The 57671-nt window shown below is 71.6% G+C and carries 49 protein-coding genes and 3 tRNA genes (2 of these 52 running past the window's edge); 41 read left to right on the forward strand and 11 right to left on the reverse strand.

The annotated features are described in order from the left end of the window. The 3 genes from H4J02_RS00805 to H4J02_RS00815 form a co-directional block, all read left to right on the forward strand. Window positions 1-1736 carry the 3' end of an ExeM/NucH family extracellular endonuclease gene (locus H4J02_RS00805; RefSeq protein ID WP_187675256.1) on the forward strand. It extends 2263 nt beyond the left edge of the window, so only the last 1736 of its 3999 coding nucleotides appear in the window; the start codon falls outside the window, past its left edge; the stop codon is at window positions 1734-1736. Window positions 1737-2092: 356 nt separating this feature from the next. Continuing rightward, a complete protein-coding gene (recQ, locus tag H4J02_RS00810) occupies window positions 2093-4048 on the forward strand; it encodes a DNA helicase RecQ (protein ID WP_187675257.1) in 1956 nt (651 codons plus the stop codon). Window positions 4049-4149: 101 nt separating this feature from the next. Then, window positions 4150-5118 carry an intradiol ring-cleavage dioxygenase gene (locus tag H4J02_RS00815; protein ID WP_187675258.1) on the forward strand — a complete coding sequence of 323 codons (969 nt, stop codon included), beginning with the start codon at window positions 4150-4152 and terminating at the stop codon, window positions 5116-5118. Window positions 5119-5208: 90 nt separating this feature from the next. Here H4J02_RS00815 and H4J02_RS00820 read toward each other — a convergent pair whose 3' ends face one another. Then, a complete protein-coding gene (locus tag H4J02_RS00820) occupies window positions 5209-6708 on the reverse strand; it encodes a flotillin family protein (protein WP_187676365.1) in 1500 nt (499 codons plus the stop codon). 43 nt (window positions 6709-6751) lie between these two features. Further along, window positions 6752-7261, reverse strand: a complete 510-nt coding sequence (locus tag H4J02_RS00825; RefSeq protein ID WP_187675259.1) for an NfeD family protein — start codon at window positions 7259-7261, stop codon at window positions 6752-6754. Between the two features lie 182 nt (window positions 7262-7443). Between H4J02_RS00825 and H4J02_RS00830 the strand changes: the two genes are divergently transcribed. The 3 genes from H4J02_RS00830 (at window position 7444) to H4J02_RS00840 (ending at window position 11377) form a co-directional block, all read left to right on the forward strand. Then, complete coding sequence (locus tag H4J02_RS00830; RefSeq protein WP_262406159.1) at window positions 7444-8148, forward strand: 1-acyl-sn-glycerol-3-phosphate acyltransferase; 705 nt, start codon at window positions 7444-7446, stop codon at window positions 8146-8148. 79 nt (window positions 8149-8227) lie between these two features. Next, window positions 8228-9097 carry a neutral zinc metallopeptidase gene (locus tag H4J02_RS00835; protein ID WP_187675261.1) on the forward strand — a complete coding sequence of 290 codons (870 nt, stop codon included), beginning with the start codon at window positions 8228-8230 and terminating at the stop codon, window positions 9095-9097. Between the two features lie 159 nt (window positions 9098-9256). Then, window positions 9257-11377 carry an acyl-CoA dehydrogenase gene (locus H4J02_RS00840; protein ID WP_187675262.1) on the forward strand — a complete coding sequence of 707 codons (2121 nt, stop codon included), beginning with the start codon at window positions 9257-9259 and terminating at the stop codon, window positions 11375-11377. Here H4J02_RS00840 and H4J02_RS00845 read toward each other — a convergent pair. Then, window positions 11349-12893, reverse strand: coding sequence for an FAD-dependent oxidoreductase (locus H4J02_RS00845; RefSeq protein ID WP_187675263.1), 1545 nt, complete (start codon window positions 12891-12893; stop codon window positions 11349-11351). The two genes, H4J02_RS00840 and H4J02_RS00845, sit on opposite strands and share 29 nt — an antisense overlap. Window positions 12894-12998: 105 nt before the next feature. Further along, entirely contained in the window at window positions 12999-13520 is a 522-nt protein-coding gene (locus H4J02_RS00850) for a hypothetical protein (protein ID WP_187675264.1), read from the reverse strand. Window positions 13521-13647: 127 nt separating this feature from the next. On the opposite strand from H4J02_RS00850, the gene H4J02_RS00855 reads away from it, so the two are divergent. Both H4J02_RS00855 and H4J02_RS00860 read left to right on the forward strand, forming a co-directional pair. Continuing rightward, on the forward strand, window positions 13648-14517 hold the full coding sequence (locus H4J02_RS00855) for a serine aminopeptidase domain-containing protein (RefSeq protein WP_187675265.1): 870 nt from the start codon (window positions 13648-13650) through the stop codon (window positions 14515-14517). Then, the gene (locus H4J02_RS00860) at window positions 14514-14939 is read left to right on the forward strand and encodes a MarR family winged helix-turn-helix transcriptional regulator (RefSeq protein ID WP_187675266.1); all 426 of its coding nucleotides are present in this window, start codon (window positions 14514-14516) and stop codon (window positions 14937-14939) included. The genes H4J02_RS00855 and H4J02_RS00860 overlap by 4 nt, the downstream gene beginning before the upstream one ends. Before the next feature lie 111 nt (window positions 14940-15050). Here the strand turns inward: H4J02_RS00860 and H4J02_RS00865 are convergent. The 3 genes from H4J02_RS00865 to H4J02_RS00875 form a co-directional block, all read right to left on the reverse strand. Beyond that, a tRNA-Phe gene (locus H4J02_RS00865) sits at window positions 15051-15126 on the reverse strand. A 59-nt stretch (window positions 15127-15185) separates the two neighbouring features. Continuing rightward, a tRNA-Asp gene (locus H4J02_RS00870) sits at window positions 15186-15259 on the reverse strand. 22 nt (window positions 15260-15281) lie between these two features. Next, window positions 15282-15357: transfer RNA gene (locus tag H4J02_RS00875), tRNA-Glu, on the reverse strand. Window positions 15358-15665: 308 nt separating this feature from the next. Here H4J02_RS00875 and H4J02_RS00880 point away from each other — a divergent pair. Then, on the forward strand, window positions 15666-16892 hold the full coding sequence (locus H4J02_RS00880) for a M23 family metallopeptidase (protein WP_187675267.1): 1227 nt from the start codon (window positions 15666-15668) through the stop codon (window positions 16890-16892). Window positions 16893-16910: 18 nt separating this feature from the next. Continuing rightward, window positions 16911-18242, forward strand: coding sequence for a C40 family peptidase (locus tag H4J02_RS00885; RefSeq protein WP_187675268.1), 1332 nt, complete (start codon window positions 16911-16913; stop codon window positions 18240-18242). A 227-nt stretch (window positions 18243-18469) separates the two neighbouring features. Here the strand turns inward: H4J02_RS00885 and ppa are convergent, their stop codons facing one another. Further along, window positions 18470-18952 carry an inorganic diphosphatase gene (gene ppa / locus H4J02_RS00890; RefSeq protein WP_187675269.1) on the reverse strand — a complete coding sequence of 161 codons (483 nt, stop codon included), beginning with the start codon at window positions 18950-18952 and terminating at the stop codon, window positions 18470-18472. Window positions 18953-19000: 48 nt separating this feature from the next. Here ppa and tilS point away from each other — a divergent pair, with 48 nt between their 5' ends. The 21 genes from tilS (at window position 19001) to H4J02_RS00990 (ending at window position 41333) form a co-directional block, all read left to right on the forward strand. Further along, window positions 19001-20002, forward strand: a complete 1002-nt coding sequence (tilS, locus tag H4J02_RS00895; protein ID WP_187675270.1) for a tRNA lysidine(34) synthetase TilS — start codon at window positions 19001-19003, stop codon at window positions 20000-20002. Between the two features lie 83 nt (window positions 20003-20085). Beyond that, a complete protein-coding gene (hpt, locus tag H4J02_RS00900; protein WP_187675271.1) occupies window positions 20086-20637 on the forward strand; it encodes a hypoxanthine phosphoribosyltransferase in 552 nt (183 codons plus the stop codon). A gap of 182 nt (window positions 20638-20819) precedes the next feature. After that, the gene (gene ftsH, locus H4J02_RS00905; protein ID WP_187676366.1) at window positions 20820-22832 is read left to right on the forward strand and encodes an ATP-dependent zinc metalloprotease FtsH; all 2013 of its coding nucleotides are present in this window, start codon (window positions 20820-20822) and stop codon (window positions 22830-22832) included. Window positions 22833-22841: 9 nt separating this feature from the next. Continuing rightward, the gene (folE, locus tag H4J02_RS00910; protein WP_187675272.1) at window positions 22842-23447 is read left to right on the forward strand and encodes a GTP cyclohydrolase I FolE; all 606 of its coding nucleotides are present in this window, start codon (window positions 22842-22844) and stop codon (window positions 23445-23447) included. Beyond that, window positions 23444-24244 (forward strand): dihydropteroate synthase, encoded by an 801-nt coding sequence (gene folP, locus H4J02_RS00915; protein WP_187675273.1) that lies wholly within the window; start codon window positions 23444-23446, stop codon window positions 24242-24244. The genes folE and folP overlap by 4 nt, the downstream gene beginning before the upstream one ends. Then, complete coding sequence (folB, locus tag H4J02_RS00920; protein WP_187675274.1) at window positions 24231-24599, forward strand: dihydroneopterin aldolase; 369 nt, start codon at window positions 24231-24233, stop codon at window positions 24597-24599. The genes folP and folB overlap by 14 nt, the downstream gene beginning before the upstream one ends. Continuing rightward, window positions 24596-25084: a 2-amino-4-hydroxy-6-hydroxymethyldihydropteridine diphosphokinase gene (gene folK / locus H4J02_RS00925; protein ID WP_187675275.1), complete on the forward strand. Its 489-nt coding sequence runs from the start codon at window positions 24596-24598 to the stop codon at window positions 25082-25084. The genes folB and folK overlap by 4 nt, the downstream gene beginning before the upstream one ends. Beyond that, the gene (locus H4J02_RS00930) at window positions 25081-25572 is read left to right on the forward strand and encodes a DUF3180 family protein (RefSeq protein WP_187675276.1); all 492 of its coding nucleotides are present in this window, start codon (window positions 25081-25083) and stop codon (window positions 25570-25572) included. Before folK ends, H4J02_RS00930 begins: the two co-directional genes overlap by 4 nt. Before the next feature lie 182 nt (window positions 25573-25754). After that, entirely contained in the window at window positions 25755-27059 is a 1305-nt protein-coding gene (locus H4J02_RS00935; RefSeq protein ID WP_262406160.1) for an ABC transporter substrate-binding protein, read from the forward strand. A 191-nt stretch (window positions 27060-27250) separates the two neighbouring features. Then, entirely contained in the window at window positions 27251-28117 is an 867-nt protein-coding gene (locus tag H4J02_RS00940; RefSeq protein WP_187675277.1) for a carbohydrate ABC transporter permease, read from the forward strand. Next, window positions 28110-28925, forward strand: a complete 816-nt coding sequence (locus tag H4J02_RS00945; RefSeq protein ID WP_262406161.1) for a carbohydrate ABC transporter permease — start codon at window positions 28110-28112, stop codon at window positions 28923-28925. The genes H4J02_RS00940 and H4J02_RS00945 overlap by 8 nt, the downstream gene beginning before the upstream one ends. Next, window positions 28922-31933, forward strand: a complete 3012-nt coding sequence (locus tag H4J02_RS00950; RefSeq protein ID WP_187675278.1) for a glycoside hydrolase family 2 TIM barrel-domain containing protein — start codon at window positions 28922-28924, stop codon at window positions 31931-31933. Before H4J02_RS00945 ends, H4J02_RS00950 begins: the two co-directional genes overlap by 4 nt. A gap of 22 nt (window positions 31934-31955) precedes the next feature. Further along, window positions 31956-32945 (forward strand): LacI family DNA-binding transcriptional regulator, encoded by a 990-nt coding sequence (locus H4J02_RS00955; RefSeq protein ID WP_187675279.1) that lies wholly within the window; start codon window positions 31956-31958, stop codon window positions 32943-32945. 24 nt (window positions 32946-32969) lie between these two features. Beyond that, window positions 32970-33482, forward strand: coding sequence for a PH domain-containing protein (locus H4J02_RS00960; protein WP_262406162.1), 513 nt, complete (start codon window positions 32970-32972; stop codon window positions 33480-33482). After that, window positions 33482-35044 carry a PH domain-containing protein gene (locus H4J02_RS00965; RefSeq protein ID WP_187675280.1) on the forward strand — a complete coding sequence of 521 codons (1563 nt, stop codon included), beginning with the start codon at window positions 33482-33484 and terminating at the stop codon, window positions 35042-35044. Before H4J02_RS00960 ends, H4J02_RS00965 begins: the two co-directional genes overlap by 1 nt. After that, complete coding sequence (locus tag H4J02_RS00970; protein WP_187675281.1) at window positions 35041-35718, forward strand: DUF2520 domain-containing protein; 678 nt, start codon at window positions 35041-35043, stop codon at window positions 35716-35718. The genes H4J02_RS00965 and H4J02_RS00970 overlap by 4 nt, the downstream gene beginning before the upstream one ends. Before the next feature lie 10 nt (window positions 35719-35728). After that, entirely contained in the window at window positions 35729-36568 is an 840-nt protein-coding gene (gene panC / locus H4J02_RS00975) for a pantoate--beta-alanine ligase (RefSeq protein ID WP_187675282.1), read from the forward strand. Window positions 36569-36576: 8 nt separating this feature from the next. Beyond that, on the forward strand, window positions 36577-38103 hold the full coding sequence (gene lysS / locus H4J02_RS00980) for a lysine--tRNA ligase (RefSeq protein WP_187675283.1): 1527 nt from the start codon (window positions 36577-36579) through the stop codon (window positions 38101-38103). 148 nt (window positions 38104-38251) lie between these two features. Next, on the forward strand, window positions 38252-40855 hold the full coding sequence (locus H4J02_RS00985; RefSeq protein WP_187675284.1) for a hypothetical protein: 2604 nt from the start codon (window positions 38252-38254) through the stop codon (window positions 40853-40855). Window positions 40856-40893: 38 nt separating this feature from the next. Next, entirely contained in the window at window positions 40894-41028 is a 135-nt protein-coding gene (locus H4J02_RS13950) for a hypothetical protein (protein WP_262406163.1), read from the forward strand. A gap of 116 nt (window positions 41029-41144) precedes the next feature. Further along, entirely contained in the window at window positions 41145-41333 is a 189-nt protein-coding gene (locus tag H4J02_RS00990; protein ID WP_187675285.1) for a hypothetical protein, read from the forward strand. Window positions 41334-41433: 100 nt separating this feature from the next. On the opposite strand, the gene H4J02_RS00995 is transcribed toward H4J02_RS00990, so the two are convergent. After that, window positions 41434-42432: a pirin family protein gene (locus H4J02_RS00995; RefSeq protein ID WP_187675286.1), complete on the reverse strand. Its 999-nt coding sequence runs from the start codon at window positions 42430-42432 to the stop codon at window positions 41434-41436. Window positions 42433-42561: 129 nt separating this feature from the next. Between H4J02_RS00995 and H4J02_RS01000 the strand changes: the two genes are divergently transcribed. Further along, the gene (locus tag H4J02_RS01000; RefSeq protein ID WP_187675287.1) at window positions 42562-43632 is read left to right on the forward strand and encodes a hypothetical protein; all 1071 of its coding nucleotides are present in this window, start codon (window positions 42562-42564) and stop codon (window positions 43630-43632) included. Window positions 43633-43718: 86 nt separating this feature from the next. After that, the gene (locus tag H4J02_RS01005) at window positions 43719-45302 is read left to right on the forward strand and encodes a sodium:proton antiporter (protein WP_187675288.1); all 1584 of its coding nucleotides are present in this window, start codon (window positions 43719-43721) and stop codon (window positions 45300-45302) included. A gap of 203 nt (window positions 45303-45505) precedes the next feature. Here H4J02_RS01005 and H4J02_RS01010 read toward each other — a convergent pair whose 3' ends face one another. Together H4J02_RS01010 and H4J02_RS01015 are read right to left on the reverse strand one after the other, a co-directional pair. Continuing rightward, on the reverse strand, window positions 45506-45748 hold the full coding sequence (locus tag H4J02_RS01010; protein WP_187675289.1) for a helix-turn-helix transcriptional regulator: 243 nt from the start codon (window positions 45746-45748) through the stop codon (window positions 45506-45508). Continuing rightward, entirely contained in the window at window positions 45748-46329 is a 582-nt protein-coding gene (locus H4J02_RS01015; RefSeq protein ID WP_187675290.1) for a hypothetical protein, read from the reverse strand. The genes H4J02_RS01010 and H4J02_RS01015 overlap by 1 nt, the downstream gene beginning before the upstream one ends. A gap of 266 nt (window positions 46330-46595) precedes the next feature. On the opposite strand from H4J02_RS01015, the gene H4J02_RS01020 reads away from it, so the two are divergent. The 8 genes from H4J02_RS01020 to H4J02_RS01055 form a co-directional block, all read left to right on the forward strand. Next, window positions 46596-49112, forward strand: coding sequence for an ATP-dependent Clp protease ATP-binding subunit (locus H4J02_RS01020; protein WP_187675291.1), 2517 nt, complete (start codon window positions 46596-46598; stop codon window positions 49110-49112). Window positions 49113-49350: 238 nt separating this feature from the next. Next, window positions 49351-51954, forward strand: a complete 2604-nt coding sequence (locus H4J02_RS01025; RefSeq protein ID WP_262406164.1) for a glycosyl hydrolase 53 family protein — start codon at window positions 49351-49353, stop codon at window positions 51952-51954. Window positions 51955-51958: 4 nt separating this feature from the next. After that, entirely contained in the window at window positions 51959-52873 is a 915-nt protein-coding gene (locus H4J02_RS01030) for a hypothetical protein (protein ID WP_187675292.1), read from the forward strand. Between the two features lie 119 nt (window positions 52874-52992). Continuing rightward, a complete protein-coding gene (locus tag H4J02_RS01035; RefSeq protein WP_187675293.1) occupies window positions 52993-53208 on the forward strand; it encodes a hypothetical protein in 216 nt (71 codons plus the stop codon). Window positions 53209-53298: 90 nt separating this feature from the next. Then, on the forward strand, window positions 53299-53754 hold the full coding sequence (locus H4J02_RS01040; protein WP_262406287.1) for an amino-acid N-acetyltransferase: 456 nt from the start codon (window positions 53299-53301) through the stop codon (window positions 53752-53754). Window positions 53755-53859: 105 nt separating this feature from the next. Beyond that, window positions 53860-54486, forward strand: a complete 627-nt coding sequence (locus tag H4J02_RS01045) for a hypothetical protein (protein WP_187675295.1) — start codon at window positions 53860-53862, stop codon at window positions 54484-54486. Between the two features lie 590 nt (window positions 54487-55076). Beyond that, entirely contained in the window at window positions 55077-56888 is a 1812-nt protein-coding gene (locus H4J02_RS01050) for a PQQ-binding-like beta-propeller repeat protein (RefSeq protein WP_187675296.1), read from the forward strand. Further along, window positions 56885-57671: the beginning of a hypothetical protein gene (locus H4J02_RS01055; protein WP_187675297.1), read on the forward strand. Its footprint extends 1022 nt past the window's final position; 787 of the gene's 1809 nt are visible here — the first part of the coding sequence; its start codon is at window positions 56885-56887; the stop codon falls past the right edge of the window. The genes H4J02_RS01050 and H4J02_RS01055 overlap by 4 nt, the downstream gene beginning before the upstream one ends.

The raw sequence follows: 57671 nt of genomic DNA on the forward strand, positions 1-57671 counted from the left end.
TCATCGGGGCCGTCACGGAGGACCTCGAGGAGCTCGTGAGCCCTGCGGGCATCGCGAGCCTCCAGGTGCGCGAGGTCGTGCCGGAGGTCAACCGGGTCGCGGAGCAGCTCTCCGACGGCGACGAGGCGAACGGCGAGGCCGACGTGCTCGTGCTCCTCGTGCACGAGGGGGCGGCATCGACCGACATCTCGAGCGCGACCGACGACTCCAACTTCGGTCGCATCGTGAACGGCGCGGACCCGGAGATCGACATGATCATCTCGGGCCACACGCACCTCGCGTACGACTTCGACGTGCCGATCCCGGGCACCGACCGCACGCGTCCGGTCATCTCGTCCGGCCAGTACGGGGCGATGTACGGGCACTCGCGCATCGTCTACGACCCGGCGACCGACGAGCTCACGATCGACACAGAGAACCTGAACCTCATCGGCGCCTTCGCGCCCGACCCCGCCGTCGCGGAGATCGTGGCGGATGCCGTCGAGGTGGCGGCGGAGCTCGGCTCGGTGTCGCTCGGCACGATCTCGCAGGACATCCGCCGCGCCGTGCAGGACGACGGGGCTGAGAACCGCGGGGGCGAGTCGCTCATCGGCAACCTCATCGCGGATGCGCAGCTCGCCGCGACCGCCGACCTCGCGACGGATCTCGCGATCATGAACCCGGGCGGCATCCGCGCAGACCTCGTCTACGCGGGCACGGGCGAGGGCGACCCCGACGGCAACGTCACGTACGCGGAGGCGGCGCTCATCCAGCCGTTCGCCAACACGCTCGTGACGCTCAACCTGACGGGTGCGCAGCTCAAGCAGGTGCTCGAGGAGCAGTGGCAGCCGGCGGGTGCGGCGCGTCCGTACCTCAAGCTCGGCCTGTCGCAGGGTCTCGAGTACGTTTACGACCCGGCCGCCCCGGCGGGATCGCACATCACGTCGATCACGCTGAACGGCGAGCCGGTGACCGACGGCCAGGTGCTCAAGGTCGTGACCAACTCGTTCCTCGCCGCGGGCGGCGACAACTTCGCGACCCTCGCCGAGGGCACGGATGTCGCCGACTCCGGGCGCGTGGACCTCGACGCCTTCGTGGCCTACATCGGCGAGAACTCGCCGGTCACGCCCGACCTCGCGCAGCGCGCCGTCGGCGCGACGCTCTCGGCCCCGGCCGACGGGGTCGCGTACCAGGCGGGCGAGCAGGTGACGGCCGAGCTGTCGTCGCTGCTGTTCAGCACGGGCGGGCCCGAGTCGGGCGAGGCGACGATCAGCCTCGGCGGCGAGGTGCTCGGCTCGGGAGCCGTGACGCGCACGATTGTCAACACGACCGACGAGCAGGGTCAGGCGACCGTGACGTTCACCGTCCCGGAGGGCGTCGAGGGCACGCAGGTGCTCACGATCACCGGGCCGGGCGGCACCGAGGTGACGCTGCCGATCGAGGTGGCGGAGGCCGAGGAGCCGGCCGAGCCGGTCGGCACGCGCACGAGCGCATCCGCTCCGCTGCTCGTCTGGAACAGCCCGGTCGACTACAGGGTCACGGTGCGCACCGACGACGGCTCGCCCGCGGTCGGCACGGTCATCGTGCGCGACGGCCTCAAGGTCATCGCGACGGTCGACCTGGCCGAGTCCGCCGACGGCAAGGTGACCGTGAAGCTCGGCAAGCTCAAGCGCGGCATCCACCTGCTGACGGCGCAGTTCAGCGGCGACGGCTTCGAGCCCTCGCTCAGCTGGCCGTCAGTCGTCGTGGTGCTGTAATACCCCCGCTGGTTGAGTAGCCGCGAAGCGGCGTATCGAAACCAGGAGCGGCCCGCAGGTCCATCCCACTGGTGCCTGCGGGCCGCTGCGCGGCCGTGCACCGCGTGGGGTTTCTGGGGTCTACATAAAGGTGCGGGGGTCGCCGCCCCCCGACGGCGATCCCCCGCTCCGGATTTCCCCCCAGATATCCGGTTACCTTGCAAAGAAGGTAACGATTCAATCCGGCGAATGCGATGACCCCGAAGGGGGGACACCCGAGCGGGGGTGTTCACGCTCACATGTCCGCCAGATGCGAGTGGTCCACAGACCGCACTCCGCCCCCGGCCGACGTCCGCACCTCCGGGTACGGTAGGCGCATGCCCGCCCCCCTCGATGTGCTCCACCGTGTCTTCGGCTACTCCGAGTTCCGCGGCGAGCAGGCGGCCATCATCGACCAGGTCGTGGGCGGCGGCGACGCCGTCGTGCTCATGCCCACGGGCGGCGGCAAGTCGCTCTGCTACCAGGTGCCCGCGCTCGTGCGCGAGGGCACGGGCGTCGTCATCTCGCCCCTCATCGCGCTCATGCAAGACCAGGTCGACGCGCTCGAGGCGCTCGGCGTGCGGGCCGCGTTCCTCAACTCCACGCAAGACGCGGATGCGCGCCGCCTCGTCGAGCAGCAGCTCGTCGCGGGTGAGCTCGACCTGCTCTACCTCGCGCCCGAGCGGCTCGGTCTCGAGGGCACCCTCGGGCTGCTCGAGCGCGCGAAGGTCGCGCTCTTCGCGATCGACGAGGCGCACTGCGTGTCGCAGTGGGGCCACGACTTCCGACCCGATTACCTGCGCCTCTCCGTGCTCCACGAGCGCTGGCCCGACGTGCCCCGCATCGCCCTCACGGCGACCGCCACCGAGGCCACCCGCCGCGAGATCGTCGAGCGCCTCGACCTGCGCGGGGCGCGGCAGTTCGTCTCGAGCTTCGACCGCCCCAACATCCAGTACCGCATCGAGCCCAAGAACCAGCCGCTCGCGCAGCTGCTGCAGCTCATCCGCACCGAGCACCCGGGCGACGCGGGCATCGTCTACTGCCTCTCGCGCGCATCCGTCGAGAAGACGGCCGACGCCCTCGTGGCGGAGGGCATCGCTGCGCTGCCGTACCACGCGGGGCTCGATGCGGGCGTGCGCGCGCGCAACCAGGCGCGCTTCCTGCGGGAAGACGGCATCGTCATGGTCGCGACGATCGCGTTCGGCATGGGCATCGACAAGCCCGACGTGCGCTTCGTCGCCCACCTCGACCTGCCGAAGTCGGTCGAGGGCTACTACCAGGAGACCGGTCGCGCGGGCCGCGACGGTCTACCGTCGACCGCCTGGCTCGCCTACGGCCTGCAAGACGTCGTTCAGCAGCGCCGCATGATCCAGGAGTCGGAGGGAGACGCCGCGTTCAAGCGCCGCGCCTCCCAGCACCTGGATGCGATGCTCGCGCTGTGCGAGACGGTCGAGTGCCGCCGTGTGCAGCTGCTGGGGTACTTCGGCCAGGCGTCCGAGCCGTGCGGCAACTGCGACACGTGCCTCGCGCCGCCCGAGGCGTGGGACGGCACCGTGCCGGCGCAGAAGCTCCTGTCGACGATCGTGCGGCTGTACCGCGAGCGCAATCAGCGATTCGGCGCCGGTCACCTCATCGACATCCTGCTCGGCCGCGAGACCGAGCGCGTGCGGCAGCAGCGCCACGACGAGCTGCGCACCTTCGGCATCGGCGGCGAGCTGAGCGAGCAGGAGTGGCGGGGCGTCGTGCGGCAGCTGCTCGCGCAGGGGCTGCTCGCCGTGAACACCGACGGCTACGGCACGCTCGTCATCACCGAGGCGTCGGGCGAGGTGCTGAGCGGATCGCGTCAGGTCATGCTGCGCCGCGAGCCCGAGCGCGCGGTCAAGAAGGCGAAGCGCACGGCCGGCGCGGAGCTCCCGTCGCAGGCGCAACCGCTCTTCGAGCGTCTGCGCTCCTGGCGCGCCGAGGTCGCGCGCGAGCAGGGCGTGCCCGCCTACATCGTCTTCGGCGACGCGACCCTCCGCGGCATCGCCGTCACCGAGCCCGCGACGCTCGAGCAGCTCGCGACCGTCTCGGGCGTCGGTGAGAAGAAGCTCGAGGCCTACGGCGACGCCGTGCTCGCGATCGTCCGCGGCGAAGAGGCGGATGCGGCTCCCGCGGCCCCGGCACCCGCGGTCGCGTCCGTCGCCGCCCGCGCTCGCACGGCATCCGCGCCCGTCTCGGCGCGTGCAGACTCGGCGTACGACGACGACCTCCCGCCCCTCACCGACGACGACGCGCCCCCGCTCTACGAATGATGGGTCGGCGAGAGCTCCCAGCGTCCGCATAGGAACGGCCGAGCTCGGTCGAGCCCGCGCGGCGCAGCATGGGTTCCACCCGAACCCGTGGAGGAGCACGCATGATCCACATCCCGGAACCCGACCTCACCCCCGACGGACCCCGCTACCAGGGGCGGCCGCTGGCGCGATCCGACGAGGAGGTCGTCGACCAGGGTGCGACCTTCGACGTCGCGACGCTGCTCACGCGGCGACGGATGCTGAGCCTCGTGGGCATGGGAGCGGGCGCTGCGATCCTCGCCGCCTGCGCGCCCGCCCCGACCACGACGTCGTCGCCGACCGCATCCGGGTCCGCGGGTGCGGACGAGATCCCCGACGAGACAGCGGGCCCCTACCCGGGCGACGGCTCGAACGGCCCCGACGTGCTCGAGCGCTCGGGCATCGTGCGCTCCGACATCCGCTCGAGCATCGGCGGCGGTGCGACGGCCGACGGTGTGCCGCTCGCCTTCACCCTCACGGTGACCGACATGGCGAACGGCGACGCGCCCTTCGCGGGCGTCGCCGTCTACGCGTGGCACTGCGACGCCGAGGGGCGCTACTCGATGTACTCCGACGGCGTCGAGGACGAGACCTACCTGCGCGGGGTGCAGGTCGCGGATGCCGACGGCCGCGTGGCCTTCACGTCGATCTTCCCCGCCTGCTACACGGGCCGATGGCCGCACATCCACTTCGAGGTCTACCCCGACGTCGAGGCGATCACGGATGCCGGCAACGCGATCGCGATCTCGCAGCTCGCGCTCCCCGAGGCCGCATGCGCCGCGGTCTACGCCGACCCGCGCTACGACGGCTCCGCGCGCAACCTCTCACAGGTGACCCTCGCATCCGACAACGTGTTCGGCGACGATGGGGGCGCGCTGCAGCTGGCGACGGTGAGCGGGAGCGTGGAGCGCGGCTACGAGGCGTCGCTGCTCGTGCGCGTCGACACCCGCACACCGGTCGCCTCCGGCTCCGCGACCGGGTCGGGTGGCATGCCCGGTCGTCCGGGCGGAGGCCCGGGTGAGCCGCCGGGCGACGCCCCGCCGCGCTCCTGACTGCCGCGCCCCTGGCCATCGCGCCCCGGGCGACCGCCGAGACGACGAAGGGCGCAGGAATCGCTCCTGCGCCCTTCGTCGATCGGAAGGTCAGCTCTCGGCTGCCCCCGTGGCCGGCTTCGCGCCGCCGCGCTTCGGCGAGGGCGCGCTGCCGCCGCCGTTCGCGCCGAGCGTCGCGCCCGCGACGCCGCCGAGCAGCGCCGACAGGTCGAGACCCGTGAGGTTCTTGACGACCGCGGGCACCTCGCTCGCGACCTGGCCGACCGTCTTCGTGACGGCGGAGGCGCCATCCGTCGAGACGACGGTGAGGTTGCCGATCGAGGCGAGCGGCTCGGCGACGGCCCGCGTGATGTCGGGCAGGCGCGCGATGATCTCGGATGCGAGGGCCGCCTCGCCGTACTTCTTGAGCGCCTCGGCCTTGGCGTCGATCGCCTGGGCTTCGGCGAGACCCTCGGCGGCGATCGCCGCGGCGCGCGCCTCACCCTCTGCGCGGATACCGGCGGCGAGGGCGACCTGCTTGTCCCGCTCGGCGATACCGGCAAGGCGCACGGCCTCCGCCGCAGCCTCCGCGTCCTGCACGGCCGCGACCTTGTTCGCCTCGGCGATCTTGGTGCGCTTGAAGGCGTCGGCCTCGGTCGCGGCGTTGGCCGCGTCGCGCTCGGCGTTCGCCGCCTGCACCGTGGCGTAGGCCTCGGCCTCCGCGGGCTTGCGCACCGTGATGTCGAGGCGCTCCTGCTCCACACGCGCCTGCTCGGCGAGGGCCTCGCGCTGCTGGGCGGCGACGACCTTGTCCTGCTCGGCGGTCGCGAGCTGACCGGCGGCGTTCGCCTCGGCGTTCGCGCGGTCGGTCTCGGCCTTGATCGCGGCCTGCTTGAGGCTCAGCGCCTTCTGACGCTCGGCGATCTGCTCGGCCGCCTCGATGCGCGCGAACTCGGCGGCGCGCTGCGTCTCGGCCTCCTTGACCTCGGCGTTCTGACGGGCGAGGGCGGCCTCCGCACGACCGAGGTCGGCGAGGTAGCTCGTGCCGGGCGTCGAGATGTCGGAGATGTTGAGCAGGTCGACCTGGAGGCCCTGCTCGGCGAGGTCGGCCTTCGTGGCCTCGACCACGGCCTCCGACAGCGCGTTGCGGTTCGAGATGATCTCCTGGATCGGCATGTTGCCGATGATGGAGCGCAGCGAGCCCTCGAGCGACTGCTGGATGATCTGGGTCAGCGAGTTCTGCTGCGAGAGGAAGCGCTGGGCGGCGCGGCGCACGCCCTCGGCGGTGCCCGAGACCTTGAAGTTCACCGACGCCTGGATGGCGAGCTTGATGAAGTTCTTGTCGACGCCCTCGACGGCGATGCCGATCTGGCGCTGCTCGAGCGACACGAGGAAGCCCTGCTGCAGGATCGGCCAGATGAAGACGCGGCCGCCGATGACGACGCGCTGTCCGGCATCCGGCTCGGCGACCTTGCCGCCGGCGCCGCGGCCGACGACGACCATGGCCGAGTTCGGCGGCACGCGCTTGATGCGGCCGGCGATGAACGCGAAGATCGCGAGCACGACGACGACGATCGCGATGACGGCGAAGACGGTGACGTTCTCGCTGATGAAGTTCACGGGGGCGTTGCCTTTCGTGGTGGTGGACTGAGGTTCAGCTGTCGGCTGCGGGCGGCTCGGCGGCGGGCGGCTGGTCGGCAACCGGCACGGCGCGCTCGATGCGCACGCGCGAGCCCTGCAGCTCGATGACCCGGATGCGCGTGTCGCGCGGGATGGTCTCGTCGGCGAACGCGAGTCGCGTCTCGATCTCGTGCGGGCCGTCGAGGCTCACCTCGCCGGACGTCGTCGTCACGGTCGAGCGGGTGACTCCGTAGAGGCCGACGGGCGAGCTCGGGGTGCCGTCCTCGCTGCGGCGGAGGCTGCGGATGAGCACCTGCACGCCGATGAACACGATGACGCCGATGACGGCCGAGATGAGGTACGCCGACCAGTCGGGCAGGCCGTTCGCGATCGCGACGGCGCCCGAGGCGCCGAACACCGTGAGCGCGCTGCCGACGGCGGTGCCGGAGAGCGCGCCGTCGAGGAAGTCGAGGATCTCGTCGAACACGAGCGAGAAGACGACGAGCAGCAGTCCGATTCCGCCGACGATGAGGAAGGGGAGCATGCGTCGAGTCTAGGGGCGCTGGGGGCGGGGACCGAGGGGCGTTTCCGAGTCGCATGCCCCCGCGTGCCGCCTGCGGCGGCGCGCTCCCGCCAGACCCGATGCCAGCGACTCGGAAACGCCCCTCGGTCCCCGCTCGGGCTCCTATGCGCGACGCGGCATGCGGGCGGTGCGACGCTGGAACGATGCGTTTCGTCAGCCGGCTGCTCCTCGCTCCACTGGCCCGGCTCGTGTTCCGCCCGCGCGTGATCGGCCGCCGCAACGTGCCGAAGCGCGGTGGCGTCATCCTCGCCTCCAACCACCTCGCGTTCATCGACAGCATCGTGCTGACGCTCGTCGCCCGCCGCTCGGTCTCGTTCATGGCGAAGTCGGCCTACTTCACCGGCCGCGGCCTGAAGGGCCGCCTGCAGCGCGCGTTTTTCAGCGGCGTCGGCGCCGTGCCGGTCGAGCGCGGCGCGGGCTCCGCGGCGCAGGACGCGCTCGACGCGGGCCTCCGCGTGCTCGAGGCGGGCGACGCGTTCTCGATCTACCCCGAGGGCACCCGCTCGCGCGACGGCCGTCTCTACCGCGGCCGCACGGGCGTCGCGTGGCTCGCGCTCACGGCGGGCGTGCCCGTCGTGCCCGTGGGCCTCATCGGCACCGATCGGATGCAGCCGGGCGGCAAGGGACCCATCCGCTTTGCGCGCGTCACGGTCGAGTTCGGCGAGCCGATCGACCTCTCGTCCTTCGGCCCCGCCACCTCGGGACGCGCCCGGCGCGAGGCGACGGATGCCGTCATGGCCGCCATCCAGCGCCTCTCCGGCCAGGAGGAGGCGGGCGTCTACAACGAGCCGCCGCCCGCGACCGTGCGCGAGCGCGTGGGCCGCATCCTGCACCCCGAGCGCCGCTGAGCCGGCGGCCCGCTGCCATGCGCGCGGGTGCGCGCGCAACCGGGTGTGCCGCGGTCGGGCACGGGGATAACGTCATCGCATGACGTTCAACGAGGGCTCCGACATCAGCAAGGGTCGCGCACGCCGGCGCACGGGCGGCATCGCGGTCGGCGGCGGGGCCGGCGTCATCGGCCTCATCGTCGTGCTCGTGGGCGCGTTCACGGGGTTCGACCTCACGCCGCTTCTCGGCGGGGGCACGGGCGGCGGCGGCGGCGGGCAGGACTCGTCGCTCGAGCAGTGCCAGACCGGCGAGGACGCCAACACGAACCTCGACTGCCGCATGCAGGGAGCGGCCGCGTTCCTCGACAGCTACTGGACCGACCAGTTCGAGACCGGCTACCGGGCCTCCGAGGTGATCCTCTTCACGGGCTCCACGAACACCGGATGCGGCGGCGCGACGAGCGCGGTCGGCCCGTTCTACTGCCCGCCCGACGAGATGATCTACCTCGACACCGGCTTCTTCGACGAGCTCACGAGCCGCTTCGGTGCGAACGGCGGCCCGGCCGCGCAGCTCTACGTCATCGCGCATGAGTGGGGCCACCACATCCAGAACATCACGGGCCGCATGGACGGCCTCGACACCTCCCAGACGGGCCCGACCTCCGACGGCGTGCGACTCGAGCTGCAGGCCGACTGCTACGCGGGTGCGGCGCTCGGCGCGGCCGAGACGACGGAGGACGAGAACGGCGTGCCGTTCCTCGACCCGCTCACCGACGCGGAGTGGGCGGATGCGCTGAGCGCGGCATCCGCTGTCGGCGACGACAGCATCCAGGAGCAGACGCAGGGCCAGGTGACGCCCGAGACGTGGACGCACGGCGCGAGCGAGCAGCGGCAGCGCTGGTTCCAGGCGGGCCGCACGGGCGGCTGGACGGCGTGCGACACCTTCGCCGCGAGCGGCTCGTCGCTCTGAAGCTTTCCTGTAGGGATCCCCACCGAGATTGGCGGGTTCCCACAACGAGCGGTGGGCCCGGATGCGCCCCCTTCGTACGGCGCGGACCACGTGTTGGACGCGCCCCGCGGCGCCGACCTACCGTGAGGTCATCCCCGATCTCCCCTCATGGAGGACGTCATGACGCGCACCGACGCCGTAACCCAGACCCCCGAGGCCGCCACCGTCGACCTGCCCGACGAGGTGGCCACGCCCCGCAGCGCAGCGAGCGAGTCGGCCGAGCTCACGGTCGACGTCGCGTGGCTCGGAGAGTACCTGCTCGGCCGCTGGGCCGAGGACCGCAAGGCGTCCCGCGCCCTCGCCTCGCGCCCCGAGTTCTGGTACCAGGGCGGGCTGACGCTCGACGAGCACCGCACCCGCGTGCTCGGCCAGCTGCACCGCCTCGTCGAGGAGGACGCCGTGCACCGCGCCTTCCCGACGCGCTTCGGCGGCCGCGACGACCACGGCGGCAACATCGCCGCGTTCGAGGAGCTCGTGCTCGCCGACCCGTCGCTGCAGATCAAGTCGGGCGTGCAGTGGGGCCTCTTCGCCGCCGCGATCCTGCACCTCGGCACCGAATACCACCACGAGAAGTTCCTGCCCGCGGCCATGAGCCTCGAGGTGCCGGGCGCCTTCGCGATGACGGAGATCGGCCACGGCTCGGATGTCGCCTCGGTCGCCACGACCGCGACCTACGACCCCGACACCGACGAGTGGGTCATCAACACCCCGTTCCGCGCCGCGTGGAAGGACTACCTCGGCAACGCGGCCCTTCACGGCCGTGCGGCGACCGTCTTCGCGCAGCTCATCACTGGTGGCGTCAACTACGGCGTGCACGCGATCTACGTGCCCATCCGCGACGAGAAGGGCCAGCTCCTCCCCGGCGTGCAGAGCGAGGACGACGGCCTCAAGGGCGGTCTCAACGGCATCGACAACGGCCGCCTCGCGTTCGACCACGTGCGCGTTCCCCGCACCAACCTGCTCAACCGCTACGGCGATGTCGACGAGAACGGCGTCTACACCTCGCCCATCGAGAGCCCCGGCCGCCGTTTCTTCACGATGCTCGGCACGCTCGTGCAGGGTCGCGTGTCGCTCGACGGCGCCTCGACGCTCGCGTCGAAGCTCGCGCTGCACATCGCGATCACCTATGGCACGCAGCGCCGGCAGTTCACGGGTGGCACGAGCGACGAGGAGGTGCTGCTCGACTACGGGCGCCACCAGCGCCGCCTGCTGCCGCGCCTCGCGCAGACCTACGCGATGTCGTTCGCGCACGAGGAGTTCCTCGACCTCTTCGACCGCGTCTTCTCGGGCGTCGAGGACACGACCGAGACCCGCGAGGACCTCGAGACGATCGCGGCGGCCCTCAAGCCGCTCTCCACGTGGGGTGCGCTCGACATCCTGCAGGAGGCCCGCGAGGCGTGCGGCGGCTCCGGCTTCATGGCCGAGAACCGTCTCACCCAGCTGCGCAGCGACCTCGACATCTACGCGACCTTCGAGGGCGACAACAACGTGCTCCTGCAGCTCGTCGCCAAGCGCCTGCTGACCGACTACGCCAAGAAGTTCAAGAACGCGGATGCCGGGGCGATGGCCCAGTACGTCGCCGGCCAGGTGGGTGAGGCCACCGTCAACCGCACGGGCCTCCGCCAGCTCGGCCAGGCGATCGCCGACTTCGGCTCGACCGCCCGCTCCGTCGGCTTCGTGCGCGACGAGGCGTCGCAGCGCCAGCTGCTCACCGACCGCGTGCACACGGCCGTCGCGGAGCTCGCCGGGAAGCTGCGCCCCGCATCCAAGCTGTCGCCGGTCGACGCGGCTGCGCTCTTCAACCGCTACCAGAACGACCTCATCAAGACGGCGCGCGCCCACGGCGAACTGCTGCAGTGGGAGGCGTTCACGCGGGCGCTCGCGAAGGTGCCCGAGGGCGACACGAAGCAGGTGCTCACGTGGCTGCGCGACCTGTTCGGCCTCGGCCTCATCGAGAAGGATGCCGCGTGGTACCTCACGCACGGCCGCCTCTCGGGCCAGCGCGCGGCCGCCATCACGGCGTACATCGACGACCGTCTGCTGCCCCGCATCCGGGCCCACGCGCTCGACCTCGTCGGCGCCTTCGGCCTCACGCCCGAGCTCGTGCGCGCGCCGATCGCGTCGGGTGTCGAGCAGCAGCGGCAGGACGAGGCCCGCGGCTACTACGCCGAGCTCCGCGCCTCGGGCGAGGCGCCCGTCGACGAGAAGACGCTCAGGAAGCAGAAGGCCGCGAAGAAGTAGCGGCACCCGTCTCGCGCACGCGGCCGAGGCCCTCCCGGGGGCCTCGGCTTCGCGTTGCGAGGTCGTCGATCGCGGGGCCCTCGATGAGCCGGCCGGTCGCCTCGAAACGCGAGCCGTGCGCGGGGCAGTCCCACGTCTTCTCGGCCGCGTTCCAGCGCACGATCGCGCCCGCGTGCGGGCACACGAGGCACACCTCGGTCGTTCCGCGCTCGGATGCGATGGTCGCCGTCGGCAGCAGTCGCGTGTCGTCGTCCTCGCGGCGGGCACGCACGACGCGGGCCACGGCCTCGGCGTAGCCGCGGGCGTACCACGCGAACACGGCGGCGCTCGCGCCGAGACCCACGCCGACCGTCTGCGGGAGGGTGGGCCGCATCCCGAGCACGCGCTGCCAGCCCTCGCGCTTGCCCGTGAGGTCGGCCTCGAGCAGCACGGCGGCCGCGACGGCGCCCGTCATGCCCCACTTCTCGTAGCCGGTCGCGAGGTAGGCGCGCTTGCGCGTGCGCGGCATCCATCCGACGAACGGGATGCCCGAGAAGGGCGCGTAGTCCTGGGCCGACCAGCGGTGGGTCGGCTCGGCGCCCGGCCAGTGCTGCTGCGCCCATCGCTCGAGCTCGCCGTAGGGGTCGGCGTCGTCGTCCTGGCGGCCGACGCCGTGGCCCGCGCCGCCGACGACGAGCGCACCGCGATGCCAGCGGACGCTGTGCGCGGGGCTTCCGGCGCTGAGGAACATGCCGGTGCCCTCGGTGCCCTCGGTGCCCGCCGCGCCCTCGGGCGGGCGGAGCGCGACGGCGTAGCTGCGCTGCGCCTCGACCTTCATCCAGTAGAGGCCGCGCCGCAGCTGCGGGGTTCCGGTCGCGAGTACGACGGTCGGCGCCGACACGGTGCCGAGGGCGGTGTGCACGACGGTGCGGTCGCCGAACTCGAGCCGCTGAACGCGGGCGCCCTCGACGATGACGCCGCCCAGCTCCCGCACGTCGGAGGCGAGTTGCGCGAGCACCTCCATGGGGTCGAACTGCACCTGGTCGTCGAGCACGATCGCCCCGAAGCCGGGGTCGGGGAGCTGGGCGCCGTCCTCCCAGCGCACGGGGAGGCCCGCATCCGTCGCCGCCGCGTACTCCTTCTTGAGGGCGTCGAGCTGGTCGGGCGTCTCGGCCCACGTGACCGAGGGGCGGCGGTCGAACGGCACGCCGCGGCTCTCGAGGTAGTCGACCATCCAGTCGAACGCGGCGCGCTGACTGTCGACGTAGGCCTGGAAGACGGGGCGCACGTTGCGGCTCTTCACGCGCTGCAGCTTGACCCCCTGCAGCAGGCTCAGCTTCGCGGTCGTGTTCCCCGTCGCGGCTGCGCCCACGTCGCGCGACTCGAGCACGATGACGCGGCGTCCGCGGCGGGCGAGCAGCAGCGCGGTCGTGAGGCCCGTGAGGCCGGCGCCGACCACGACGTGGTCGAACTTGCCGCCCTCGGGGAAGGGGTCGGTCGGGATCGCGGGGCGTCCGGCTCGCCAGAGTGACGTCATGCCGCGACGGTACGCGCGGGCGGGCGCGCGGCGCATCGGGCTTGACGCGATGGGCGGATGCGCCTATCGGCTCGGCGGGCGGAGGCGCGGCCGGCGCGTCGGTCGTCAGTCGTCGAGGTAGTCCTCGAGCTCCTCGCGGAGGGTCTGCAGCGCGCGCGAGCGGGCGATGCCCGAGAGCGGCTTCGTGCGGCCGGCGCCCGGCACGGATGCGGCGGCCTGGGTGATCTCGTCGAGCGCGCGCAGTCGGGCCTCGGCGATGACGCCGCGCACGGCCTCCTCGTCGGCGGCGAGGCGACGCAGCTCCTCCGCGAGCTCCTCGAGCACCCGGATTCGGCGCTTCAGTCGGCGCGTGTCGACGGCGTGGTAGTCGTCCGCGGTGATCGCGCGACCCCGCCGCCCGTGGGCCTTCTGCCGCGCCTTCTCGAGGCGCTCGGCATCCGTCTCGGCCTGCGTCGCGAGCAGCTCGAACTCGCGGCGCACGGCATCCGCGTACCAGTCCTCGTCGAAGCCGCGGTCGTCGCGCAGGGCGCGCACGAGCATGAGGTTCTTGGCCGCCTGACGCACGGCCGCGAGCGACACGATGGTCGCGTCGGCGACCATCTCGCTTCGGCGCGGCTGACGGGTCATCGCCGCCCACGCTAGCGCGGCCGCGGGTCACCACGTGCAGGCCCCACGCGCGCTGACCGGTCGGTTTCTGGCCCTAAACCGGGTGAATGAGGCCGATAACCGACCACTCAGCGGTAGATTACTTCGCATGCGAACTAACACGGATGCCGCGTTCGCCGTCGAGGTGCCGCGCGGCCGGGTGGTCGGCCGGGTGCGCATGCCCGAGAGCGCCCCTTCCGGCGTCGTCGTGATCCACCCCGCGACGGCCACGCCCGAGCGGTTCTACGCCGCCTTCGCCGGGTACGCGACCTCGCGCGGCCTCGCTGCCGTCACCTACGACCTGCACGGCACGGGCGCATCGGGCGACCCGCGCGAGCACCGCGGCACCCGGATGCGCGACTGGATGAGCGAGGACGTCCCCGCCGTCGCCGCGTGGACGCGCGAGCAGTTCCCCGGCCTCCCGCTCTCGGCGGTCGGGCACAGCATCGGCGGCCACGCCATGGTGCTCGGGTACGGGCTCGAGGGCGTCTCGCGCTTCGCGACGGTCGCGAGCCACGTGGCGTCGACGCGCCGCATCGCATCCCTCGGCGAGCGGATGCGCGTGGCCGCGATCCTCAACGTCGTCGGCCCGGGCCTGAGCCGCGCCCTCGGCTACATGCCCGGGCGGCGGCTCGGCCTCGGCGAGGACATGCCCGCCGCCGCCATGATCGAGTGGGGTCGCTGGTCGCGGCACGACGGCTACTTCTTCGACGACCCGACGATGGGTGCCGCGGAGGCTGCGGCGCGCGTGACGGTGCCGGCGCTCATGGTCGGCGCCTCGGACGACCCGTGGGCGTCGCCGCGGCAGGTCGACGCGCTCGCGGCGCGCCTCGAATCCGCTGCCCCCGAGCGGCGCACCTTCACACCCGACGAGCTCGGCGTCGCGAAGGTCGGCCATCACGGGCTACTGCGCCGCGGCGTCGGCGAGCGGGCGTGGCCCGAGCTGCTCGACTGGCTCACCGATGGGCGCCCGGCGTGAGCGCCCCGCGCCTCGTCTTCGGCCTCATGCGGGCGGAGCGCGGCGTGCGCCGCTGGATCGACGCGCGGGCCGGCCACGCCGCGGTGGGCGCCGCGGGTGCCGGGGTACTGTTCCACCTCGCCCGGCACGAGCCGAGCACCGTGACAGATGTCGCGCGCGCCCTCGAGGCGTCGCCCGCGGGCGCGACGGGCCTGCTCAACCGGCTCGCCGCATCCGGGGTGATCGAGAAGAGCACAGACCCGGATGACGCGCGCGTCGTGCGCGTGCGCCTCACGGATGCGGGCCGCGCGCTGCTGCCCGAAGCGGCGGCCGCGCTCGCCGACCTCAACGCCGCCCTCACGGCGGGCTTCACCCCCGCCGAGCTCGAGGTCGTCGACCGCTGGCTCGCGCAGGCGGCTGGCATCCCTCGCGACCGGTCGTAGATCCGCCTCAAACCGCGGTTTGGGCACGAAATGCGACCACTCGCGAGGACCGCGCGGGATGACGCGCCCCCGAGAACGAGCGAAGCCCCTGCGCAACGCAGGGGCTTCGAGTGGTGGCTCCGACGGGCGTCGATCCCGTGACCTCACGATTTTCAGTCGTGCGCTCTACCAACTGAGCTACAGAGCCTCAGCGGCTGCGCCGCTGATTGTGCGAGAGCCTCCCCTTTCGGAAAGGCTCTCGACCAGCGACCCTGACGGGACTTGAACCCGCGACCTCCGCCGTGACAGGGCGGCACGCTAACCAACTGCGCTACAGGGCCTTGCATATTCAGTTTGATCGGTTGGTGACCCCAACGGGATTCGAACCCGTGCTGCCGCCGTGAAAGGGCGGTGTCCTAGGCCACTAAACGATGGGGCCATGACGGCGAACCGCATAGCAACCGAGGGTCAAGCATACGTGGCGATCGCCATTAACGCGAATCGAGCGCCGACGCCCGCCGACGCACCGTGGAAGAGGCCATTTCCGGCCGTCTCGGAGCCGCGGCGGCGGCGGATGCGCCCCATCGCGTTTCGCGGATGCGGGCGCGCCCTGCACGGGAACTTCAACTGATAGTTGAGGCTTGACCCGCCGACCGGGCATCCTGGTATGCGCGACGGCTGTTGTTAGTGTGGTTGATGTTGCTCATGTGACATAACGACGCGGCTGTCGCAGGGAAACGGGGAGACATGCAGTACCGAGGGGGAGCGGAGCGCACGAGCGCCCGCCGACGCACGCGCGCCAGCGCGCCCATCGCGGCCATCGCATCCGTGCTCCTGACGATCACGCTCGGCGTGCAGCCGGCCGTCGCCGCGCCCGCGGACTACCCCAGCTGGGCCGACGTGCAGGCCGCCAAGCGCGACGAGGCCACCGCCAAGGCGAAGCTCGACTCCCTCAACAAGGCGATCGTCGCTGCGCAGGCAGAGGTCGACCGCACCCAGGCCGAGGCGCAGAAGGCAGGCGAGGAGTACGCCGCCGCCGAGGAGGCGTACGACGCGCAGGTGCTCGTCGTCGCCAAGCTGCAGGAGCAGCGCGCCGCAGCGCAGGCCGAGGCCGACGAGGCGAAGCGCCAGTCGACGCAGCTCATCAACAACCTCGCCAAGCAGGGCGGCACCGACCTCACCGCGGGACTCTTCAGCGACTCCGGCGACGCCGACGGCTACCTCTACCGCATCGGCACCATGCAGAAGGTCACCGAGCGCAACGGCGCCGTCTACGCGCGCGCCCTCCAGCTGCAGAACACCGCCAAGTCGCTCGCCGAGCAGGAGCAGGTCGCCCAGGACAAGCTCGCCGAGCTCAAGGCCGAGGCCGAGGCGAAGTTCCAGGTCGCGCAGGAGGCCGCCGCCGCGGCCGCCACGAAGCTCGCGGAGCACGAGGAGGCGAAGGCGAAGGCGCAGGCCCTCGTCGCCTACCTCACCGACCGCCGCGAGGTCACCGAGGCCGACTACCTCGAGGGCATCCGCCAGCAGTGGGGCTCGGGCGCCGCGGGCGAGGTGAGCGCGAGCGGATGGGCGCGCCCCGCCGCCGGCTACATCTCGAGCAGCTTCGGCTGGCGCTACCACCCGATCTACCACGTGTGGAAGGGCCACTCCGGCGTCGATCTCGCGGGCCAGGGCTGCGGCGCCCCCATCTACGCCGCCCACGCCGGACGCGTCACCTACGCCGGCTGGTACAGCGACCTCGGCAACTACATCACCATCGACCACGGCGACGGCACCTCGTCGGGCTACGGCCACATCATGCCCGGCGGCATCGGCGTGCACGTCGGCCAGCAGGTCGGCCCCGGCCAGCTCATCGCGAAGGTCGGCACGACGGGCGGCTCCACGGGCTGCCACCTGCACTTCATCATCCGCGTCAACGGCGACCTCACCGACCCGGTGCCGTTCATGCGTCAGCGGGGCATCACCCTTGGCTGAGCGGATGCGGCGGTCGCGATGACCCCGCCGAGACCCGGGCACGCGACGACAGCCGCCGTGTCCCTCGCTGCGGCGTTCGCGCTCACGGCCACCGGCGCGGCCCCCGGCGCCGCGGCGGCGCCGATGCTGCGCGGCGACTACCCGACCTGGTCGGAGGTGCAGGCCGCGAAGCAGAACGAGGCGGCCACGCGCGCCGAGGTCGCCAAGATCGAGAAGCTCGTCATCGACCTGCTCGCCGAGTCCGACCGGCTCGGCAAGGAGGCGCTCATGGCGGCCGAGGAGGCGAACCTCGCACGCGCCGCGCTCGCCGACGCCGAGGCCAAGTCGACGCGCCTGTCCGCCCAGCTCGTCGACGCGCAGAAGCGGGCCGACGACTCGGCGGCCCTCGCATCCGGTCTCGTGGCGCGCCTCGCGCGCGCGGGCGGCGGCAACGCCTCCATGGCGCTCGCGTTCTCGTCCGAGTCGGATGCCGACGAGCTGCTCGCGCGCCTCGGCACGATGTCGAAGCTCAGCTCGTCGTCCGCGGCGCTCGTCGAGCGCGCGCTCTTCGACAAGAAGGCGCTCGGCTCCCTCCAGGAGGAGGCGGTCGTCGCCGAGAAGGAGCGTAAGCGACTTGCGGATGCCGCGCAGCAGGCCGCCGACGCGGCCGCGGAGGCAGCATCCGCCGTCGAGGCGCAGCTCGCGCAGCACGCGTCGACCCAGGCGGTCATGTATGCCCAGCTCGCGAGCCTCAAGGGCACCACGGCGGAGCTCGAGCGGCAGTACATCGAGGGGCTCGCCAACCAGCCGACGACCCCGCCGGCGCAGCAGCCGGGGAGCCCGGGTGGCACGCCGGGCTCGGGGCAGCCGACGCAGCAGCCCACCCAGGCGCCGACCCAGCAGCCGACGCAGCAGCCGAGCCCGACGCCGACGCAGCAGCCGGGCAACCCGCCGCCCGCCGACCCGACTCCCCCGCCGCCCGTGCCCTCGCTCGTCGACGGAGCGATCGCGTTCGCGAAGGCGCAGCTCGGCAAGCCCTACGGCAACTCGATGGGTCCTAACGCGTACGACTGCGCGGGCCTCGTGAAGGCGGCGTACGCATCCGTCGGCGTGTACGTCGGACCGTGGGGCTCGACGAGCCAGTACAACTACCTCGCCGGGCAGAACCGGCTCGTGCCGGTCGGGCAGATCCAGGCGGGAGACCTGCTGTTCTACTCGACGGGCGGATCCGCGAGCGCCACCAAGTACCACGTCGCGATCTACCTCGGCGGCGGGCAGATGCTCGAGGCGCCGTACCCGGGGCTCACCGTGCGCATCACGTCGATGCGCACCCTCGACCTCGTGCCGTACGCGGGGCGGCCGACGGGGTAGCCCTCCGCCGCGCGCCCTGCGCCTCACCCGCTGGTCGAGTGCGTTCGGCCGCGCCCTGGGCGCGACCGAACGTGTATCGAGACCCTACGTCTGAGGACGTGCGGAAGCGACCAGCGGGCGGTACTGCCCGCGCGGGTCAGACATCCGTCGGGTTTCGATACGCCGTGCGTCGCGCGCTCCGCGCACGGCGCGCGGCACTCAACCAGCGGGAGAGCGCGCCAGAATCCTCAGTGCTGGTAGGCCGCGATGCCGGCCTTGACGATCTCCTCGGCCTCGGCGGCGTCGCCCCAGCCCTCGGTCTTGACCCACTTGCCGGGCTCGAGGTCCTTGTAGTGCTCGAAGAAGTGCTCGATCTCCTTGCGGGTGTACTCCGGGATGTCGTCGACGTCCTGGATGTGCGACCAGCGCGGGTCCTTGGCGGGCACGGCGATGACCTTGGCGTCGGAGCCGCCGTCGTCGGTCATCTTGAAGACGCCGACGGGGCGCACGTTGACGCCGACGCCCGGGAAGAGCGGGTACTCGAGCAGCACGAGCACGTCGACGGGGTCGCCGTCGAGGCCGAGGGTGTTCTCGAAGAACCCGTAGTCGGTGGGGTAGACGAAGCCGGTGAAGAGCACGCGGTCGAGGAACACGCGTCCCGTCTCGTGGTCGACCTCGTACTTGTTGCGGCTCCCCTTGGGGATCTCGATGACGGCGGGGTACTCGGCCATTTCGTCTCCTGGTGTCGTTGTGCGCGGTGCGCGGAATAACGTTAGCCGATGCCTGTCGACGCCTCGCGCCCCCGTCTCACGCCCGCCCGCGCCGACATCCGCCGTGCGGTGCGCGCCGTCCTCGCCGACGTGGGCGGCGTCGGCACAGACGAGCTCGTGCTCGTCGCGCTGTCGGGCGGGGCCGACTCGCTCGCCCTCGCGGCGGCGACCGCGTTCGAGGCGCCGCGGGCCGGCATCCGGGCGGGCGCCGTGATCGTCGACCACGGGCTGCAAGGGGGATCGGATGCCGTGGCCGCGCGGGCAGCGGACCAGGCGCGCGCGCTCGGCCTCGACCCCGTGCGCGTCGTGCGCGTCGAGGTGGGCGCCGAGGGTGGCCCCGAGGCGGCGGCGCGCGAGGCGCGGTACGCCGCGCTGCACGCCCAGGCGCGCGAGCTCGACGCCGTCGCCGTGCTGCTCGCCCACACCCTCGACGACCAGGCCGAGACCGTGCTGCTCGGTCTCGCACGTGGCAGCGGCGCAGCCAGCCTCGCCGGCATGGAGCCCGTCGCGGGGCTCCTGCGCCGGCCGCTGCTCGGCATCCGTCGCGAGGCGACGCGGCAGGCGTGCCTCGACGAGGGGCTCGAGCCGTGGGACGACCCGCACAACGCGGACCCCGCCTACGCGCGCGTGCGGGTGCGCGAGCGCGTGCTGCCCGTGCTCGAGGCGGAGCTCGGGCCCGGCATCGCGGAGGCGCTCGCCCGCACGGCCGAGCAGGCGCGCGAGGACGCGGAAGCGTTCGAGCAGCAGATCGAGGAGATCATCGAGGACATCTGCGAGCCCGCCGAGGCCGGCATCGCCGTGTCGGTGCGCGCCCTTGCGGCGAACCCCGCCGCGCTGCGTCAGCGCATCATCCGCTTCGTCGTGCAGGCGGAGTTCGGCACCTCGCTCACGCGCGCGCAGACGCTCGAGGTGGCGCGGCTCGTCACCGACTGGCACGGGCAGGGTCTCGTCGACCTGCCCGGCATCACGGCGCGACGCGAGGGCGGCCTGCTCGTCTTCTCCGCCGCATAGTTCCCGTTCCGCGTGTTTGTTCCCGAAGGAACGGGTGCGAACACGCGGAACGGGAACTCTGGCGAGCGGCTTAGGGTTGGAGCATGGAAGCGTCCCAGATCGAGGGTGACCTGTCCGAAGTTCTGCTCAGCGAGGCGGACATCCACGAGCGGATCGCCGAGCTGTGTCGCGAGATCGAGCGCGACTACGAGGGCCGCGAGCTGCTGCTCGTCGGCGTGCTGCGCGGCGCCGTCATGGTGATGGCGGATGTCGCGCGCGAGCTGCGCCGCCACATCGAGATGGACTGGATGGCGGTGAGCTCCTACGGCGCCGGCACGCAGTCGTCGGGCGTCGTGCGCATCCTCAAGGACCTCGACAGCGACCTCACGGGCCGCCACGTGCTCATCATCGAGGACATCATCGACTCGGGCCTCACCCTCTCGTGGCTGCGCGAGAACCTCGAGAGCCGCGGTGCCGCATCCGTCGAGATCTGCGCCCTGCTGCGCAAGCCGGAGGCTGCGAAGGTCGAGGTCGACGTGCGCTACGTGGGCTTCGAGATCCCGAACCACTTCGTCGTCGGCTACGGCCTCGACTACGCCGAGAAGTACCGCAACCTCCGCGCCGTCGGCATCCTCGCCCCGCACGTGTACAGCTGAGGCCTTTCGTCAAACGCTGCAGCGTTCGGCCGGGCGCGCCAGAGATGACTGCCGCGCGAGGCTGAGGGCTGCAGCGTTTGTGGGCTCAGCCTCGGGCGAACACCCAGACGGGTGCGGGAGGCGGGCGGTAGCCTGAGGGGCACGTCTCAGAGGAAAGGATGCGGGTGCCCGCCCGCACGCACATGGACTTCAAGCGCATCTTCCGTGGCCCGCTCGTGTACATCGTGCTGGGCGCCATCATCCTGATCGTCGGCTTCAACCTGCTGACGGCCTCCGGGTTCCGTGCCATCACGACCCAGCAGGGCCTCGAGCTGCTGAACGGCTCGACCGTCGAGAAGGTCAAGATCGTCGACGGCGAGCAGCGCGTCGACCTCACCCTCGACAAGGCGTACACGGCCGACGACGTCGACTACGGCACGCAGGTGCAGTTCTACTACGTCGAGCAGCGCGGCGAGGAGATCGTCACGGCGATCACCGACTCGAAGGCCGCGTTCGACGACGAGGTGCCGCAGACGAACTGGTTCACGAGCCTGCTCGGCATCCTCATCCCGTTCCTGCTCATCGGCGTCATCTTCTGGTTCCTGTTCTCGTCGATGCAGGGCGGCGGCAATCGCGTCATGCAGTTCGGCAAGTCGCGCGCGAAGCTCGTCTCGAAGGAGAGCCCCAAGGTCACATTCGCGGATGTCGCGGGCGCCGACGAGGCGGTCGAGGAGCTCGAGGAGATCAAGGACTTCCTCAAGGACCCGTCGAAGTTCCAGGCGGTGGGGGCGCGCATCCCGAAGGGCGTGCTGCTCTACGGCCCTCCCGGTACCGGTAAGACGCTCCTCGCACGCGCCGTCGCGGGTGAGGCGGGCGTGCCGTTCTACTCGATCTCGGGTTCGGACTTCGTGGAGATGTTCGTGGGTGTCGGCGCGAGCCGCGTGCGCGACCTCTTCGACCAGGCGAAGCAGAACGCGCCGGCCATCATCTTCGTCGACGAGATCGACGCCGTCGGCCGCCACCGCGGCGCGGGCCTCGGCGGCGGGCACGACGAGCGCGAGCAGACGCTCAACCAGCTGCTCGTCGAGATGGACGGCTTCGACCCGAAGACGAACGTCATCCTCATCGCGGCGACCAACCGCCCCGACATCCTCGACCCCGCCCTCCTGCGCCCCGGCCGCTTCGACCGCCAGATCGGCGTCGACGCACCCGACCTGAAGGGTCGCGAGAAGATCCTCGAGACGCACGCCAAGGGCAAGCCGATGTCGAAGAACGTCGACCTCGAGGTGCTCGCGCGCAAGACGCCCGGCTTCACGGGCGCCGACCTCGCGAACGTGCTCAACGAGGCCGCGCTCCTCACGGCCCGCAGCAACGCGCAGCTCATCGACAACCGCGCGCTCGACGAGGCCGTCGACCGCGTCATGGCCGGTCCTCAGCGCCGCACGCGCGTCATGAAGGACAAGGAGAAGCTCATCACGGCCTACCACGAGGGCGGTCACGCGCTCGCGGCGGCGGCGATGAACCACACCGACCCCGTCACGAAGGTCACGATCCTTCCGCGCGGCCGCGCCCTCGGCTACACGATGGTGCTGCCCCTCGAGGACAAGTACTCGGTCACCCGCAACGAGCTGCTCGACCAGCTCACCTACGCGATGGGCGGCCGCGTCGCCGAGGAGATCGTGTTCCACGACCCGACCACGGGCGCGAGCAACGACATCGAGAAGGCCACGGCGACCGCACGCAAGATGGTCACCGAGTACGGCATGAGCGCCAACATCGGCGCCGTGAAGCTCGGCCAGTCGCAGGGCGAGGTGTTCCTCGGCCGCGACATGGGCCACCAGCGCGACTACTCGGAGGAGCTCGCCGAGAAGGTCGACATCGAGGTGCGCGCGCTCATCGAGCAGGCGCACGATGAGGCGTACCAGGTGCTGAGCGACAACCGCGACATCCTCGACGAGCTCGCCCGCCAGCTCATCGAGAAGGAGACCCTCGACCACACCCAGCTGGCCGAGATCTTCGCGAACGTGCGCAAGCTGCCCGAGCGTCCGCAGTGGCTCTCGAGCGAGAACCGCCCGATCAGCGACCTCCCGCCGATCCAGATCGCGGCATCCGCTCCCGTCGACCCGGATGCGGTGGACGCGGGCGTGGACTCGGAGCCCAGCCAGCCCAAGCGCGCGCCGCGTCCGCGGCAGACGCCGGGCATCGCACCCGCGTAGAGTCCGAACGTGCCCATCGACTCGGAGCGCATCGAGGCGGCCGTCGTCGAACTGCTGCGCGCGATCGGCGAGGACCCGGACCGACCCGGCCTCGCCCAGACGCCTGCGCGCATCGCGGCGTCGTACGCCGAGCTGTTCGCGGGCCTCGACGAGGATCCCCTCGAGCACCTCGCCGAGTCGGCGGAGTTCGCGGGCGAGGACTCGTCGGGTGAGCTCGTGATCGTGCGCGACATCGCGTTCCGCTCCACGTGCGAGCATCACCTGCTGCCGTTCACGGGCGTCGTGCACGTCGCCTACGCGCCGGGTGAGCGCATCGTGGGTCTCGGCAAGCTCGCGCGCGTCGTCGAGACGCTGAGCTCGCGCCCGCAGCTGCAGGAGCGCCTGGGCGACCAGATCGCCGACGCGATCGAGCGGGGTCTCGCCCCGCGCGGCGTGCTCGTCGTGCTCGACGCGCGGCACGGTTGCGTGACGGCGCGCGGCACCCGCCAGGCGCACTCGACGACGGTCACCGTCGCGAGTCGCGGCGACCTCGCGGATGCGGCGGAGCGCGCGGGCGTGCTCGCCCTCATCGGCGCGGGGGCCGGCTCGGCGATCCCGGAGGCGGAGCTCCCGTGACGGCGATCCTCGGCGTGCTCAATGTGACGCCCGACTCGTTCAGCGACGGCGGGCGCTGGGAGCGGCTCGACGACGCGGTCGCACATGCGCAGCGCATGCGCGACGCGGGCGCCGACTGGATCGACGTGGGCGGCGAGTCGACCCGTCCGGGCTCGGTGGCGGTCGACCCGCGCGAGGAGCAGGACCGCGTGCTGCCGGTCGTGCGCGCGCTCGCCGACGCGGACATCCCGGTGTCGATCGACACGCGCAACGCCGCCACGGCGCGCGCGGCCGTCGAGGCGGGCGCGACGATGATCAACGACGTCTCGGGCGGTCTCTACGACCCGCACATGGGCCCCGTCGCGGCGGAGACGGGCGTGCGGTTCGTCGTCATGCACTGGCGCGGCGGCGTGGATGTCGCCCCCGAGTACATCGACGTCGTCTCGGAGGTGCGCTCCGAGCTCAAGGCGCGCCTGGCCGAGCTCATCGTGTTCGGTGTGAAGCCCGAGCAGCTCATCATCGACCCGGGCCTCGGCTTCGCGAAGACGGCGCAGCACAACTGGGAGCTGCTGCGCGGCCTCGACCAGCTCACCCAACTCGCGCCCGTGCTCATCGGCGCCTCGCGCAAGAGGTTCCTCGGGCGCCTGCTGCCGCCGAACGCGCCGCTCGGCAAGCGCGACGCGCCGACGGCGACGATCAGCGCCCTCGCCGCATCCGCGGGCGCGTGGGGTGTGCGCGTGCACGACGTCGCGGCGACGCGGCTCGCCCTCGACGTGTGGGACCACTGGAAGACGGGAGGCGCCGGTGACAGCGACTGACTCGATCGCCCTGACGGGGCTGCGCGCGATGGGCTACCACGGCGTGCTGCCGCACGAGCGCGTCGAGGGGCAGCTCTTCGTCGTCGACGTCGTGCTGCACCTGCCGCTCGGGCCGGCCGCCGCGGGCGACGACCTCGCGGCGACGGTCGACTACGGCGTGCTCGCGAACCGCGTCGTCGCGGCCGTCGAGTCGGAGCCCGTCGATCTCATCGAGACGGTCGCGGAGCGCATCGCGAACCTCGTGCTCGAGTACCCGAGCGTCGAGTCGGTCGACGTCACGGTGCACAAGCCGTCCGCGCCCATCGAGGTGCCGTTCGCGGATGTCGCGGTCACGGTGCGCAGGAGCCGCGCGTGAGCGCCGGCGTCACCGCGGTCGTCGCGTTCGGCTCGAACCTCGGCGACCGCGCGGCCATCATCCAGGCCGCCGCCGACGAGCTCGCGGCGACGGACGGCGTCGAGCTCGTGGCCATCGCGCCCGCGATCGAGACCCCGGCCGTGCGTCCGTACGGGATCGACCGCGAGGCGCCCGCGTATCTCAACACGGTCGCCGTGCTCACGACGACCCTCGAACCGGGTGAGCTGCACGAGGTGCTGCGGCGGCTCGAGGACGCGCACGGGCGCACGCGCACGGAGCGCTGGGGCGACCGCACGCTCGACCTCGACCTCATCGCCTTCGGCGACCTCGTGCAGGACGATCCCGAGCTGACGCTCCCGCATCCGCGCGCCCACGAGCGCGACTTCGTGCTGCGCCCGTGGCTCGTCGCCGACCCGCTCGCCGAGCTGCCTGGCCACGGCCCGGTCGAGAAGCTGCTGGCCGAGCTCGACGGGGGAGCCGCGTGACGCGCACCCGCCCCGGTCTGCTCGCGCTGCTCGCGCTCGGTGCGGGTGTCGTGGCGATCGCGCTGCAGCTGGGCCTCGGCGCCGTGGGGCTGTCGAAGATCGTGCCGCAGGTGACGCTCGCCGTGACGCTCGTGCTCATCGCGGTCGTCGTGGTCGTGATCGCGCTGCCCGTGCGCCGGGCGACGCGAGCAGCCCGCGATCGGGCGGCGGATGCGCCTCCCCGCCCGCGCGTGGACCCCTTCTACGCGACGCGCGTCGTGCTCATCGCGAAGGCGTCGGCGGTGACCGGCTCGCTGCTCGGGGGAGCGGCCGCGGGGCTCGTGGGCGAGCTCCTCATCCGTCCCGTGAGCGCGGCCTCGTCGGTGTGGGCGGGGGTCGCGATGCTCGTCGGCTCGGTGCTGCTCCTCGTGGCCGGTCTGCTCGCCGAGGGCTGGTGCGTGCTGCCTCCCGACGACGAGGATCAGCCTCCCGTCGCCTCGCATCCCTGACGCCGGAATCGCTGCCTGACCGGGGGTTACGAAACTCTCGTTGCAAATGGTGACGTTCACATGTTAACGTCACCATCGCAACACATACCCAGAGGCGATGCTCAAGGACGAGCACACAGCGAGGGCGCACTGCAGCGTCCCGGGCATTCCTCAAGAGAACGGAACCAAGGAAGGATCCTGTCTTGAAGCGAACCACGAAGATCGCCGTCACGGCGGCCGCGATGGCCATGCCCATCGCGCTCGTCCTGAGCGGCTGCAGCAGCGACGGCGGAAACGGCGGCGGCGGAAGCGGTGACGAGAACACCCTCACCGTCTGGACCTGGGACCCGGCGTTCAACATCTACGCCATGCAGGAGGCCGAGAAGGTCTACCAGCAGGACAACCCGGACTTCAAGCTCGAGATCGTCGAGACCCCCTGGGACGACCTGCAGACCAAGCTCACGACGCTCGCGCAGTCGCAGGAGTTCGACGAGCTCCCCGACATCCTGCTCATGCAGAACAACGCGTTCCAGAAGAACCTCATCAACTACCCGGACGTCTTCACCGACATCACCGACTCGGGCATCGACTTCTCGGAGTTCCCGCAGGCGGTGGCCGACTACTCGACGCTCGACGGCGCCAACTACGGCGTGCCGTTCGACGCGGGCACGGCGATCGGCGCGTACCGCACCGACGTGCTCGCCGAGGCCGGCTACACGATCGAGGACTTCACCGACATCACGTGGAGCGAGTTCCAGACCAAGGCCGAGGATGTGCTCGCCAAGACCGGCAAGCCGCTGCTCTCGGGTCAGGCCGGCTCGTCCGACATGATCATGATGATGCTCCAGTCGGCGGGCGCGAGCCTGTTCGACAAGGAGGGCAACCCCACGATCGCCGACAACGCGGTGCTCGAGGAGGCCATCGAGGTCTACGCGAACCTCGTGAAGTCGGGCGTCTTCGTCGAGGTCAACTCGTGGGACGAGTACATCAGCACGTTCGTGAACGGCTCGGTCGCCGGCACGATCAACGGCGTGTGGATCGTCGGCTCGATCCAGACCGCCGAGGACCAGGCGGGCAACTGGGGCGTCACCAACCTCCCCAAGCTCGACGGCGTCTCCGGCGCGACGAACTACTCGGCCAACGGCGGTTCGTCGTGGGTCGTGACCTCGAACGCGAACGTCGACCTCGCGACGGACTTCCTCGCGAAGACCTTCGGCGGCTCGACCGAGCTCTACGACACGATCCTGCCGAAGGCCGGCGCGGTCGCGAACTGGATCCCCGCGGGTGACAGCGACGTCTACGGCCAGCCGGTCGACTTCTTCGGAGGCCAGGCGATCTTCGCCGACGTCGTCGCGTTCGGTGCCGAGGTGCCGAGCAACAACACGGGCGTCTACTACTACGAGGGCCGCGACTCGGTGAGCGCCGCGATCACGAAGATCATCGGCGGTGCCGACGTGAAGACCTCGCTCGAGGAAGCGCAGGCCACGGTCGAGTTCGCGATGGGCTGACCCGGCTGATGCCGGTGGGCGGGGGAGACCCCGCCCACCGGCACCACCACGCCCCCATCGACGACGAACACGACCACGACCACACAGACGACGAGGACTGAGGTGCCGAAGTGAGTGCGCTGACCGCGACGCCCAAGGGGGCGTCCCGCGCGCGGGGGAGGAACCCGCGACGCGACGACCGGAGGTTCGGGATGGACCGCCGGCTCAACCTGACCGGGTGGGCTTTCCTGGCGCCCGCCGCCATCCTCATCGTGCTCGTGAACTTCGTGCCGATGATCCAGGCGTTCATCCTGTCGCTCCAGACCGGACGCGGCGCGAACCTGAGCTTCGCCGACCCGCTCTGGTACAACTACCAGCGACTGTTCGGTGACGAGATCTTCAAGCAGACGCTCGTCAACACCTTCATCTACCTGATCATCCAGGTGCCGATCATGCTCATCCTGGCCATGATCCTGGCGAACCTGCTCAACAACCCGAACCTCAAGGCGAAGGCCTTCTGGCGCACCGCGATCTTCCTGCCCGCGGCGGTGTCGCTCGTGTCGTACTCGCTCGTGTTCCGCACGATCTTCGCGAACGACGGCTTCATGAACGACTTCCTCGCGCTGTTCAGCGTGCCGCCGGTCAACTGGCTCGGCGAGCCCGAGACCGCGCGATTCGTGCTCATCCTCGGCCTCCTGTGGCGGTGGACGGGCTACAACATGATCTTCTTCCTCGCGGGCCTGCAGAACGTCGACCGCTCGACGATCGAGGCCGCCCGCATCGACGGCGCCAACTCGTTCCAGACCTTCTGGCGCGTGACGGTGCCGCAGCTGAAGCCGATCATCCTGTTGACGGCGATCCTGTCGACCAACGGCACGCTCCAGCTCTTCGACGAGTCGTGGAACCTGACCAAGGGCGGTCCGGCCTACGCGTCGATGTCGATGTCGCACTACCTCTACGAGGTCTCGTTCCAGCGCAACCCGAACTTCGGCTACGGCGCCGCGCTGTCGTACGTGATCCTCATCCTCGTGGCCGTCCTGGCCTTCATCCAGCTGCGGGTCGGTGACAAGCGTGATTAAGAAGTCCACCCTCCGGGCGGTGCCCGGCTACGCGTTCCTCGGGATCTGGACCCTGTTCTCCCTCTTCCCGCTCTACTTCATGGTCGTCGGCTCGACGAACACGAGCCAGGATGTGCTCGGCTCGCGGCTCATCCCGGGCGGCGCGCTCTTCGAGAACGCCGTCAAGCTCTTCAAGGCCCAGGATGTCGGGGCCGCGCTGTTCAGCTCCTTCTTCATCGCGGTGGGCACGACGGTGCTCGCGCTCATCATCTGCTCGGTCGCGGGCTACGGTTTCGAGGTCTACCACTCGAAGGGCAAGGACCGCGTCATGGGCGTGCTCCTTCTCGCGATGATGATCCCGTTCGCGGCGACGATGATCCCGCTCTTCCAGGTCTTCGCGAAGCTCGGGATGGTCAACTCGCTCTGGGCGGTCGTGATCCCCGCGATCTCGACGCCGCTGCTCATCCTGCTTTTCCGGCAGTCGTCGCGCGCGTTCCCGAGCGAGATCCTCGAGGCGGCGCGGATGGACGGCCTCAACGAGCTGTCGATCTTCGCGCGCATCTACGTGCCGACGATGAAGGCGACCTTCGCGGCCGCCGGCGTCATCACCTTCATGACGGCGTGGAACAACTTCCTGTGGCCTCGCGTGATCCTCATCAAGAACGAGGTTCAGACGATGCCCATGCTCATCTCCAATCTCAGCGCGGGGTACGTCACCGATTACGGCGTGCTCATGCTCGCGGTGCTGATCGCCTCGCTTCCGGCGATGGTCGTCTTCCTCGTGCTGCAGCGCGCATTCGCCAACGGCATCGTGGGAGCCATCAAGTGACATTCGACCTCACCCGTCTCGCCGACCCCCGGGTCGTCTCCGAGAACCGAGTGGCCGCCCACTCCGATCACCGGTGGTTCCGCGACTCCGCGGAAGCCGCATCCGGTCGGAGCGGGTACGAGCAGCTGCTCAGCGGCACGTGGAAGTTCCACTACGCCCCGAACCCCGACCTCGCGGTCGAGGGCTTCGAGGCGGCGGACTTCGACGCGTCGGGTTGGGACGACATCCCGGTGCCCGCGCACATCCAGCTGCAGGGCTACGACCGCCCGCAGTACGTCAACGTGCAGTACCCGTGGGACGGCTGGGAGCAGGTGGAGCCCGGTCAGGTGCCGACGCTCTTCAACCCCGTCGCGAGCTACGTGCGCGACTTCGAGCTCGACCGTCCGCTCGACGACGGCGAGACGGTGTCGGTCGTGTTCGCGGGCGCGGAGAGCGCCATCGCGGTGTGGTGCAACGGCCGCTACGTCGGCTACGGCACCGACAGCTTCACGCCCAACGAGTTCGACCTCACCGAGGTGCTCGTGCCGGGCGTCAACCGCCTCGCGGTGCAGGTGTTCAAGTTCTCGAGCGGATCGTGGCTCGAGGATCAGGACATGTTCCGGTTCTCGGGCATCTTCCGCGACGTCGTGCTCGCACGTCGCCCGCGCGCCCACATCGAGGACCTGCGTGTGCGCACGGCCCTCGCCGACGACTTCTCGAGCGCCGAGGTGCGCGTCGAGGTCGCGCTGCGGGGAGAGGGCACCGTCACCGGCCGTCTCGAGGGCGCAGGGGACCTCGAGCCGGCCGGCGAGGGCGTCTACGTCGTGCGCGTCGACGACCCGCGGCTGTGGAGCCCCGAGTCGCCCGCGCTCTACGAGCTCGTGCTCGAGGTGCGGGATGCGGATGGCGCGCTCACCGAGGTCGTGCCGCAGCAGGTGGGCATCCGCCGCTTCGGCATCGAGGACGGCATCCTGCGCCTCAACGGCGAGCGCGTCGTGTTCCACGGCGTCAACCGCCACGAGTTCGGACTCGAGGGCCGCGTCATGTCGCGCGAGCAGACCGAGGCCGACATGCGGGCGCTCAAGCGCATCAACGTCAACGCGATCCGCACGAGCCACTACCCCAACAACTCGTTCTTCTACGAGCTCGCCGACCGCCACGGCTTCCTCGTGATCGACGAGATGAACCTCGAGACGCACGGCATGTGGGACCGCCTGCGCTACCTCGGCCGCCCCGACGAGGAGGCCTTCCCGGGCGACCGGCCCGAGTGGCTTCCAGCGCTCCTCGAGCGCGCCGCCAACATGGTCGAGCGTGACAAGAACCACGCGAGCGTCGTCATGTGGTCGTGCGGCAACGAGTCGTACGGCGGCACCGACATCCTCGCCGTCGCCGACTGGTTCCGGGCGAACGACGACCGTCCGGTGCACTACGAGGGCACCGACTGGGATGCGCGGCACCCCGACATGAGCGACGTGCTGAGCAAGATGTACACGCCCGCCGCGCAGATCCCCGAGTACCTCGAGCAGAACCCCGGCAAGCCGTTCATCCTGTGCGAGTACGCGCACGCCATGGGCAACTCGTTCGGCGCCGTCGACGAGTACCTCGAGCTCGCCTACCGCGAGCCGCGCTTCCAGGGCGGCTTCATCTGGGACTTCTCCGACCAGGCGATCGCGATGACCGACCCCGACGGCCGCGCCTACTTCGGCTACGGCGGCGACAACGGGGAGTCGCCCCACGACGGCGACTTCTGCGGCAACGGCATCTTCTTCGCCGACCACTCCCCGTCGCCCAAGGCGCAGGAGGTCGCGAAGGTCTACGAGGGCCTCAAGGTCGCCGTCGAGCGCGGCTCCTTCACGGTCGTCAACCGCTACCTGGCGACGAGCTCGTCGGCCTTCGAGTGCGTCGTGACGCTCTCGCGCGAGGGTGAGCTGCTCGAGTCGGCCACGGTCGAGACGGATGTCGCGCCGGGCGAGAGCGCGACGCATCCGCTGCCCGTCACGGTGCCGGATGCGGCGGGCGAGTACGACGTCGTCGTGTCGTTCCGTCTGCGCGAGGCGACGACGTGGGCGGATGCCGGCCACGAGGTCGCGTGGGGTCAGGGCGTCTTCGGCGCGTGGGTTCCGCTCGCGCAGGTCGGGGTGGAGCCGCCGCGCGTCGTGCGCGGCATCCACAACACGGGTGTGCACGGCAGCCGCTTCCACGTGCTGTTCTCGCGCCTGCACGGCGGCCTCACGTCGTACCGCTTCGGCGAGGGGGCGGAGGGCGGCCGCGAGCTGCTGCGCGGCGTCGTGCGGCCGAACTTCTGGCACGCGCCGACGTCGAACGAGCGCGGATGGGGTGGCCCCGCCGAGGACGGGGCGTGGCTGCTCGCGAGCCGCTACGCGTTCACCCCGCCGGAGTCGCTCGACCCCGTCGTGACGGTCGAGGACGACGGCAGCGTCACGGCGGTGTACCGCTACGGCCTGCCGATCCAGCCCGCGACGGTGTGCGAGGTCGCGTACCGCGTCGACGGCACGGGACGCGTCGAGGTGACGCAGACGATGGAGCTCGCGGAGGGCCTCCCGGCGCTGCCCGAGTTCGGCACGATGCTCACGACGGCCGACCGCCTCGACACGTGGCGCTGGTACGGCGAGGGCCCCGAGGAGTCGTACGTCGACCGTCGCGGCGGCGCCCGCCTCGGCGTCTACGAGACGGATGTGCGCACGGCCCTCACGCCCTACCTGCGCCCGCAGGAGGCAGGCAGCCGCACGGGCGTGCGCTGGGCCGAGGTGACCGACGACCGCGGCGCGGGGCTGCGCTTCGACGCTCAGGACGGGATGGAGTTCTCGGCGTTGCCGTGGACGCCCGACCAGATCGAGGCCGCCGCGCATCCGACCGAGCTGCCGCCGAGCAACCGCACGGTGCTGCGACCCGCGCTCATGCGCCGGGGTGTCGCCGGTGACGACTCGTGGGGTGCCCGTACACTTCCTCAGTATCGGCTGCCCGTGGCGGGCACGCTCCGCTTCCGGTTCGGATTCACGGGGGTCTGAGATGGAGACGCGGCGTCCTTCCATGCGGGACGTCGCCGAGGTGTCCGGACTCTCCCTGCAGACGGTGTCGCGGGTCGCCAACGGCGAACCCAACGTCAACGACGCGACGCGCGAGCGCGTGCTCGACGTCATGCGCGAGCTCGGCTATCGCCCCAACCTCGCGGCGCGCGCGATGCGTCGCGGCTCGTTCAAGACGATCGGCATCGTCTACCAGGGGCTGCACGCGGTCGGCACCCGGCGCACGGTCGAGTCGGTCTCGGAGCACGCCGCCCACGCCGGCTACGCGACGACCCTCATGCCGATCGACGCGGCGACGCGGTTCAGCGCGAGCGGCGCGTTCACGCGCCTCGAGGAGATGGCCGTCGACGTCATGGTCGTCATCGTGACCTCGGCGGCCGAGCTCGACAGCCGGCTGCAGGTTCCGAGGGGCGTGCCGGTCATCGTGCTCGGCCCGCAGCTGTCGCCCGAGGTGTCGGCCATCACGGCCGATATCGAGGTCGGCGAGTCGGAGGCGCTGCGCTACGTGCTCGGGCTCGGCCACGAGACGGTGCACCACATCACGGGCGCGCTCGACTCGTTCTTCGCCCGTCGCCGCGAGGAGGTGTGGCGTGAGGTGCTCGCGGCCGAGGGGCGGCGCATTCCACCGCCCGTCGAGGCCGACTGGACGGCGCACTCCGGCTACCTCGCGATGAAGCGCCTGCTCGACGCGCCCGAGTGGGAGCGGCCGACCGCCGTATTCTGCGCGAACGACCAGAGCGCCCTCGGGGCGTACCGCGCCATCCGCGAGGCGGGCCTGCGCATCCCGGAGGACGTCTCGGTCATCGGCTTCGACGACATCGAGGAGGCGGTCGACTTCAGCCCGCCCCTCACGACGATCGCGCAGGACTGGGACCTGCTCGGTCAGGAGATGATGCGCGTCGCGCAGGAGATGCTCGCGGGCGCGCCCCCGCAGGAGCTCCTGCTGCCCACGCGCCTCGTCGTGCGGGACTCGGTCGCGCCCCCGCGCCGCTGACCCGCGCCGGGTAGCGTGGTGGCCGTGACCGACGACGCCCCGACCACCGCATCCGCTCGCCTCGACCCCGTCGCGGGGGACTGGCGCGGTGTCTCGCCGAAGTACGTCGTCGTGGACCTCGTCGGCAACCTCATCGCGGGCGCGCTCATGACCGCCGCCGCGTCGGCGACCCTCTGGCTGCTGCACTGGGGCGTGTGGGGCTGGGTGATCACGATCGCCGTCGGCGTCGTCGCGCTCGTGCTCATCGCGCTCACCCCGCGACGCGTGCGCGCCATCCGCTACCAGCTGCGCGAAGACGACCTCGTGTTCCGCCGCGGCCTCGCCTTCCAGCGCATCGTCGCCGTGCCGTTCGGACGGATGCAACTCGTCGACATCACGCGCGGCCCGCTCGCGCGCGCCCTCGGCCTCGCCGAGCTCAAGCTCGTGACGGCCGCGGCGGCGACCGGCGTCGTCGTGCCGGGACTCGCGATCGACGACGCGGAGGAGCTGCGCGACCGCCTCGTTGCGCTCGCCGAGACCCGCCGGGCCGGCCTGTGATGAAGCCCGCGGTCGACCTCGCCGACGGCGAGTGGCACCACCTGCACCCCGCGACGCCCTTCCTCAAGGGCGGCATCGCGCTCATCGCGATCCTCGGCATCGTCATCACGAACCTGCGCGAGCGTCTCATCGAGTGGTTCTTCCCGATGTTCGAGTGCCCGCCGGGGGTGTGCGAGGAGGACCCGATCTCGGTCGCGCTCAACCGCTACCTGATCTTCGTGCTGCTCGGCATCTTCGTGGTGCTGCTCGTGATCATCGGGCTGTTCTGGGTGTCGTGGCGCATGAACACGCTCCGCGTGACCGACGAGGTCGTCGAGATCCGTCAGGGCGTCGTCTTCCGCTCGCACCGCAAGGCGCGTCTCGACCGCATCCAGGGCATCAACATCCAGCGCTCGCTCTTCGCCCGCATCTTCGGGGCGGCGAAGCTCGAGATCAGCGGCGCGGGCGCTGAGTCGAACATGCAGCTCGCCTACCTCTCGGGTGCCAACGCGGATGCGCTGCGCGCCGAGCTGCTGCGTCGGGCCTCCGGTCTGCGGGCGCGTGAAGCGGCGGACGCGGTCGCGCGCGCGGAGGCGGATGCCGCATCCGAGCCCGGCGACGCGGCGCGCGTGAGCCTCGCGGAGGTCGCGCGCCAGCGGCTCGCCGAGTTCTCGGCGCCCGAGCTCGATCCTTCGCTCGCCCCGCCGCAGTCGGTCGTGACGATGAGCGCGGGGCGCCTCGTCGGCTCGACGCTGCTCAACGCCGGCACGTGGATCTTCCTGCTCGCGATCGTGGGTGTCGTGCTCGCGATGTCGCTCACCGACGCGGGCGGGTTCGTGTTCTTCGGCCTCATCCCGATGGTCTTCGGTTTCGGCTCCTATGTCGTGAACCGCGTCGTGAAGTCGCTGCGGTACTCGATCGCCGCGACGCCCGACGGCGTGCGCGTCGGGTTCGGCCTGCTCTCGACGAGCAACGAGACGATCCCGCCGGGCCGCATCCACGCCGTCGAGATCAGCCAAGATCTGCTGTGGCGCCCCTTCGACTGGTGGACGGTGCGCGTCAACCTCGCCTCCCGCTCGCTCTCGTCGAGTGCCAACGCGCAGCTGACGACGACGATCCTGCCCGTCGGCTCGCGCGCCGAGGTGTTCAAGGTGCTCGAGCTCGTGCTGCCGAGCCTCATGAGCGACGAGACGCGCGCGCTCGTCGAGGGCGGCCTGCTGCCCGCGCGCCCCGAGGACGGCTTCACGACCTCGCCGCGCCGCGGGGCCGTGCTGCGCTGGTTCTCGTGGCGCCGCAACGGCTTCCTGCTGCACCCGGATGCCGTGGTGCTGCGCCGGGGCGCGCTCTGGCGCTCGCTCGCGGTCGTGCCGACCGCCCGCACGCAGAGCGTCGCCGTGAGCCAGGGTCCGCTCGAGCGGGCGCTGCGCCTCGCGAAGGTGCGCCTGCACACCGTGCAGGGGCCCGTCACGCCGTCGCTCGGCGCGCTCGACGTGCGCGACGCATCCGCCCTCTTCCGCGACACGGCGACCGCGAGCGTCGCCGCGATCAGGGCCGACCGCACCCACCGCTGGGGGTCGGCGTGACCGAGCGGGCGGGCCGCCTCGGCATCGGGGTGATCGGCGGTGGCCACGTCGGTCCTGTGCTCGGTGCCGCGCTCGGCGGTGCGGGTCACGCGATCGTCGGGGTCGCGACGGTCTCCGACGAGGGGCGCGAGCGCGTCGAGGCGCTCCTGCCGGGTGTCCCCGTGCTCACGGTGCCCGAGCTCGTCGAGCGCAGCGAGCTCGTGCTCATCGCCGTGCCCGACGCCGAGCTGCCCGACCTCGTCGCGGGGCTCGCGGCGGTCGGCGCATGGCAGCCGGGTCAGCTCGTCGTGCACACGGCGCCCGGCCACGGGGTGGCGGTGCTGCAGCCCGCCCTCGCCGCGGGCGCCATCCCGCTCGCCATCCACCCCGCCATGGTCTTCACGGGCACGAGCATCGACCTCGTGCGCCTTCAGGCCACGTGGTGCGCCGTGACGGCGCCCACGCCCGTGCTGCCGATCGCCCAGGCGCTCGTCGTCGAGCTCGGCGCCGAGCCCGTCGTCGTGTCCGAGGCGCAGCGCGCCCGGTACGGCGAGGTCGTCGCCGCCGCGCGCGGCTTCGCGACGGATGCCGTGGCCGGCTTCGTGAGCGAGCTGCGGGAGGCGGGCGTCGAGCAGCCCACCCGCCTGCTGGGCCCCCTCATCCGCTCGGCCGTGGAGACCGCGCTCGCGGACTAGCCTTGACAGGGTGAGCCAGCCCCAGGTCGTGACCGAGATCGACGAGCTCCGTGCTCGCCTGGCGGGCAAGCAGGTCGCCCTCGTGCCCACGATGGGCGCGCTGCACGACGGCCACCTCGCCCTCGTCGACCGCGCCGCCGAGCTCGCCGACACGGTCGTCGTCTCGATCTTCGTGAACCCCCTGCAGTTCGGGCCCTCCGAGGACCTCGAGAAGTACCCACGCGACCTCGAGGGCGACCTCGCGACGCTCGAGGGCCACGGCGTCGCCTACGTCTTCGCGCCGACGCCCGCCGAGATGTACCCCGACGGCAAGCCGCAGACGACCCTGCGCGGTGGCGGCGTCGCCGAGATCCTCGAGGGTCGAAGCCGTCCCGGCCACTTCGACGGGATGCTCACGGTCGTCGCGAAGCTCTTCGGCATCGTGCGGCCCCACGTCGCCGTCTTCGGCCAGAAGGACGCGCAGCAGCTCTTCCTCGTGCAGCGCATGGTGCGCGACCTCGACATGCTCGTGCGCATCGAGCCCGTCGACACGGTGCGCGAACCCGACGGCCTCGCCATCTCGAGCCGCAACCGCTACCTCTCCCCCGAGGAGCGCGCCGCCGCCCCCGCGCTCCACCGCGCGCTCGAGGCTGCCGCATCCGCGGGCGACCGGGGGATCGACGCCGTGCTCGCGGCCGCGCAGTCGGTGCTCATGGGGGAGGAGCTCGTGACCGTCGACTACCTTAAGGTGGTCGACCCGCGCACCTTCCAGCCGGTGCCCGACGACTACCGGGGCCCCGCCCGCGCGCTCATCGCCGCGCAGGTCGGATCCACGCGCCTCATCGACAACGACGCCCTCTACCTGAACTGAGCACCCCCGTGACCGAGCAGCCTGCGACGCCAGCGACCGCATCCGAGACCCCCGCCGCCGAGCTCACGCACGAGGAGATCGCGGAGCAGAAGGCCGTGCGGCTCGCGAAGCGCGAGCGCCTCATCGCCGAGGGCGACGGCGCCTACCCCGTGACGCTGCCCATCACGGCGACGATCCCCGAGGTGCGCGAGCGCTTCGGCGGGCTCGAGCCGGATGCCGCCACGGGTGTCGAGGTCGGCGTCGCCGGCCGCGTCGTGCACCTGCGCAACACGGGCAAGCTGTGCTTCGCGGCCCTGCAGTCGGGCGACGGCACGCGCATCCAGGCGATGGTGTCGCTCGCCGAGGTGGGCGAGGAGTCGCTGCAGCGCTGGAAGGAGCTCGTCGACCTCGGCGACCACGTGTTCGTGCGCGGCGAGGTGATCTCGTCGCGCCGGGGCGAGCTCAGCATCCTCGTGAAGGAGTGGCGCATCGCGGCGAAGGCGATCCTGCCGCTGCCGAACCTGCACAGCGAACTCTCCGAGGAGACGCGCGTGCGCCAGCGCTACCTCGACCTCATCGTGCGCGAGCAGGCCCGCAAAACGGTCGTCGCGCGCGCCAAGGCCGTCGCGTCGCTGCGCGCGACCTTCGCCTCGCACGACTTCCTCGAGGTCGAGACCCCGATGCTGCAGACGATGCACGGCGGCGCTGCGGCTCGCCCGTTCGTCACGCACTCGAACGCCTTCGACACCGAGCTCTTCCTGCGCATAGCGCCCGAGCTCTTCCTCAAGCGCGCGGCGGTCGGCGGCATCGACCGCGTCTTCGAGATCAACCGCAACTTCCGCAACGAGGGCGCCGACTCGACCCACAGCCCTGAGTTCGCGATGCTCGAGGCGTACCAGGCGTACGGCGACTACAACACGATCGCCGACCTCACGCAGGAGCTCATCCAGAACGCCGCGCTCGCGGTGTCGGGCTCGCACGTCGTGACGTGGGCCGACGGCACCGAGTTCGACCTCGGCGGCGAGTGGGCGCGCATCTCGATGTACGACTCGCTCTCGGATGCGGCGGGCGTCGCGATCACGCCGGAGACGCCCCTCGAGGAGCTCGCCGCGCTCGCCGAGCGCGAGGGCGTCGAGGTGAAGCTGCCGACGCACGGCAAGTACGTCGAGGAGCTGTGGGAGCACTTCGTGAAGGGCGAGCTCGAGCGCCCCACCTTCGTCATGGACTTCCCCGTCGACACCTCGCCGCTCGTGCGCGACCACCGTTCGATCGCCGGCGTCGTCGAGAAGTGGGACCTCTACGTGCGCGGCTTCGAGCTCGCGACCGGCTACTCCGAGCTCGTGGATCCCGTCATCCAGCGGGAGCGCTTCGTCGAGCAGGCGAAGCTCGCGGCGCGCGGCGACGACGAGGCCATGCGCCTCGACGAGGAGTTCCTGCGCGCCATGGAGCACGGGATGCCACCCATGGGCGGCATGGGCATGGGCATCGACCGCCTGCTCATGGCGATCACGGGCCTCGGCATCCGCGAGACGATCCTCTTCCCGCTCGTCAAGTAGGCCGGCAGCGACCGCCCGCGACCGCCCCCGACCACTCGGACGGGGGGAGGCGGTGCAGGCGAGCGATTGTTAGCTTGAGCTGATGGGCTCGTCCCCGGAGCCCGACGCGCACGGCTGCGCCCGCGCGCTCTCCCGAGAAGGTCACCGAATGCGCCTGCCCGTCCTCGCCCACCGCACCTCCGCGGCGATCGCCGCCCTGGCCGTCGTCGCCGGCTCGGTGCTCGTCGCCGCTCCCGCGGCCGCGGCCGAACCCGCCGTCATCACCATCACGAGCCCGGCCGACGGTGTCGTGCTCGAGCCCGTCGGGGGAGTGCTCGTGAGAATCCAGGTGAGCGACCCGACCGCGCAGTACACGGTGGAGTTCGACGGCCAGGGCCCGGTGGACTTCTCGAACTGGGTGGACGACGCCGGCCGACTCTGGTTCTCCAAGTCGCTCGCGAACGGCTGGCACACGATGGTGGTCGAGGGTGGCGGCGGCCGAGCCACCACGACCTTCCTGCTCGACGACATCCCTCCCGCGGTGGAGATCTCGCGCCCGGCGGCCGGCGAGGTCGTCGGCGCCACGCTGCTGCTCGACTACTCGGTCGGCGACGGCCTCACCACGTGGATGTCGATCGACGGCGCCCCCGAGCAGGCTGTGGGCGCGCCGCCGCACACCATCGACGTGAGCGGCATGTCGGAAGGCGCCCACACCGTCACGGTGCGCTCGGTCGACGGTTTCGGAAACTCGGGCTCGGCGACGCGCACCTTCGTCGTCGACCGCACTCCGCCACAGCTCACGGTGCTCACGCCGGCGGCCGACGCGTGGGTGTCGGCGTACTACGGAGTGCCCATCCGGGTGTCGTCCGATGAGCCGCTAGGCAACGAGTGGCGGGTGAGCGTCGATGGATCGGTCGTGCGCGGATGGACGGCCGGCGGACAGGAGCTGTCGTACACCTATGTGCCGCCCGGTTGGTCTCACGGGTCGAGCCACACGATCGCGGTTGAGTCGCGTGATCCGCGGGGCCTCGTCGGACAGACGCAGCTCACGGTGCTCGCCGACGCCACCTTCCCGAACGTCGGCTTCGAGCGGCCGGCGGGAACGCTTGTCCCCGGCAGCGTGCTTCGGGGAAGCGCGTCCGATGTCTCGGGGATCGCCTCGGTGGAGTTCATCTTCCTGGAGACCGCCGGTGGCGAGTGCACCCTGACCGAGCTGTACAGGGCCCCCGCCACGGTCGACGGCACGCAGTGGGAGCTCGTGCTGCCGAACGAGGTCGTGAGCGGCGAGTACTGCATCGGCGCCGCCGTGGTGGACGGCGCCGGCAACAGCGTGCGCGCGTACGGCTACGCCTACACCGTGACGGTGGATGCGACGGGTCCCGACGCTCCCACCGGCCTCGCGCCCACGGGGACGCTCTGGACGGCACCGAAGGAGCTCTCCTGGAGCGCCGTGGCGGATGCCGCGCGCTACGAGTACCGCCTCGCCGCGGACGCCGACGGCCTCGACACCGCGCCCGTCTTCTCGGTGACCGCGACATCCGCCGCCCCCGGGCTCGACCTCTCGAGCCCGTTCGTGTGGCAGGTGCGCGGCGTCGACGAGTACGGCAACGCGGGCGACTGGACGGATGCGCAGAGCGTCTCGGTGCTGCCGCTGCCGGTGATCGACGGGGCGTGCGAGGGGCTGTGCGGACTCGTCGGCCACGAGTTCGAGCTCGAGTGGAGCGCCGTCCCGGGCGCCGTCGGCTACCACGTGGCGCTCGGCTGGGGTGGCCCCGACCACGACGAGCACGTCGAGGTGTTCGAGCTCGGCGCCGACACCGACGCCACGATCGTCGTGCCCGCCGACGTGCCGCGCGAGGCGATCAGCCTGCGCGTGCGCGCCGTGCTCGACGAGCCGCTGCAGGGGGCGGCCGCCGGCCCGTGGAGCCAGCCGCTCACCTACCTGCACATCGGCGATCCCGCGAAGCCCAGGCTGCTCGGGCCGGTCGCGGGCACGCGCGTGGACGGCGACGCGGTCGAGCTCAGCTGGAACGACGACCCCACGGTGATGCTGTGGGAGCTGCGGATCTCGCGCGTGCCGCTCACCGACGAGGACGGCGGCCTCCGGGTCGACCCGCAGCCGCTGCTCGACCCGATGATCCTCCTGCTCATCGCGACCGAGTTCGGGGGGGAGGTGCCGAGCGGGCTCGACTTCGCGGAGATCGACGCGCTCCTCGGCTGCCGTGCTCTCGAGGAGCTCGCGGGCGCCGGCTCGGAGGGCATCGTGCTGCCCTTCCCGTGCGCCGACGGCTCGTACACGCTGCCGGATGCGCTCGCCGACGGCGACTACTACTGGCAGGTGCGCGGGTACGGCATCACGATCACGGCCGGGGCCGGCGTCCTGGAGACCGCGGGGCCGTGGTCGGATGTCGGCCACTTCGAGGTCGGCGACGATGCTCCCCTCGCGCCGGGCGAGGGCGGCTCGGGCACGCTGCCCGCCGCCCCCACGGCGCCCGGCTCGCCCACGGTGCAGCAGCCCGTGATCGACGAGGGGTTCGCTCCCGGCGACGACGGGACCGACGATGCGGATGACGCATCCGGGGACGACGGTGCGGCGGGCGGCGCGGCGGGCGGCTCCGCCGAGGGCTCAGGTGAGCCGGGCGACGCCGACGAGCCGATCGTGAGGTCCGAGGAGGCGTTCCCGTTCGTGTGGCTCATCGTCGGGCTCGCGGTGCTCGTGGCGCTCGCCGGCGCCGTGGTGTTCATCCGCTTCGTCGCCGTGCGGAGGGGCTGACCCGGGAGGCGTCCAGGCGGTCGGGGTAGTCTCGCTGCATGCCCGACCGTGTGCCCGGCGAGGAGCCGCCGAAGATCACCACCAACCGCATCATCCTGTGGGTCGTGGTGGCGGGCGTGGGTCTGTACCTCATCGGCACGGGCATCGCGGGCATCATCGCGAAGGCCGGCTGATGGATCGGCGCACCTCGCGGCTCGTCATGTACGGCGGGCTCGTGCTCATCGTCGCGATCGTCGTGCTCGTCGTCGTTTTCAGCCCGCGCTGAGCCCCGGATCGTTAGGCTTCTGGCATGCCCACCGACTTCTGGGGAAACGCGATCTTCTCCGTCGTCCCCACGATCGCGCTGGGGCTCGTGTTCTGGTTCATCATGCGCGCGATCATCCGCGGCGACCGCGTCGAGCGGGCCGAGTACGCGCGCATGGAGGCGGAGGAGCGGGCTCGCCGCGCCGCCGCGAAGGACGCCAACCCCGCTGGTTGAGTAGCCGCGCGACGCGCCCACCGCAGGTTGAGCAGCCGCGCGACGCGCCCACCGCTGGTTGAGTAGCCGCGCAGCGGCGTATCGAAACCAGCCCCCCGCTCTACCCCTGCTCCCGCGCCCGCAACCGCACGTTCGGCAGCTCCGGCGCCGGAAGCGGCGCCCCTTCGTACCCGTCGACGTGACCGAAGCGCCCGCGGCGGTCGGCATCCGCGATCACCTCGTGCTGCCACTGCTCGCGCGCCGCGACGATCTCGTCATGGCTGCGGCCGACGAAGTTCCACCACATGACGATGGGCTCGTCGAGCGGCGTGCCGCCGATGAGCAGCACGCGCAGCGCACCCACGGGCGCCTCGATGCGCAGCGCGTCCGCCCCCACCGGCACGACGCCGAGGTGGTGCGCGGGCACATCGACGCCCTGCAGCCGCGCGGGCACGTGGTCGACGACGAGCCCGTACTCGAACACGGCATCCGCGGGCAGCTCGACGGATGCGCCCTCCGGCAGCGTGAGCTCGGCCGCGACGAGCGGCGTGTAGGCCGTGACGGGCGAGGTGACGCCGAGCCACGACCCGACGAACACGCGCAGCGTCGCCTCGCCGACGGTCGCGACGTCGGCGACGTGGTGCTCGAAGAACGGCGCGACGCCGCGGGCGGCATCCGGAAGCGCCGTCCACAGCTGCACGCCGTGCAGGTTCGCGGCCGCGGTCGTCGACACCTCCGAGTGCTGGATGCCGCGCCCCGCCGTCATGAGGTTGACGGCGCCGGGGTCGATGAGCTGGTGGGCGCCCGTCGAGTCGCGGTGCTCGATCTGCCCCTCGTAGAGCCAGCTCACCGTCTGCAGCCCGGTGTGCGGATGCGGCGGCGTGTCCATGACGCCGTGGCGCGGCGCGGGGGTGGGGCCGTAGGAATCGACGAAGCACCACGCGCCGACGAGCGAGCGCTTCCGCTGGGGGAGCGTGCGGCGCACGAGCAGGGCGCGGGGTCCGCCGAGCGGCACCTCGCGGGGCGCGAGCAGCTCGACGGCGGGTGCCACCGCATCCGGCTCCGGCTCCGCCTCGAGCACCGATACGAGCTCCTGGGGGTCGCGCTCGAGGTTGCTCATGCCCCGGATGCTACGCCCGCGGCCGTGCTCGCGCTCGCCCGTGCTCGCCCGTGCCCGCGCCCGTGCCCGCGCCCGTGCCCGCCCGTAGTGGGGGTCGAGCGGCGGGGTGAGCATTCCTAGGCTGGCGGGGTGCTCCGCCGCATCGCCGCATCCGTCCTCGCCGTCGCGCTCGTCGCGGGCCTCGCGGGCTGCTCCTTCCTCGAGAACCTCTCGGAGGGGCAGCGCATCACCAACGAGCGGCTCCGGGTCGCGGATGCGTTGCGCATCCTCGTGGGGCAGCTCGAGTCGCTCGACGCGGTCGACCGCGCGAGCTACCACTTCGACGCGATCGACGTGACGAGCACCCCCGGCGTCGCGGTCGAGCTGACCTCGGTCGACGCCGGCGGATGGCGCGAGGCGGTGCGGCTCATCGAGGAGGCCGCGGGAGATGAGCCGCTGAGCGAGCATTCGCTCGCCGCCGCCCTCAGCTCGGGGGCGGTCACCGCCCAGTTCGACACCGAGTGGGGCTCGGCGTGGCTCCACGACGACTCGATCGGCACAGCTGCGCGGCTCGTCGAGCTCTTCCCCGAGGCGCGCATCGCGGTCGGGGGCGGCGGGGAGTCGACGGCGTTCATCTCCCTCAGCGCGACCGAGACGGCTGAGGAGCTGCTCGCCCGGGTCACCGGCGACGAGGCGGTGCTCGACCTCGTGGGCGGTCTCGATCCCGCCCGCGTCGCGGTGGAGTTCCGGGCGGCGGGGCTGAGCCTCTCGGGTTCGCTCGCGTCGCCCGAGGCGGCCGCGTGGGCCACCGGAATCCTCTCGAGGGAGCTGCCTCGTCACCCCGCGGGGTCGGACGGAACGCCCGTCGACGAGTGGGTGCTCGTGACGATCGGTGCAGGCATCGAGGGCTCCGGGCTCGGCACGACGCTCGGCATCGAGCTCGTCGGTGCGACGGAGCTCGCGACCGGTCCCGCGTGGGAACAGCTGCTCGAGGTGCTCGCGACCCCCGTGCCCGAGTTCGACGGGCCCGGGATCTGCGTGCCGCTCCAGATCATGTACGCGTGGCCCGGGGTGCAGGGCAACTGGCCGTCGTTCACGAACGAGTGCGTCGAATGGGAGAACACGTCGGGCGACCCCGACCGCCCATCGCTCGTCGCCCTGCGCGAGGCGCTCGCGGCATCCGGGATCGACCTCGACGCGCTCGGCTACACCCTCTCGTAACCCGCGCTGACCGGTCGCTTTCTCGCCCTATCCGTCCCGTTTAGCCGCAATTGCCGACCACTCAGCGCCGGTAGGCTGGGTTCAAGATGGAATTCGTCGTGCTGCTCATCGCCCTCATGTTCGGCACGGTGCTGCTCGCGGGCATCGGGGAGCGCATCCGACTCCCCTACCCCGTGCTCGTGCTCATCGCCGCCGCTGCCGCGGCGTGGCTGCCGTTCATGCCCGAGCTGCACATCGAACCCGAGCTGATCCTGCCGCTCTTCCTGCCGCCGCTGCTGTTCGCCGTCGCGCAGCGCAGCTCGTGGGGCGTGTTCCGCCTGCGCTGGAAGACCCTCGTGCTCATGGCGGTGCTGCTCGTCGCGCTGACAGCCGTCGCCGTCGCCGGCGTCGCCTGGTACCTCATGCCCGTGCTGTCGTTCCCCGCCGCGATCGCGCTCGGCGCCATCGTCGCGCCGCCCGACCCCGTCGCGGTCGAAGCCGTCGCAGGCAAGGTGCGGATGCCGCGCCGCCTCATGACGATGCTCCAGACCGAGGGCCTCTTCAACGACGCGATGGCCATCGTCATCTTCCAGACCGCCGTCTCCGCCGCCCTCTCCGGCAGCGAGGTCGGCTGGGGGCTCGTACCGGCGTTCCTCGCGGGGGCGGCGGGAGCCGTCATCCTGGGCTTCCTCATGGCGTGGATCGTCGGCGCCATCAACCACATCGTGCCCAACCGCACGGCGCGAACCGCCATCACCCTCGTTGCGCCTTACGCGGTCTACATGCTCGCCGAGCAGGTGCACTTCTCGGGAGTCGTCGCGGTCGTCGTGACCGCCGTCGAGCTCGTGCGTCGCGACCGCCCGCAGGACTCGCAGGAGCGCCTCACGCGCGCCTCGTTCTGGGAGGTCGTCGAGATGCTCACGACGGGCGTCGCGTTCGGCCTCGTCGGCATCGAGATGCGCTACGTCGTCGAGGACGAGGGCGCCAACCTGCTCGCGTGGATCCCCGCGATCCTCGTCATCTGCGCCGTCGTCGTCATCGTGCGTCTGCTCTGGGTCGGCCTCGTGCTCGGCGGCGGTCGCCGCGTCGAGGGGCTCGAGACCAACCGCCGCTCCTCGATGGGTTCGCGCATCAAAGACATCGTGCTCGTCACGTGGTGCGGGATGCGTGGGCTCGCGACCCTCGCGCTCGCGCTCGCCCTCCCGACGACCATCCCCGGTCGCAACTTCATGGTCGCGACGGCGTGCGCGGTGCTCTTCGTGACCCTCGTCATCCCGGGCCTCACCCTCCCGGCGCTCATGCGCATCCTGAAGCCCGAGGACGACCACGCGCTCGTCGAGCGGGAGGAGCGCCAGATCGCCCTCCGCGCCGAGCGCGCCGCGGCGACCGCGATCCAGTCGTCGGCGCACCTCGCGGACCTCGACGCAGAGCTCGTCGAGCGCGCCCGCGCCCGAATCAGCGGGCTGCACTCGGTGCTCGAGCACGACGACGACGTCGTCGACAACGAGCAGGAGGCGCACCAGCGCGCCCAGGTGCACGCCGTCGAGGCGATGATGCGCGAGGCGCTCGCGGCTGCTCGCCGCGAGGTGCTCAGCATGCGAGGCGAGCCGGGCGTCGACCCCGAGGCCGTCAACGCGGTGCTGCGCCGTCTCGACCTCCGCACCGTCTCGCTCGACGGGCAGCAGCACTGAGGCCGCTCTGCCGCTGGTTGAGTAGCCGCGCGGCGCTACCCCCGCTGGTTGAGTAGCCGCGCAGCGCTACCCCCGCTGGTTGAGTAGCCGCGAAGCGGCGTATCGAAACCCGACCGACCTCAGACGTTCGCCCGGTTTCGATACGCGCCGCTGCGCGGCGCTACTCAACCAGCGGTGAGGAGGCGGCCGCTGCGCGGCGCTACTCAACCAGCGGTATCGGTCCGCACCACCAGCAGATCCCCCGGCTGGCACTCGAGTGCGTCGCAGATCGCGGTGAGCGTCGAGAAGCGGATGGCGCGCGCCCGGTCGTTCTTGAGCACGGAGAGGTTCACGAGGCTCACCCCCACGAGCTCCGAGAGTCGCGTCAGAGTCATCCCCCGCTCCTCGAGCAGCTCGTCGAGGCGGCAGTGGATGCGGCCGTCGTCGTCGGGTTCCGCGGGCGCCATCAGACGAGCCCCTCGGCGTCCCGCTGCAGGCGCTGACCGGTGCGGATCACGTAGGCGGCGGCGAGCACGACGAAGCCGAACGCCCACGGGCCGAGGTTCAGCTCGAACCCCGGGATGTACGGCTCGCCCAGGTCGCCGCCGGCCATCATCCGTCCGAGCCCGTCGATGCCTGCCGAGACGATGCCGCCGAGCGACATGACGAGGCCCGCGGTGAGCACGACGGGGTAGAGCACGCGGTGGAAGGGCGTGCCGCGGGCGGTCATCACGAGGAACACGACGACGGCCGCGCTGGTGACCGCCGCGACGACGAGCGAGAGGGCGGATGCCGTCACGAGCAGCGCGCGCGCCCCCTCGCCGATCGCGTCGGACGCGACGGTCGCGCCCGTGATGTCGCCCACGTTGTCGGGCAGCGGTGCGAAGGCGATGAGATCGACGGGGCCGTTCCCGGCGGCGAGGGCGATCGTGCGCCAGACGCCGTCGGCGACGGCGATGAGGCCGAGCAGCGCGGCGAGGGCGGCGATCACGGCGAATGCGATGCGATCGGCGAGGCTGAGCCTCGGGGTGACGGGTGCGGTGGTCATGGCTACCTCCGTGGTGGGTTATCGAATGTCGTTAACATAACGATGATCGATAACCCCGTCAACCACGTCCGCGAGAGTACGTGCTTTTCGAGCGGATCGGGCCCTTGCGGGCGAAAAGTACGTACTTTCGCGGACGAAGGCGGGTGGGGTCGCGCGGCGGGGAAGGTGCGGATGCGCCCACGGCGAACAGGGGCATGCGGGGCGCCGACCCCTCGTTACCCTCGATGTATCGCGGGACCGAACGGTCCTGCGTCGAGGAGTTGAGAATGTTCGAGCGCTTTACCGACCGAGCCCGTCGGGTGGTCGTCCTCGCCCAGGAAGAGGCGAAGATGCTCAACCACAACTACATCGGCACCGAGCACATCCTGCTCGGGCTCATCCACGAGGGTGAGGGCGTCGCCGCCAAGGCGCTCGAGTCGCTCGGCATCTCGCTCGACGCGGTGCGCGAGCAGGTGCAGGACATCATCGGGCAGGGGCAGCAGCAGCCGACCGGGCACATCCCGTTCACCCCGCGCGCCAAGAAGGTGCTCGAGCTGAGCCTGCGCGAGGCCCTCCAGCTCGGTCACAGCTACATCGGCACCGAGCACATCCTGCTCGGCCTCATCCGCGAGGGCGAGGGCGTCGCCGCCCAGGTGCTCGTGAAGCTCGGCGCCGACCTCAACCGCGTGCGCCAGCAGGTCATCCAGCTGCTCAGCGGATACCAGGGCAAGGAGCAGGTCGCCGTCGGCGGCAACGAGCAGGTCGCCAACGACAAGGGCAGCCAGATCCTCGACCAGTTCGGCCGCAACCTCACGCAGGCCGCGCGCGAGGGCAAGCTCGACCCCGTCATCGGGCGCGAGAAGGAGATGGAGCGCGTCATGCAGATCCTCTCCCGCCGCTCCAAGAACAACCCCGTGCTGATCGGCGAGCCCGGCGTCGGCAAGACCGCCGTCGTCGAGGGCCTCGCGCAGGCGATCGTGCGCGGCGACGTGCCCGAGACGCTGCGCGACAAGCAGCTCTACACGCTCGACCTCGGCTCGCTCATCGCCGGCTCCCGCTACCGCGGTGACTTCGAGGAGCGCCTCAAGAAGGTCACCAAGGAGATCCGCACGCGAGGCGACATCATCACCTTCATCGACGAGATCCACACGCTCGTCGGCGCGGGTGCCGCCGAGGGCGCGATCGACGCGGCCAACATCCTGAAGCCGCTGCTCGCCCGCGGCGAGCTGCAGACGATCGGCGCGACGACGCTCGACGAGTACCGCAAGCACTTCGAGAAGGATGCCGCGCTCGAGCGCCGCTTCCAGCCCGTGCAGGTGGCCGAGCCGAGCCTCCCCATGACGATCAACATCCTCAAGGGGCTGCGCGACAAGTACGAGGCCTTCCACAAGGTGTCGATCACGGATGGCGCGATCGTCGCCGCCGCGAACCTCGCCGACCGCTACGTGCAGGACCGCTTCCTGCCCGACAAGGCGATCGACCTGATCGACGAGGCGGGCGCGCGTCTGCGCCTCAGCATCCTCTCGGCCCCGCCGGAGCTGCGCGAGTTCGACGAGCGGATCGCGGCGGTGCGCGCCGAGAAGGAGTCGGCGATCGAGAACCAGGACTTCGAGCTCGCCGCCACCAAGCGCGACGAGGAGAAGCGCCTGCTCGGCGAGCGCCTGCGCCTCGAGAAGCAGTGGCGCTCGGGCGACGTGGCCGCATCCGGCACCGTCGACGAGGGCGTCATCGCCGAGGTGCTCGCGAACGCGACCGGCATCCCGGTGTTCAAGCTCACCGAGGAGGAGTCGGCGCGCCTCATCTTCATGGAGAAGGCGCTGCACGAGCGGGTCATCGGTCAGGAGGAGGCCATCTCGGTTCTCGCCAAGACCATCCGCCGCACGCGTGCCGGCCTCAAGGACCCGAAGCGCCCCTCGGGCTCGTTCATCTTCGCCGGCCCCACGGGCGTCGGCAAGACCGAGCTCGCGAAGGCGCTCGCGGAGTTCCTCTTCGACGACGAGGACGCGCTCATCTCGCTCGACATGTCGGAGTACGGCGAGAAGCACACCGTCTCGCGGCTGTTCGGTGCCCCTCCCGGCTTCGTCGGCTTCGAGGAGGGCGGCCAGCTCACCGAGAAGGTGCGTCGCAAGCCGTTCAGCGTCGTGCTCTTCGACGAGATCGAGAAGGCGCACCCCGACATCTTCAACTCGCTCCTGCAGATCCTCGAGGAGGGTCGTCTGACGGATGGTCAGGGTCGCGTCGTCGACTTCAAGAACACCGTCATCATCATGACGACCAACCTCGGCACGAAGGACATCACCGGCGGCCCCGTGGGCTTCACGCTCGAGGGCAACACCGAGAACTCCTACCGTGCGATGCGGGCGAAGGTCGTCGAGGAGCTGAAGAAGCACTTCAAGCCGGAGTTCCTGAACCGCGTGGACGAGACGATCGTCTTCCCGCAGCTCTCGCAGGACGAGCTGCGCCAGATCGTCGGCCTGTTCATCAAGCGGCTCTCGGAGCGCCTGCTCGACCGCGACATGACGATCGAGATCACGGAGGCCGCCAAGACCCGCCTGATCGAGATCGGCTGGGAGCCGACGCTCGGCGCCCGCCCGCTGCGCCGTGCGGTTCAGCACGAGATCGAGGACAAGCTGTCGGAGGAGATCCTGCACGGCCGCCTCGACGCGGGCGACCACGTGCACGTCGACTTCGTGGGCGGCGAGTTCGTGTTCACGACGAGCCGCCAGGCCGGCCGTGAGCTGCCCGCGGGCGTGGGGGCGGCATCCGCACTCGACGCGTTGGGCGAGGCGGAGGCCACTGCCTGATCGGGCGGTGAAGGTGTGACGGGGCGGGAGCTGTTGCTCCCGCCCCGTTCCCGTTTCCGCGCCCGCTCACGCGAGTTCTCCCGCCGCTCGTGCGGTTGCTCCCGCCGAAGGAACTCGGGGATGAGCATTGACCGCGGCGACTGGGACCGGTTACAGTCTCGGCAGACGTGACTGGGACCGGTCACAGTCCCGCGTGGTCAGAGGCGACCGCGCGCAGCAGAGTGGAAGGCACAGAGCAGTGCGCACACACGGCATCCGCATCCTCGGCGCGAGCGCAGCCGCGGTCATCGCGGCGGGAGCGCTCATCGCGATCCCGGCGGCCCACGCCGCAGACGGCCCGGTCGAGGCAGGCATCTTCGTCGAGCGCGTCGACGGGCTCTCCGACGACTTCATCAACGGCGTCGACGTGTCGAGCATCCTCGCCCAGGAGGCGAGCGGCGTGACGTACCACGACGCGCAGGGCTCAGAGGCCGACCTCTTCGACGTGCTCGAGGAATCCGGAGTCAACTACGTGCGCGTGCGCGTGTGGAACGACCCCTACGACGCCGACGGCAACGGCTACGGCGGCGGCACCGTCGACGTGCCGCGCGCCGTCGAGATCGGCCAGCGCGCGACCGCCCACGGCATGCGCGTGCTCGTCGACTTCCACTACTCCGACTTCTGGGCCGACCCCGCCAAGCAGCAGGCCCCCAAGGCGTGGCAGGGCCTCACGCCCGCCGAGAAGGCGGATGCGCTGGGCGCCTTCACGCGCGACGCGCTCGAGGCCTTCGCGGATGCCGGGGTCGCCGTCGGCATGGTGCAGATCGGCAACGAGACCAACAACCGCATCGCCGACGTCGTCGACTGGGACGACAAGGCCGCGCTCTTCCAGGCGGGCAGCGAGGCCGTGCGCGAGGTGTTCCCCGACGCGCTCGTGGCCCTGCACTTCACGAACCCCGAGACCGCGAACCGCTACACGGGCTATGCGGCCGCGCTCGCGGCACGCGGCGTCGACTACGACGTCTTCGCGAGCTCGTACTACGACTTCTGGCACGGCACGACCGACAACCTCACGTCGGTGCTCACGACGATCGCCGAGACCTACGACAAGAAGGTCATGGTGGCCGAGACCTCGTACGTGCACACCCTCGACGACGGCGACGGCTGGCAGAACTCGGTCAACGCGGGCAACTTCACCGGCAGCCGCCCGGCGACCGTGCAGGGGCAGGCGGATGTCATCCGCGACGTGATCGCGGCCGTCGCGGCGGTCGGCGACGCCGGTCTCGGCGTCTTCTACTGGGAGCCCGCGTGGACGCCCGTCGGCCCGCCGTCGCAGCTCGAGGCCAACAAGCTGCTGTGGGAGCGCGACGGCTCGGGCTGGGCCTCGAGCTTCGCGGGGGAGTACGACCCCGAGGATGCGGGCGAGTGGTACGGCGGCTCGTCATGGGACAACCAGGCGCTCTTCGGCTTCGACGGGCATCCGCTCGAGTCGCTGCGCGTGTTCGAGTACGTGCGCACGGGCGCCGTCACGGAGCGCGTCGAGACCTCGATCGAGGAGGTCGCCGTGACGGTCTACGACGGCACGCCCGTCGTGCTGCCGACGACCGTGATCGTCGAGTACAACGACCGCACGACCGAGAACCCCGCGGTGACGTGGAGCAGCGCGGTCGACTGGATCCGCGGGCCCGGCGTCTACGCGATCCCCGGTCGCCTCGCGACGGGGCAGCACGTGACAGCGATCGTGACGGTGCTCGAGACGAACTACGTGCAGAACCACGGCTTCGAGGACACGGCCTCCACCGCGTGGACGATCACCGGCACCGGTGCCGCGATCGAGGCGACCACCGACACCGACGAGGGCGCCCGCGCGCTCAAGTTCTGGGCCGCATCCGCGTACTCGTTCGAGGCCACGCAGACCGTCACGGGCGTGCCGGCCGGCGAGTACGTGCTGCAGGCCCGCACGCAGGGCGACGGCGAGGGCGCCGACGACGGCCGCTGGCTGTGGGCGTGGGGCGACGGCATCGACGCCTCCGCGACCATGCAGCTCGACGGCTGGCGCACCTTCCGCGTCGCGACGGCCGGCCCCTTCACGGTCGGCGAGGACGGCGTCGTCAACATCGGCGTGACGTTCGAGCTCACGGGCGGCGCATGGGGCACGGTCGACGACGTGCGGCTCGTCGCCTACAGCGCCGCCGCCGAGCGCGACACCGACGCCCTCGAGGCGCTGCTCGCCGAGGCGGATGCCGTGGTGCGCGGCGACTTCACCGCCGAGACCGTCGCGGCGCTCGACGACGCATCCGCCGCCGCGCGGGTCGTGCTCGCCGGAAGCGGCTGGCAGGACGACGTGGATGCCGTGGCCGAGCTGCTGCAGGATGCGCTCGACGGCCTCGAGCTCGTCGGCCCTGTGCCGAGCGAGGAGCCGAGCCCGGTGCCGAGCGAGCAGCCGAGCGAGCAGCCGAGCGCTGACCCGAGCGACCCGCCGACCGACGAGCCGACCGTCTCGCTGAGCGTCGGGACCGTGCGTCCCGGCGGTCGCGTGCATGTCGAGGTCACGGGCGTCGACGCGCCCGAGATCGAGATCGGCATCGCGAGCACCTACCGCGCCCTCGCGACCGTGCCCGTCGTGGGCGGGGCGGCATCCGCGACCGTCACGGTGCCGAGCGACATCGAGCCCGGCCTGCACCACATCCAGGTGCGCGTCGGCGGCGTCGTGGTCGCCGAGCAGGAGCTGCGCGTGCTCGCCCTCGGGGCGACGGGCGTCGCGGAGGACGCGGGCCGCTGGGTCGTGCTCGCGGGCGCCGCGCTGCTGCTCGGGGCCGGCATCCTGCTGATCGAGCGGAGGCGGCGGCGCACCGTAGGCTGACCGGGTGTTCGCGAGACCCGATCGCATCATCGTCACGCAGTTCTCTCCGCCCGAGGGCCTGAGCGTCATCGCGGCGGCGGAGCTGCTGGGTGACTCCAAGCGCGCCGTCGCGGCGCAGCTCGTCGACCTCGCCGTGCGCGGCCTCATCGGGGTGCGCAAGCTCGGCAGGCGGCGCGAGGGCTTCGAGCTGCGGCTGCGTGCGGTGCCCGTCGACGATGGCACCGACCTCGCGCGCGACGACCTCGCCGTGCTCACGGCGCTCTTCCCGTCGCTGCGGCCGGGTGCCGTGCAGGCGCTCGCCCCGTCGACACGGCGCCGCATCGGCGAGCGGATGCGCGCGGCGCACCGCGAGTCCGTCGCGCGGCTCATCGCCACGGGACTCGTGCGCGAGCGCACGTGGTTCGAGAAGGCTCTCGTGTTCTGGCGGAAGCAGCCGACCGTGCCGACCGAGGCCGCGCATCCGGTGATCGACCACCTGTGGGGCGTGCACGACTACGTCGCGTGGGCCGAGGCCGACCGCCTCGCGTTCCACCAGTCGCCCGAGGGCGCCGAGGTGCGCGAGCTCGACGGGGTGGGGCTGCTGCACCTGCACGAGCGCCTGCTGCCCTACGCCGTGCTCTTCGGGCTCGAGAAGGAGTGGCGGCGCGAGCTCGACATCCGCTACGAGGAGGCGCGCGCGAGCCTCGGCGACGCGGCCCACCTCGTCGACGGCGTGGAGGTCGCGCTGCACCTCGCGAGCGCGGCGGCGGATGTCGTGAGCATCGCCGCCGACCTGCACGAGCTCGCGAGCGGCGTCGACGTGCCCGATCTCGGCGACGCGGGCGACCTCGGCGCGGCCGTCGACCTCGGCGGCGCAGCGGAAGGACTCGGTGCCTTCCTCGGCGGACTCGGCGACTTCCTGGGGTCGTTGGACGTGTGACCCACGCGACCCCTTCCGCTCGGCGCTCCCTGCTCCTACACTGAGCGCGAACCCGAGGTCGCCTCGGCCGCGACCGCAGCGCCACCCCCACCACCACATCCCGAGCCGCCGGAGACCCGATGCGCGCCCGACGTCCCGCGCCGTCGCCCTCGCCGTCGGTCGAGCCGTCCGCGCAGCCCACCGGCGGGGTCGCGGGCGGGGTCGCCGGTGAGATCGCCGACACCGGCGCCGACGACGCCGCACCGCTCGCGGCGCTCGCCGCGGTCGCGGTCGGCACGGGCGTCGCCCTGCTCGTGCTCGGCGGGCGTCGCCGTCGCACCGCGCGCATCCGCTGACCGCGACACGCGCCCGGATAGGGTGAGGGGGTGAGCGAGCCCGCCCCCTCCTACGTCGTGCGCCGGGCGCGCACCGCCGATGTGCGCGGCATGCTCGGGCTCATCGAGCCGTACGTCGAGCGCCGCATCCTGCTCGGCAAGGAGCGCGTCACCCTCTTCGAAGACATCCAGGAGTTCCGCGTCGCCGAGACCCCCGAGGGCCAGCTCATCGGATGCGGTGCGCTGCACGTCATCTGGGAGGACCTCGGCGAGATCCGCACGATCGCCGTCGCCGACGCGTGGCTGCACCGCGGCGTCGGGCACGCGCTGCTCGAGCACCTCGAGCACGACGCGCGCGAGCTCGGCCTCACGCGCCTGTTCTGCCTCACCTTCGAGACCGAGTTCTTCGGTGGGCACGGCTTCGAGCCGATCGGCGAGAAGGTCGTCGACCCCGAGGTCTACGCCGAGCTCGTGCGCTCGCCCGACGACGGCGTCGCCGAGTTCCTCGACCTCGCGCGCGTCAAGCAGAACACGCTCGGCAACACCCGGATGCTCAAGCAGCTCTGACAGGCGGCGCGCGCGGCGCTGTGATCGGCCGGGAAACCGCCGGGAGTCGACGCCATGCCGTGTGCGCGCCGCGGGAACCGGCGCATCCGGGCCTACCCTGGCGGCATGTCGAGCCAGCAGCCGGGGCGTCTGCCCGCGTCGGTGTACCGCCGCCGCCGGCTCATGGTCGGCCTCGGGGCGCTCGCCGTCATCGTCGTCATCGTGCTGCTCATCGTGCGGCCGGGCGCCGCATCCGACGACGACCCGAAGGCCGGAGACACGCCGTCGAGCAGCTCCAGCCCCGGCGCGGACGAGACGGATGACGGCGACAACGCCTCCGGCGACCCCAGCGCCGCGTGCGACCCCGCCGTCATCACCCTCACACCCGTCACCGACAAGGACGGCTACGCGGCCGGCGAGATCCCCATGATCTCGATGACCATCAAGAACTCGGGCGCCGTCGCGTGCACCTTCACCGTCGGCACGGATGCGCAGTACTACGAGATCGTGAGCGGTTCCGACCCCATCTGGAACTCGCGCGACTGCCAGACCGACCCCGCGCCCCTCAGCCAGGTGCTCGAGCCGGGCGTCGAGCTCACCACGACCCCCTTCGGCTGGGACCGCACCCGCTCCTCCGCCACCACGTGCGACGGCGACCGGCCCCAGGTGACGGGCGGCGGCGCGACCTACCGCCTCTCGGTGGCGCTCGGCGACGCGAAGTCGGCGGGCGACAAGGCGTTTCTGCTGTACTGAGCCGTCTCGCGCGGTGGTGAGCGGTCCGGGCGAGCGGTCCGGCTTCGCCGGTCTGTGTTTCGCGCTCCGCGCGGGGGCCGCGCCCTTCTCCCTTCCGTTGGTTGAGTAGCGCCGCGCGCGCAGCGCACGACGCGTATCGAAACCCTCGCACCCGCGTATCTACAGCGGGCCAAGGATGCGATCCCTCCGCACGTCATCCGTTCGTCGGGTTTCGATACGCCGTGCGTCGCGCCCTGCGGGCGCGGCGCGCGGCACTCAACCAGCGGTGAACGCGCGCGCGCGAGCGGCATTGCCCGATGGCACCGGTGCCGCTGGGCACCCCTTCCCCGTTGGTTGAGTAGCGCCGCGCGCGAAGCGCACGACGCGTATCGAAACCCTCGCACCCGCGTATCGAGTGCGGGCCAAGGGATGCGAGACCTCCGCACGTCATCCGTTCGTCGGGTTTCGATACGCCGTGCGTCGCGCCCTGCGGGCGCGGCGCGCGGCACTCAACCAGCGGTGAACTCGCGACCACGTGTATCGAGACCCCGCCCGCCGATGACGTTCGACCGGGGATCCTGCGGTAGCGTCAACCCAGCACCAGGAGCCCGATGTCCGACACCACCACCGTCGCCGCGGAACCGAGCGAGCAGCCCGCTGCCCTGACACCCGTCTCGCCGCTTCGGCGCGCCCTCGTGTGGGCGGCCACCTTCGCGGTCGTCGCCGTCGGCACCCTCGGGCTCGCCGCATCCGACCTCGCACCCGCGCCCGCGAACGGCGGACGCGCCGCGCGCTTCGTGCCGGCCGACGGCAGCGCGATGATGTGGACGGCATCCGACGGCACCCGCTCGATCCACGAGAACGCGCGCGACACGGGCCCGGCGATGCTGCTCGAGCTGCCCGCGAACGCCGCCTACGGTATCTTCTCCGACACCCCTGAGCACGCCCTCCGCAGCATCGACCTGTGGCGCGAGACGACGGCGTTCCTCGACGACCCCGAGAGCTCGGCCGTCACGTCGCTCTACGTGCTCGACGACGCGGGCCTCTCGCTGCTCACCGCGACCGGCGGCACGGTCGGGTTCGCCTACTCCCCCGCGCTCGTCATGCTGCCCGCGGATGCGCGGCCCGGCGTCACGTGGGAGGGCGAGGGTGACGCGATGCCCGCCGGCCTGCTGCACTACACGACGCGCGGCGAGCTCACGGATGCGGGCGACGGGTGCCTCGTCTCCACGACCGACACCCGCTACCTCGACCCCGACTCGGGTGCCGAGCTGCTCGCTGTCGACGAGCAGGCCACGTGGTGCCCGGGCCGCGGCATCGTGCGCGACGTCGGCGTCGTCGGCGGGGAGGAGATCAGCTACGACATCGTCGAGCTGCCCGAGACGGGCGGGCTCGGTCGCACCGACATCGCCACGACCCCCGCGCGCTACGACTGGACGGATGCCGACCGCTGGCGCCCGCGCGACCTCGAGTTCGTGATCACCGACCCCGGTTTCGGCGAGTCGCCGCAGGGCACCCCGTTCGACGGTCTGGCCGCGACGACGAGCGACGGCGCGCTCGTGGCGGCGGTCGGCGGCCGCCTCGCGTCGTACACGGTCGAGGGCGGCAGGGCGACGCGCGGTTGGCTCGCCTCACCCGGCGGCGACCTCATCACGCTCTCCGCGGTCGGGGACGTGACCCTCGTGACGACCGCGACGCGGCGGCTCGTCGCCTACGACGAGCGCGGCGCCCGACTGTGGTCGACGACGTTCCCGGATGTCGTGCTCGCGGCCCCCGCGGTCGCCCCCGACGACGACATCGTCGCCGTGAGCGTCGACGGCACCCTGCGCCGCATCGACCTCGTGACGGGCGAGACGGTGTGGTCGACCGCCCTGCGCACCGACGTCGACTCGACGCCCGCCGTCGGCAGCGGCCTCGCGGTCGTCGTCGATCGGGGCGGCGCCGTGATCGCGCGCTCCCTCGCCGACGGCACCTCCCAGTGGAGCACCGACCTCGTCGGCGCCGAGCGCGCCGTCGCGGGCGAGGGCGTCATCGCGGTGCAGGGCGTCAACGCCGACGTGTGGGTGCTCGACCCGGCCGACGGCTCCACCCGCTGGGACGCCGACCGCCGCGGCCTGGGGCGCAGCATCGCGATCGCCGACGGGGTCGTCGTGGCCCTCGGCGACGCCGGCACGGCCGCGTGGGACGTCGACGACGGCCGCGAGCTGTGGACGAGCCCCGCCGACACCCAGCTGCTCGTCGGCGACGGCCGCCTCGTGCTCGTGACCGCGACATCCGTCGAGGTGCGCGACCCCGACGGCGAGCTCGTCCGCGAGGTCGAGCTCGGCGAGGCCTTCATCGGCGTGACGCGCGTCGTGCTGCCGACGCCCCACGGCATCCGGATCCTCAACTCGAACACGACCGGCACGGAGGTGCGCGGATGACGCAGTCGCCTCCCGCGACCGAGCCCGTGACGCAAGCGATCGCCCCGCCGAAGCGCTCGGTGTGGCAGGTCGCCGGCCGTGCGGGCTACGAGTTCCTGCACCGCGTGATCCTCGCGCCCGTGCACGAGGGCCGGCTGCGCGACATCGACTGGCCGCTCGGCCTCCGCCCGCTCGTGGTCGTCGGGCTCGTCGGCTACGTGGTCGCGGCGCTGCTCGTGCTCTTCTCGGGTCCGCTGCGCGAGTGGATCCCGCTCGCCGCGCAGGCGGGCGCCTTCCAGCTCACGCTGCCCCGCTCGCTCGTGTGGCTCGTGCTCGCGCTCACGGCCCTCTCGACGACGCTCGCGGCGACGGGCGCCCTGCACACGCGCGCGTGGCTGCGCTGGGTGATGACCGTCTTCGTCATCTCGATCATGCTGTTCATCGCGGTGCCCGACCAGGAGCTCATCCCGGTCGCCCGCATCATCACGATCGCGGCGTGCATCGGGCTCATCGTGTACGTCGCCGTGCGCGGCGGGCGCGGCTACCGCTGGTGGGACTTCGTGGCGATCGCGGCGCTCGTGTGGGGTCCGCTCATCGTCACGGCGTCGGTGCTCACCTCGGTGAACCGCGAGGCCGGCTTCGACTTCATGCCGCTCATGCTGAGCCTCACCCTCTCGACCCTCGGCCAGCTCGCGGTGCCGGCCGCGCTCGCATCCGGTGCCGCGGTCGCGAGCGTCACCGTGTCATCGGCGCTGTGGGCCGCGAAGATCGTGCGCAGCGTCATCGGACCCGTCGCCGTGTTCA

It is taken from the genome of Protaetiibacter sp. SSC-01 (assembly GCF_014483895.1).
In the GTDB taxonomy this organism is placed as follows: Bacteria; Actinomycetota; Actinomycetes; order Actinomycetales; family Microbacteriaceae; genus Homoserinibacter.

Excerpts from the sequence above, each read along its gene's own strand:
- H4J02_RS01050 (WP_187675296.1), top strand. The coding sequence starts at position 55,077 with ATGTCCGACACCACCACCGTCGCCGCGGAACCGAGCGAGCAGCCCGCT.
- H4J02_RS00815 (WP_187675258.1), top strand. The coding sequence starts at position 4,150 with ATGATCCACATCCCGGAACCCGACCTCACCCCCGACGGACCCCGCTAC.
- H4J02_RS01045 (WP_187675295.1), top strand. The coding sequence starts at position 53,860 with ATGTCGAGCCAGCAGCCGGGGCGTCTGCCCGCGTCGGTGTACCGCCGC.
- H4J02_RS00940 (WP_187675277.1), top strand. The coding sequence starts at position 27,251 with ATGGACCGCCGGCTCAACCTGACCGGGTGGGCTTTCCTGGCGCCCGCC.
- recQ (WP_187675257.1), top strand. The coding sequence starts at position 2,093 with ATGCCCGCCCCCCTCGATGTGCTCCACCGTGTCTTCGGCTACTCCGAG.
- ftsH (WP_187676366.1), top strand. The coding sequence starts at position 20,820 with ATGGACTTCAAGCGCATCTTCCGTGGCCCGCTCGTGTACATCGTGCTG.
- ppa (WP_187675269.1), bottom strand. The coding sequence starts at position 18,952 with ATGGCCGAGTACCCCGCCGTCATCGAGATCCCCAAGGGGAGCCGCAAC.
- H4J02_RS00835 (WP_187675261.1), top strand. The coding sequence starts at position 8,228 with ATGACGTTCAACGAGGGCTCCGACATCAGCAAGGGTCGCGCACGCCGG.
- H4J02_RS00885 (WP_187675268.1), top strand. The coding sequence starts at position 16,911 with ATGACCCCGCCGAGACCCGGGCACGCGACGACAGCCGCCGTGTCCCTC.
- hpt (WP_187675271.1), top strand. The coding sequence starts at position 20,086 with ATGGAAGCGTCCCAGATCGAGGGTGACCTGTCCGAAGTTCTGCTCAGC.
- H4J02_RS00855 (WP_187675265.1), top strand. The coding sequence starts at position 13,648 with ATGCGAACTAACACGGATGCCGCGTTCGCCGTCGAGGTGCCGCGCGGC.
- H4J02_RS00840 (WP_187675262.1), top strand. The coding sequence starts at position 9,257 with ATGACGCGCACCGACGCCGTAACCCAGACCCCCGAGGCCGCCACCGTC.
- H4J02_RS00985 (WP_187675284.1), top strand. The coding sequence starts at position 38,252 with ATGCGCCTGCCCGTCCTCGCCCACCGCACCTCCGCGGCGATCGCCGCC.
- H4J02_RS00825 (WP_187675259.1), bottom strand. The coding sequence starts at position 7,261 with ATGCTCCCCTTCCTCATCGTCGGCGGAATCGGACTGCTGCTCGTCGTC.
- H4J02_RS00880 (WP_187675267.1), top strand. The coding sequence starts at position 15,666 with ATGCAGTACCGAGGGGGAGCGGAGCGCACGAGCGCCCGCCGACGCACG.
- H4J02_RS01040 (WP_262406287.1), top strand. The coding sequence starts at position 53,299 with ATGCTCGGGCTCATCGAGCCGTACGTCGAGCGCCGCATCCTGCTCGGC.
- H4J02_RS01015 (WP_187675290.1), bottom strand. The coding sequence starts at position 46,329 with ATGACCACCGCACCCGTCACCCCGAGGCTCAGCCTCGCCGATCGCATC.
- H4J02_RS00830 (WP_262406159.1), top strand. The coding sequence starts at position 7,444 with ATGCGTTTCGTCAGCCGGCTGCTCCTCGCTCCACTGGCCCGGCTCGTG.
- tilS (WP_187675270.1), top strand. The coding sequence starts at position 19,001 with ATGCCTGTCGACGCCTCGCGCCCCCGTCTCACGCCCGCCCGCGCCGAC.
- H4J02_RS00995 (WP_187675286.1), bottom strand. The coding sequence starts at position 42,432 with ATGAGCAACCTCGAGCGCGACCCCCAGGAGCTCGTATCGGTGCTCGAG.
- H4J02_RS01020 (WP_187675291.1), top strand. The coding sequence starts at position 46,596 with ATGTTCGAGCGCTTTACCGACCGAGCCCGTCGGGTGGTCGTCCTCGCC.
- H4J02_RS13950 (WP_262406163.1), top strand. The coding sequence starts at position 40,894 with ATGCCCGACCGTGTGCCCGGCGAGGAGCCGCCGAAGATCACCACCAAC.
- H4J02_RS00845 (WP_187675263.1), bottom strand. The coding sequence starts at position 12,893 with ATGACGTCACTCTGGCGAGCCGGACGCCCCGCGATCCCGACCGACCCC.
- H4J02_RS01005 (WP_187675288.1), top strand. The coding sequence starts at position 43,719 with ATGGAATTCGTCGTGCTGCTCATCGCCCTCATGTTCGGCACGGTGCTG.
- H4J02_RS00850 (WP_187675264.1), bottom strand. The coding sequence starts at position 13,520 with ATGACCCGTCAGCCGCGCCGAAGCGAGATGGTCGCCGACGCGACCATC.
- H4J02_RS00955 (WP_187675279.1), top strand. The coding sequence starts at position 31,956 with ATGCGGGACGTCGCCGAGGTGTCCGGACTCTCCCTGCAGACGGTGTCG.
- H4J02_RS01035 (WP_187675293.1), top strand. The coding sequence starts at position 52,993 with ATGCGCGCCCGACGTCCCGCGCCGTCGCCCTCGCCGTCGGTCGAGCCG.
- H4J02_RS01010 (WP_187675289.1), bottom strand. The coding sequence starts at position 45,748 with ATGGCGCCCGCGGAACCCGACGACGACGGCCGCATCCACTGCCGCCTC.
- H4J02_RS00965 (WP_187675280.1), top strand. The coding sequence starts at position 33,482 with ATGAAGCCCGCGGTCGACCTCGCCGACGGCGAGTGGCACCACCTGCAC.
- H4J02_RS00990 (WP_187675285.1), top strand. The coding sequence starts at position 41,145 with ATGCCCACCGACTTCTGGGGAAACGCGATCTTCTCCGTCGTCCCCACG.